Consider the following 55667-nt stretch of genomic DNA (forward strand, 5'->3'; position numbering starts at 1 on the left):
CGGCGGTTGATCCAGAGCGAGACCACCTCGTTCAGGATGTAGCCGATTGCGATGATGATGAAGAACTGAACCAGTTTGCTACCGGTTTCCGAGTCCCCGCCCGCAATATCCTGCAGGTCCAGGTTCCAGGCATCCGCAATCATCAGAATGACCAGAATGCCGGCCAGAACGCGTCCGATGCGGATGTAGCTGCGTTTGGTCGATTTGTAGGCACGTTCCGCGATCGGACCATCGCCCATCATCGGCGGCAGCAGGTGCCGGGTCAGCCCTCGGATTAGCGTGTCGAGTGCCGGTGCGATCAACAGCCAGAACATCGTGACGAAATGCGCGCCTTCGGACAGAAGGGCAAACACGGCCGGATTGCGCTGAGCGGCGAGGAACTCGACCAAAAGCCAGGTACCCGCCGACACGGCGATCGCAAAATACGGATAGTAGCGGGCGACTTCTTCGTCGAAATGCGTACGATCCGGATCGGAACCACGCATCATGTCGGTCAGACCGTTGCGGGCCGTCCAAGCAATGACACCGACATAGATGTGGATGGCGGTGTTCAGCCAGAAACCAAGGCGCGATTCACCCGGCATCACGCCATTCATCGCATTGAAATCCAGGATGAACAGGGTGAACCCGATCAGCAGGAACAGGCCGATCAGGTTCCGATGCAGGTATTTAGCCCATTTGTCATTCACGTTGACCAGTCGCAGGTTGCTCTGCTTCGGGGCCAGAATGAAACGGGAAATCGCGGCTCCAAGGCGAGGGAACCAGATCAGGAAGAACACGAAGGGTGCCGCCTGGGCAATTTGCTGTTCGTCCAGCAATCGACGCCCGACGAAGACCAGCGTGTAATAAAAGACAAGCAGCCCCAGAAACTCGACGCAGAAGCGCTTGAACAGAAAGACAACTGCGCCTTTTAGGTTGGTCGAGGCATCCCCATCGACGACTTTGATCCACCTGCGTGTCCAAAGGCCAACCGCCGTTTCTGCGGCATACCCGATTGCAAGCGCCAGGAAGGTGAACCCGAACAGGGTTGCCAGACCGCTTGCGCCAAACTTGTTTCCGAAATTGCTGAAAGCTTCGACCTGGGCCGAAACCAGTAGCGGAACCTTGCGGATCACATCCAGCCAAGACGCAGCCATGTCGCCCGCCGAGGATGAGATCGTTTGCAGCAGCCCCTTACGGGAAGTCTGCGTTTCAGTCTGTTTCGCCGCGACCGCATCAAGCCGTTCCAGCAAAATGGCCCGGACCTGATCGTCAGACATTCTCGCCACCAGATCGTCGACCTGTTCGGGGGTCAGATCTTCGGGGATGGTCACATGGCTGGCGGTGGGTTCGCTGGTGCTCTGGGCCATGCTTGGCCGGGCCAGGAACGTGACGGATACCAACGCCATCAAAAACAGGCGGAGTAGGATGGTCATAAACTTTGTCCTCGAACACGAAATATTATGGTTTTTCGCGATCATAGGCCCGTTGGCAAAATAATTCCAAACGATTTGGCACCGCGCGCCGGGGTGCAGGCCAAAAAAAAGGCCGAGCACTAAGCTCGGCCGTAGTCCAACAGGGAGGTATGAAGATGATGAGCGTTTCAGCATCATCGCCTTCGAGTGCTCATTTAGGGATCACTCTGTGAACGATCAAGGTTTTTTGGGCACATTGAGGGCATGTCCGCTATGCTGCGAGTGCATAGCTATAGTTTTCCCAGATGTTTCAGCTGCTTGCGATGCGCAATGATTTCATCCTGAACGAAATCTCGGAACGCTGCGACACGTTTTGAGTGCCTCAGTTCTTCAGGATAGGCCAAATATACAGGCACATTCGCCGTCTCGATGTCGGACAGGATCGGGACCAGGTCGGGGAAATCCTCGGTCACGTAGTCGGGCAGGACGCCAATTCCGAGGTCATTCAGAACACCCTGCAGAACACCAAAGTAGTTGTTCACCGTCAGCAGCGAGCTGGGTTCGTAGGTCATCAAGTGACTGACCATCGACGCGCCAACGCCAACCTGGGGTGCGGCGGGGGTCTGACAGATCAGGCGGTGTTTCGAAATGTCCTCCAACGTCTGGGGCGCACCGCCGTGCGAATCCAAGTAGGTCTTGGTCGCATACAACATCATTCGAACGGTCATCAGACGCTTGCGGACAAGATCGGCCTGACTGGGTTCTTTCATCCGGATAGCAACATCCGCTTCGCGCATCGGAAGATCCAGCACGCGTTCTTCGAGCATCAGGTCAATGTTCAGGTCCGGATACTGCTCATACAGCTTGGGCAGGCGCGGCGCCAGCCACAGGGTCCCGAAGCCAAAAGTCGTCGTGACCCGTAGGACTCCAAAGACCTCATCCTCGCTGTCGCGGATTCGCGCCGCGGCAGCGTCCAGACGCTTGGACATGGCCGTTGTTGCATCGAACAGAAGCTCGCCCTGTTCCGTCAGAATCAGGCCGCGGGCGTGGCGGTGGAACAGCGTGGCGCCCAGCGATTCCTCAAGCGCGCGAACCTGCCGGCTGACGGCGGATTGGGACAGATTCAGCTTGTCTCCGGCATGCGTCAGGCTGCCGGCGTCAGCTACCGCGTGAAATATTCTGAGCTTGTCCCAATTCATCGTCGCAACTTTCGTTATCCTTTGGCAGCCCTATATGAAAGAGGTAACAAATTCCATATTCAAACGGGGAAATCGTTACAGAACAGGGGGAATTTTGTATACAGGTCAGAAATTATGACCTAAAATGACGTCAAATGCAGCACACTATTCCGACGTGGGGAGGCGTCTGATGAGTCAGCCAAAGATTTCGCTCAATGACCGTTTCGATCTGACCAAAAGCCCGGTGCTTTTGAATGGCACGCAGGCGCTTGTTCGTCTGATGATGATGCAGAAGGCGCGCGATACCGCCGCGGGTCTCAACACTGCCGGTCTGGTCACCGGATACCGGGGGTCTCCGCTGGGTGCGGTCGATCTTCAAATGTCGCGCGCCGAAAAGCAATTGGCCGAGTGCGATGTGACCTTTCAATACGGTCTGAACGAGGACCTGGCCGCCACAGCCCTATGGGGCAGCCAGCAGGCCGGTCTGCGCGGCGACGGCAAATATGATGGCGTGTTCGGCCTGTGGTACGGCAAGGGGCCGGGTGTGGACCGGTCCGGCGATGTGATGCGTCACGCCAATATGGCCGGAACCGCCAAGCATGGTGGCGTTCTGATGGCGATGGGCGACGACCACACGGGCGAAAGCTCGACCGTGCTGCACCAGTCGGAATGGTCGATGGTTGATATGTACATGCCCGTCGTCAGTCCGGCCGGAGTGCAGGAAATCCTCGACTATGGGATCTACGGCTTTGCGCTCAGCCGGTTTGCTGGGGTCTGGGTCGGCCTCAAGACGATGAAGGACACGATCGAGGTGACCTCGGTCGTGGATGGCCGGCCTGACCGGATGCAACTGGTGACGCCGGAATTCGACATGCCCGAAGGTGGGCTGAACATCCGGCTGGGCGACACGCCGCACCTGCAGGAGGCGCGGATCATCGACTACAAGCGGTTCGCGGCCGAAGTGTTTTCACACGCCAACCGGATGGACCGGCGGGTCTGGGGCAAGCCGGGCGCCAAGATCGGCATTGCCGCGGCGGGCAAGAACTGGCTGGACCTGGTCCACGCCATGTCGCTACTGAACATCGACGAGGCCGAGGCCGAACGGCTCGGGATCACCACCTACAAGATCGGCCAGACCTTCCCGTTGGACATGAAGGGGTTCCATGATTGGGCCGAGGGGCTGGACCTGATCATCATCGTCGAAGAAAAGCGCAAGCTGATCGAAGTGCAGGTCAAAGAGGCGATCTTTGACGACCGTCGCGGACGTCGCGTGTACGGCTGGTACAAGGGCGGGGCAGGCACGCTGCACCGCGAAGAGCTGTTCCCGACCCGTGGTGCGCTTGATCCGATCATGATCGCCGAAAAGCTGGGCGAGATCTTCATCGAGGAAGGTCGCGAAACCGACGGTATTCGCGCAGGGCTGGCCAGCCTGCAAGAGGCGCGCCGCAACGACAACGCGCAGGAGATCGCGACACGGCTGCCGTATTTCTGCTCGGGCTGTCCGCACAATAGCTCGACCAAAGTGCCGGAGGGCAGCCGGGCCTATGCCGGGATCGGCTGTCACTACATGGTGCAATGGATGGATCGCGAGACCACCGGCTTTACCCAGATGGGCGGCGAAGGCGCCAACTGGATCGGTGAGGCGCCGTTTTCGACCACGAAGCATGTGTTCCAGAACCTGGGCGACGGCACCTACAACCACTCGGGCGTTCAAGCGATCCGGGCTGCGCTGGCGGCCGGAACCAACATTACCTTCAAGATCCTGTTCAACGACGCGGTCGCCATGACCGGCGGGCAGGAGAACGAGGGCCATCTGACCGCCGAGCGCATCGTGCGCGAGGTCAAATCAATGGGCGTGCAGCATGTGGCCGTCGTCTATGACGAAAAGGAAGACGTGAACTTCAAGGTGCTGCCCGGCGACGTGGAAACCCACGAACGGGCCGAGCTGATGGCGGTTCAGAACAAGTACCGCGAGATTGAAGGCGTGTCGGTCATCGTCTACGTCCAGACCTGCGCCGCCGAGAAACGCCGCCGCCGCAAGCGCGGGACCTTCCCGGACCCGGACAAGCGGGTGTTCATCAACTCGGACATCTGCGAGGGCTGCGGCGATTGCGGGGTGCAGTCGAACTGTGTCTCGATCGTGCCCAAGGAAACCGAGCTGGGCCGCAAGCGGGCGATCGACCAGTCCAGTTGCAACAAGGATTTCTCGTGCCTCAACGGGTTCTGCCCGTCCTTCGTCACGCTGGAAGGCGCCAAGATCCGCAAGGAAGCCACCACCGAAATCGACATCCCCCATCTGCCGCAGCCGGTACTGCCGCAGATCGAGGGCACGCATAACGTGGTCATCACCGGCGTCGGCGGCACCGGCGTCGTGACCATCGGGGCGGTTCTGGCGCAGGCCGCGCAGATCGACGGCAAGGGCGCGGGCATGATGGAAATGGCCGGGCTGGCGCAGAAGGGGGGCGCGGTGCATATCCACTGTCGCCTGGCCAACAAGCCCGAAGACATCAGCGCCATCCGCGTGGCCACCGGCGAAGCGCATGCGCTGATCGGAGGCGACCTCGTGGTGTCGGCCGGGGCCAAGACGCTGGGCCTGACGCGCACTGGTCAGACCGGCGCGGTGGTCAACAGCCACGAGATCATAACTGGCGATTTCACCCGCAACACCGAGTTCCACATTCCGGTCGACCGGCTGGAACTGGCGCTGGAAGCGCGACTGAAGGACGGTCTTGCCCTGTTCGACGCGACCGAGTTGGCACGCGCGGTGATGGGCGATTCGATCTATTCCAACATGATGGTGTTCGGGGCGGCCTGGCAGCGGGGTCTGCTGCCTGTCAGCCACGAGGCGATCATGACCGCGATCGAGCTGAACGGCGCCGCGGTCGAGCGCAACAAGCGCGCCTTCGAGGTCGGCCGCTGGGCGGTTCTTCATCCCGAGGAAGTGGCGCGCATCGTGACCCCCACGGTGACCGAATTGCCCAAGACACCCGAGCAGGCCATCGCCTTCCGGGCCGATCATCTGGTGGCCTATCAGGGCAAACGGTTGTCCAGGCGCTATCTCAAGCTGGTCGAGTCGATCGAAGACCCGAAGGTCCGGGATGCAGTCGCGCGTGGGTATCACAAGCTGTTGTCCTACAAGGACGAATACGAGGTGGCCCGCCTGCTGCTGGACAGCCGCGACAAGGCCGCCGCCGAATTCGACGGCGACATCAAGATGACCTTCCACCTTGCTCCGCCGATCCTGGGGGGCAAAGGGCCGGACGGGCGTCCGCGCAAACGGCAATTCAGCGAATGGCTGCTGGGGCCGATGAAGGTTCTGGCCAAGCTGAAGGGGCTACGCGGCACGCCGCTGGACATCTTCGGCTATACCGCCGAGCGCCGAATGGAACGGGCCTTGATCCGTCAGTATGAGGCGGACATGAAAGAGGTTCTGCCCAAGCTGGATGACAACACCCGCGATGCGATTGTCGCGCTGGCGCGGTTGCCGCTGGACATCCGCGGTTTCGGTCCGGTATTGGCCGCCAACGAAGCCAAGGCCGCCAAGCGGCGCGAGGAACTTCTGGCCGTGATCCGGCAAGGAGGGACCGAGACGCTGGCCGCGGCCGAGTAACGTCATATCGGTGTCATGGAGGCGCGGTAGGGTTCCCGTCCGCGCCGTCCGATGACGGCCACGCCGGAGACCCGTGATGAAATCACGTCGCCAAGTCGCTCGGGACATTTCCTACGCCCATTCTGCTGAAACGCGGGGTGGGCGCATGGTCATCAAACTGATGGAGAACACGACCGGTCGGCTGCGTCTGATCCGGCGCGCGGATGGTTACGAGCGCGAGGTCGCCAATGGCCGTGATTTCTGGTCGGTCATGGTCGAACGCTACGGGCTGAGCCTGAACGTGGTGGGCGGGGCGCTGTCAAACATCCCCAAGGACGGCCCGCTGATCCTGATCGCCAACCACCCCTACGGGATTCTTGATGGGTTGATGATGGGGCATGTGCTGTCCCAGACCCGCGGAGATTTCCGGATTCTGGCCAATCATGTGTTCCACAAGGCCGAGGATCTGAACCGTATCATCCTGCCGATCTCCTTCGATCAGACCAAAGAGGCGATGCGGCTGAACCTGCAGACCCGAAAAACCGCCCTGGATTATCTGGGTCAGGGTGGGGCAATCGGGATTTTTCCCGGTGGCACGGTCAGCACGGCGGCCCGACCGTTCGCGCACCCGATGGACCCGGGCTGGCGCGGATTCACCGCTCGGATGGTAGCCAAGTCAAAAGCGACCGTGGTGCCTTTGTTTTTCGATGGTCACACCTCGCGCCTGTTCCAGATTGCCAGCCATCTGCATGTGACGCTGCGCATGGGTTTGCTGATCAAAGAGTTCAAAAAGCGCGTCGATACCCCAGTGGATGTGGTCGTGGGGCAGCCCATCGGCCGCGACGTTCTGGACCCATTGGCCGGCGATACGCGCAAGATGATGGATTTCTTGCGCAAAGCCACGTATGAGCTGTCTCCGAAGCCGCTGAAGTCGTATGACTATGGCTATGAATTCGAGGAACGGCATCGCGCCTGAAGGGGCAAATGGCAGTAGGCATCTTTGATTCCGGATTGGGCGGGCTGACCGTCCTGAACGCCGCGCAGACACGTCTGCCGGAGGTGGATTTCCTGTATTACGCGGACAGCGCGCACGCGCCTTATGGCGTGCGCGACGCCGAGGATATCTACAACCTGACCCGAAACGCCGTGCAGGACCTGTGGTCGCGCGGCTGCGATCTGGTGATTCTGGCCTGCAACACGGCCAGCGCCGCGGCGCTGCGGCGGATGCAGGAAGAGGGCGTGCCCCAGGGCAAGCGCGTGCTGGGTGTGTTCGTCCCGCTGATTGAGGCACTGACCGAGCGTCAGTGGGGCGACAACAGCCCCCCGCGCGAAGTGGCGGTCAAGCATGTGGCCCTCTTCGCGACACCGGCGACAGTGGCCAGCCGCGCGTTCCAGCGTGAACTGGCGTTCCGCGCCATCGGCGTGGATGTTGAGGCGCAGGCCTGCGGTGGCGTGGTCGATGCCATCGAGGACGGTGACATGATCCTGGCCGAAGCCCTTGTGCGGAGCCATGTGGACGCGTTGAAGCGCAAGATGCCGCACCCGCAGGCTGCGATCTTGGGCTGCACCCATTACCCCTTGATGGCCGAAGCCTTTCAGGTGGCGTTGGGCCCAGACGTCCAAGTCTTCAGCCAGGGCGACCTGGTGGCCGAAAGCCTTGCGGATTATCTCCAGCGGCATCCGGATATGCTTGGCGGGGGTGAGGCGGGTTACCTGACCACAGGCAATCCGCAGAAGGTCAGTGACCGGGCAACGCAATTTCTCCGACGACAGATCACCTTCAAGGCCGCCTGACTTAGGTCAAGGACCAGCCCCTGTCATGAATTTATTCGGTTCCTGTCATGTCGGCCGGTGCCAGACGTGTCACATAAATCTACGAGGTCTGACATGACCCACAAAATCGCAATCCTCGGCGCTTCGGGCTATACCGGTGCCGAATTGGTGCGGCTGATTGCCGAGCACCCGAACATGGAAATCACCGCCCTGGCGGCCGAGCGCAAGGCCGGGCAGACCATGGCCGAGGTGTTTCCGCATCTGCGCCATCTGGATTTGCCGCGTCTGTGCAAGATCGAGCAGATTGACTTTGGCCAGATCGACCTGTGCTTTTGCGCGCTTCCACACAAGACCAGCCAGGAGGTCATCCGGGATTTGCCCTCCGACCTCAAAATCGTTGATTTGTCGGCGGATTTCCGGCTGGCCGACCCCGATGAATACGAGAAATGGTACGGTAATCCGCATGCCGCACTCACGCATCAGGATGAGGCTGTCTACGGACTGACCGAGTTCTATCGTGAGGACATCCGCGCTGCGCGGCTGGTGGCTGGCACCGGGTGCAATGCTGCCACGGGGCAGTATGTGCTGCGGCCGTTGATCGCGACTGGTGTTATCGACCTGGATGACATCATTCTTGATCTGAAATGCGCTGTCTCCGGGGCGGGGCGCGCGCTGAAAGAGAACCTTCTGCACGCCGAACTAAGCGAGGGCACCAACGCCTATGCCGTCGGCGGTACCCACCGGCATCTGGGCGAGTTCGATCAGGAGTTCTCGAAACTGGCGGGCCGCGCGGTTCACATCCAGTTTACGCCGCACCTGATCCCCGCGAACCGGGGCATTCTGGCGACCTCGTATGTGAAGGGTGATCCGCAGAGCGTTTATGAAACGCTGTGTGCAGCCTATTCAGACGAGCCTTTCATTCAGATGCTGCCCTTTGGCGAAACGCCTTCGACCCACCATGTGCGCGGATCGAACTTCTGCCATATCGGCGTCGTTGCTGACAGGATCGAACGCCGTGCCATCGTGATTGCGGCGCTGGACAACCTGACAAAAGGTAGCAGTGGACAGGCCTTGCAGAACGCAAACCTGATGTTAGGTGAACCCGAAACGACCGGGCTTATGATGGCCCCACTGTTCCCATGAGGGCGAGATGAAGACGCTGAAGAAACGTCGTCGTGTACAGATCATTCTGTTGGCTTTTGTGGCTTTGGCCCTGGCGACGGGCTTGATCGGTTATGCCATGCGAGACGGGATCAACTATTTCCGCTCGCCCAGCCAGGTAATCGCCGAACCGCCGGCGCCGAACGAGGTGTTCCGCATCGGTGGCTTGGTCGAAGAAGGCTCGATCGTACGAGGGCAGGGTGAAACCGTACGGTTCACCGTCACCGACGGGGGTGAGAGTGTGAAGGTGGCCTTCACCGGTGTCTTGCCTGATCTGTTCTCTGAGGGTCAGGGGATGGTCGGCACCGGAAGCTACGTTGATGGCGTGTTCCAAGCCACTGAAATTCTGGCAAAACACGACGAGACCTATATGCCGAAAGAGGTCATCGATGCCTTGAAGGAGCAGGGCGTCTACGAAGAGCCGGCAGACAGCTGAAACAGGACAGCCTTCGGTAGGTTGTCTGAATGAGTGTTCAAGGGCGTTGCGCGATCTGGTCGTGCAGCGCCCTTCTTCGTTTCATGGATTTAAGGATTTCACCGGACCGTGGGCCGCATAGGAACACAGAGGTGCAGCATGCAGTCGGTTCAACAGATTGCCAACGAGATCATAGCCCGCGAGGGCGGTTTCGTCGATGATCCGGACGACCCCGGAGGGGCCACGAAATACGGTGTCACAATCCACACGATGCGACGGTTGGGCCTTGACCTGACGCGTGACGGCACTGTCGATCGCCGCGACGTGATGGCGCTTGGCCGGGATCAGGCCGTCGCGATTTTCATCACGCATTACTTTCAAAAGCCCGGTCTGGCACGGGTGCCCCACGTGTTGCAGCCGACGCTGTTCGATATGTACGTGAATGCGGGCGGACAGGCGGTGCGCATCCTGCAGCGTCTTTTGGTGCAGATGGGATTTTCGCTCGCCGTGGATGGCGTTTTGGGGCCGCGAACGGCTGGGGCGTGCGATCAGGCCGCAAAACCCGATCCGGTGGTGTTGCGCGACGCGTATGGGGTGGCACGAAGGAACTACTATTTCCGGTTGGCTGACCGACGTCCGGCCTTGCGCAAATACGTGCGCAGCCGCAACGGTGGGAAAGGGGGTTGGATCCGCCGGGCCGAGGAGTTTCTATCTCCGCCCTATCACCTGAGCATGGCCGAGTTTCAGCAAAGGATAGCCGCATGGGACTGATCGCAGGTGTTTTTGATCTTCTGTTCGGGGGTGGGCGCAACGTGGTGCGGGAAACTGCCGAGGTTTTCCGCGAGAACTCGGAGGCCGGTGCGGAACGCGCTGTTGCGCTGCGCGGACAGGCGATGAACCAGTTCGGCGCGGAATTCGAAGCTCCCCGCAAAGGCGGGTTTGACCGTTTCATGGACGGTTTGAATCGGTTGCCAAGGCCTGCATTGGCGCTGGGGACATTGGGTCTGTTCGTGGCCGCGATGGTCGATCCATTGTGGTTTGCGGCGCGGATGCAGGGAATTGCGCTGGTGCCCGAGCCGCTGTGGTGGCTACTGGGCGTCATCGTGTCGTTCTATTTCGGAGCGCGGCACCAAGCGAAGGTTCAGGACCTTCAGCGTGATATCTCAGTTACGATGATGCGGGCGCCACAGGTCATGGCCAACTTGCAAGCTCTTCACGAGATGCGAGCGGACAGTCCGGGGGCTGCCGATCCGGGGCCGGATGCCGAACTGACGGCCCAGGTGATCATCCCCGATCACAACCCGGCGCTTGAGGACTGGCGGCGTCTGCAGCGCGCCTGACCCGCGACACTATGTGCGCCTGATTGCGGCGAAAGTGATTGGCGCTTGCCCGGGCGCGGGATTATACCCGAGCCCATGATTACCGAGCTTGGACATTTCGCCCTCATCCTGGCCTTCATGGTGGCCATAGTTCAGACAGTCGTGCCATTGATCGGCGCCGCAAAACGCTGGCCGTCATGGATGCTGTTCTCGGAGCCCGCGGCTATTGCTCAATGTCTTCTGACAGGATTTGCCTTCGCTGCGCTGGTGTGGGCCTTTGCGACCTCGGATTTCTCGCTGCGGATCGTGGTGGAAAACAGCCACTCCCTGAAGCCGATGCTGTATAAGATCAGCGGAACCTGGGGAAACCACGAAGGCTCGATGCTGTTGTGGGTGCTGATCGTGGCGCTTTTTGGCGCAACGGCCGCGCTTTTCGGCCAGGGTTTGCCACCCACGCTCAAGGCCCGTGTCTTGGCGATGCAGGCCGCAATCGGGGTGGCGTTCTACGCCTTCATCCTGTTTACGTCGAACCCGTTTGACAGGCTTCCCGTGGCGCCGTTTGACGGCCGCGATCTAAACCCCTTGCTGCAGGATCCCGGTTTGGCTTTCCATCCGCCGTTTCTGTACCTTGGATATGTGGGCCTGAGCATGGCATTCAGCTTTGCCGTCGCTGCCCTGATCGAGGGGCGGGTGGACGCGGCGTGGGGTCGTTGGGTTCGACCGTGGACCCTGGCAGCGTGGATATTCCTGACCATCGGCATCGCGTTGGGATCCTGGTGGGCCTATTACGAACTGGGTTGGGGCGGGTTCTGGTTCTGGGATCCTGTGGAAAACGCGTCTTTCATGCCGTGGCTCCTGGCCGCCGCCCTGTTGCACTCGGCCATCGTGGTCGAAAAGCGCGAAGCCTTGAAAAGCTGGACCATTCTGTTGGCGATCATTGCGTTTGGCTTTTCTCTGATCGGCACCTTCATCGTGCGCTCGGGCCTTCTGACGTCGGTTCACGCCTTCGCAAACGATCCTGAGCGTGGTGTGTTCATCCTGTTCATTCTGGTGGCGTTCATCGGCGGAGCGCTGATCCTGTTCGCCGCCAGGGCGCAGGCGATGGAGGCCAAGGGGCTGTTCGGAATGGTCAGCCGTGAAAGCGCATTGGTGCTGAACAATATCCTGCTGGCTGTCAGCAGTTTTGTCGTGTTCTTCGGGACCCTGTGGCCGATGGTTGCCGAGATGATGTTCGACCGAAAGCTCTCGGTCGGGGCACCGTTCTTCAATGCGGCCTTTACGCCGTTCATGGTGGTGTTGGGCATCGCATTGCCGCTTGGCTCGATGCTGCCGTGGAAGCGCGGAAGGCTGGGTCGCGTCGCATGGCAGCTGCGCTATGCGTTTGTTCTGGCCGTTTCGCTGGCCGTACTGGTTTGGGTGCTGCAGACGGGCCGCAGCGCGCTCGGGCCGGTTGGTTTGTTCCTTGGCGCATGGATCACCTTCGGCGCCGCGGTCGATCTGTGGAGCCGCACAGGCCGCACCGGCGGCTTCCGGCGTCTGATGCGCCTGCCGGGCGCGGATTGGGGCAAGGCGATCGCCCATACCGGTCTGGGGGTCACGATCTTTGCGATTGCCGGCCTGACCGCCTGGGAGGTCGAGGACATCCGTGTTGCCCGTATCGGGGAAACTTTCGACGTGGGCGGTTTCTCGTTCACTCTGGACGGTGTGCGCGAGGTTGAGGGGCCGAACTATTTCTCCACCATGGCCGACGTGCAGGTTCAAAAAGATGGTCGAGATATAGCTACGCTGAACCCGGAAAAACGTACCTATCCGGTGGCCGCCATGCCCACGACAGAAGCCGCGATTGACTACCGTTTTCTGCGTGATGTCTACGTGGTCATCGGGGATCAGCAGGACGATGGCGGCTGGGTCATGCGTACTTACATCAAACCTCTTGCGAATTGGATTTGGGGAGGCTGCATACTGATGGCTCTGGGCGGATTGTTCAGCTTGTCCGACCGCCGCTTCCGGGTGGCCGCAGGCGCGCGCAAGGCTCCGGCAGGCGGGGTGCCAGCAGAATGAAACGTCTGATCGTTTTGCTGTTGTTGCTGGCATCGCCGCTGATGGCGGTCCAGCCGGATGAGGTGCTGGACGATCCGGTGCTTGAAGCCCGAGCGCGAGACATCAGTACGGGCCTGCGTTGTCTGGTCTGTCGAAACGAAAGCATCGACGAAAGCAACGCGGAACTGGCCCGTGACCTGCGAATTTTGCTGCGCGAGCGGCTGGTCGCGGGCGACACCGATGAAGAAGCGGTTGCCTATATCGTCGACCGCTACGGGGAATACGTGCTGCTCAAACCCACGACCACGGGGGCGAACCTTCTGTTGTGGCTGGCAGGGCCGGCCATGCTGTTGATTGCCGCGGGTTTGGGGTGGAACTTCTTGCGCGGTCGTGCGCGGGTTGAGGAGACCTCCGCCGTGGACGGATTGAGTGACGACGAGAAAGAGCGCCTGCGCCGGATTCTTGAAGACTGACGTGCGGTTTGCCTTTCCCTTGCGCGGCATTTGGGTCAGGGTTCGGGAAATTCTGCGCATGTGAGGACTTCATGGAATACGAAACGGTGCTTTTGGACATCACGGACGGTCTGGCTGTGGTCACGCTGAACCGGCCGGACAAGATGAACGCGCTTACGACGAAAATGCGCGCCGAGATTACCCATGCGATGAAAAAAGCCGCTCATGACGCGCGCGCAATCGTCCTGACGGGCGCGGGTCCGGCGTTTTGCTCCGGCCAGGATCTGGGCGATGCGTCCAGCACCGGCAAGATCGATCTGGAACGCGCGCTGCGCGACGAATATGAACCGATGCTGGAAGCTGTTCATGATTGTCCGGTGCCGACAATCGCGGCCGTGAACGGTCCCGCGGCGGGGGCAGGGGCCAACCTGGCGCTGTGTGCCGATGTGGTCATTGCGACCGAAAGCGCCTATTTCCTGCAGGCCTTTGCCCGGATCGGTCTTTTGCCGGACGCCGGCGGGACGTGGTTCATGCCGCGCCAGATGGGTCTGGCCAAAGCCATGGGTGCGGCCCTGTTCGCCGACAAGATTTCTGCGCGTCAGGCTGATCAATGGGGCATGATCTACGAGGCGGTTGCCGACGATGAATTCGCCGCGCATTGGCGCAAGCGCGCCGAGTACCTGGCCAAAGGGCCGACTGCGGGCTTTGCCGCGATCAAAAAGGCGATGAGAGGCACATACGAAAACACCTTGCCGCAACAACTGGCGACCGAGGCGCACCTGCAGGGAGAATGTGGGCGCACCCGCGACTTCGCCGAAGGCGTGGTGGCATTTTTGGAAAAACGCGCCCCCCGGTTCGAGGGGCGCTGACCATCAGGCCCGGCGGCGCCGGCGCGCGCGCCGTTCGGGCATCGCCTCGTCCCCGGTTCCGTCACTGACCGACGAGAAAGGCCCAAGGACCGCAGTAATTTGCTCGAGCGACGGACGGGCGCCACGGGGTTCAGTGTCCAGTGCCTTGCGCATCTCACGCAGGTGCGCTGGCATCGTTCCGCAGCAACCACCGATGATGGTCGCACCTGAATCCCGCGCCATGGCTGCGTAACGGCCCATCAGTTCGGGTGTGCCGTCATAGTGGATGTGGCCATCAACATATCTCGGAATGCCCGCATTGCCCTTGGAGATCAGGGGGCGTTCGGTTCCCTGAGCCACAAAACCCAGAACCGTGCGCAGGATGTCAGACGCGCCGGTGCCGCAGTTGGCGCCAAAGGCGATCGGCGGGTTGGGCAGGGTTTCGACCAGTTGCGCCAGATCTGCCGAGGTCACGCCCATCATGGTGCGCCCGGCGGTGTCAAAACTCATGGTACCGCACCAAGGCATGTCGGCCAGGGCAAAAGCCTCGGCCGCGGCGCGGAATTCCTCCGGCGCGCTGATCGTTTCTACCCACAGCACGTCGACGCCGCCGGCTTTCAGCGCCTCGGCCTGTTCGTGGAACATCTCGACCGCCTCGGCATGGGTCAGGCTGCCCACTGGTTCCAGGATTTCCCCGGTCGGGCCGACCGATCCTGCAACCACCACCGGGCGTCCGGCGGCATCCGCCACCTCACGCGCCAGTTCGGCGCCGATGCGGTTCAACTCGGCCACGCGGGTGTGGGCGTCGTGCAGCTTCAGACGTGCAGCCGTTCCGCCGAATGTATTGGTCAGGAACAGGTCGCTGCCTGCATCCACCGACCCCCGATACAGGGCGCGGATCTTGTCGGGCTGGTCGGTGTTCCACAGCTCGGGCGCGTCGCCCGATTGCAGCCCCATGTTGAACAGGTTCGTTCCGGTGGCGCCGTCGGCAAGAATGGCGTCCTTCGTTTCCAGCAGTCTGGTCAGCGCGTTGGTCATTGGAGATGTCCGGAGTTGTGGCCCCAAGGGCCAAAAATTTAGACGCCCCGTGTCGCATGACCGGGACGTCAAATCAAATTCATAATACTCATGAAGATCATGAGGTGGGCGGCATGCCTCAGTTGGCTTCGCTCATCACCTGGGCTTTGGCCTCGGGCAGCAGTTCCGCCATCTTGGCGCGGATTTCCTCGGGGCTGGACAGATCGCCCAGATCGGCGGCGACCTTGCGCACCACGTCCTCGTGGCCGGCCTCTTCGAAATCGGCGATCACGACGGATTTTGCATACTCGGCGGCCTCGTCGCCGCTTTTGCCCATTTTTTCCGCAGCCCACAGGCCCAGCAGCTTGTTGCAACGGGCTTGCGCCTTGAACTGCATTTCTTCGTCATGGGCGAATTTTGCTTCAAAGGCGTTTTCGCGTTCGTCGAACGTGGTCATGGGTGTTGGGCCTCTTCAAGTAAAAGTGTGTTTCCTGATGATATGACCATACGCGCTGCCGGGTGCAAGGTATTTGCGCTGCGTCAAAGCCTCTCGGATGCATGAACTTGCGGGAAAGGGGGGCTTGCACTATGAGAGCGCCAACGCGATGGGACTCATTCCCTCGCCCCAGCCTGGAAAGGTCGCACATGGCGCGTCGCAAGAAGATTTACGAAGGCAAGGCCAAGATCCTGTACGAAGGCCCGGAACCGGGCACGATCGTTCAGTATTTCAAAGATGACGCCACCGCGTTCAACGCGGAAAAGAAAGACGTGATCGACGGCAAGGGTGTTCTGAACAACCGCCTGAGCGAATTCTTCATGACCGGTCTGAACCAGATCGGCGTGCCGACCCATTTCATCCGCCGCCTGAACATGCGCGAACAGCTGGTTCGCAGCTGCGAGATCATCCCGCTTGAGGTGATCGTCCGCAACTATGCCGCCGGGTCGCTGTCGAAACGGCTGGGCATTGCCGAGGGCACGCAACTGCCGCGCCCGATCGTGGAATACTGCTACAAGGACGACTCGCTGGGTGATCCACTGGTGACCGAAGAGCACATCGCCGCGTTCGGCTGGGCCAGCCAGCAGGACATGGACGACATCCTGAGCCTGGCGCTGCGGGTGAACGACTTCATGAGCGGCGTGATGCTGGCTGTGGGTATCCGTCTGGTCGACTTCAAGATCGAAATCGGTCGTGTCTACGAGGGTGACTTCCAGCGCCTGATCGTCGCTGATGAGATCAGCCCAGACAGCTGCCGCCTTTGGGATATCGAGACAGGACAAAAGTTGGACAAGGACGTGTTCCGCCGCGATCTGGGCAGCCTGACCGACGCCTATTCCGAGGTCGCCCGTCGTCTGGGCGTTCTGCCGAAAAGCAACGTGAGCAAGCCCACCCTGATCAACTGATCGCGCCGACTGGCAGGGCCTAACAAGGATGCGCTGCTCCTATTCGGGGCGGCGCATTTTTCATTGCGGGTTTGACAGGTCAGGCCCCTGTCACGCATCTTCGGGTTGACCGACCAACCCGGTCCGCTAACCAAGGTGGCACACTGAATGAGCGCGCTGTTCGATCAAGCGGTTTTCCTGAAGTTTCTGGCGGCCGTGCTGGCCATATTCAACCCGCTCTACAACATCCCGATCTTCTTGAGCATGACGCGCGACTGCACACCTGCCGAACGGCGCAGGGTAGCTATGATCGTGATGGCCTCGGTGACGGTGATCGCGCTGATCTCTGTTGCTATTGGTGAAGAGGTGTTGGCTGTCTTCGGGATCGACGTTCCATCGTTTCGCGTGGCCGGCGGGCTGATTATCTTCGGGATCGGCATGTCGATGCTGAACGCGCAAGACCGTGCGCCGGGCGATCAGGCGGCCGTGGTCGATGGCCACGCGCGCAAGTTGAACTTTGCCGTTGTTCCGCTGGCGATCCCATTGACGATTGGCCCGGGCACGATTGCCGTGACGATCGTGTTCTCGCATCAACTGTCGGATGGGGCCGAACTTGTGACCCTTGGCTCGGCGATCCTGATCGCCTGTTTCATCGTTGGACTCGGCCTGTTGTTTGCCGACAGCATCTCGCGTCTTGTGGGTGAGACGATGATCAACGTGCTGACCCGGATCATGGCGATCCTGCTGGTTGCCGTGGCCGTCGAAATGGTTCTGACCGGCATCTTCAACGCGGTTGATGCACATTATCCCGGGTTGACTCGCAGCGCGGGCAATTGATTTCCTCAAGATGAACCGCCTGCGGTCATTCGACCGCATCACAAAGGCTTGTTCTGCGCGGTCAGTCGCGCTATCCCCCGCGCAACGGAACAGGCCCCGGCGCGGCGGGCCACAGGTGGAGTTGCGACGATGAAGGCACGGGTGCACGTAATGCTCAAGAACGGGGTTCTGGACCCTCAAGGCGAGGCTGTGCGCCACGCATTGGGCGCACTGGGGTTCGACAAGGTGCAGGGCGTCCGGCAGGGCAAGGTGATTGACCTGGAACTGGCCGATGGCGCGACCAAGGCCGATGTGGCCGAAATGTGCGAGAAGCTGTTGGCCAACACGGTCATCGAGCGTTACGAGATCGAACTGGTCTGAATTCTCTGACCGTCATCCCCAAGGAGGGTTTCCCATGCGCGCAGCGGTTGTCGTTTTTCCGGGGTCCAATTGTGACCGGGATCTTGCCGTCGCCTTTGAGCAGGCCGGATTTCAGGTCGACATGGTCTGGCACAAGGATGCCCAACTGCCGCAGGGCGTGGACATCGTGGGCGTGCCGGGCGGGTTTTCTTACGGCGATTACCTGCGCTGCGGTGCGATCGCCGCGCAGTCTCCGATCTGCAAGGCGGTGGTCGAGCACACCGAACGGGGCGGCTATGCCATCGGCATCTGCAACGGGTTCCAGATCCTGACCGAGACCGGCATCCTGCCGGGCGCACTGCTGCGCAATGCCGGCCTGAAATACATCTGTCGAACCGTTGGGCTGAAGGTGGAGACCAGCGACAGCGCCTTTACTCAGGGCTACAACGCCGGAGACGTGATTCAGATTCCGATCGCGCATCACGATGGCAACTACTTCGCTGATGACGAAACCATTGCCCGCCTGCGGGACGAGGATCGGATTGCCTTCAGCTATACCGACAACCCCAACGGCTCGCGCGGGGATATTGCCGGGATCCTGTCGCATAACCGGCGCGTGCTGGGCATGATGCCCCACCCCGAGCGGGCGGCGGACGAGGCGCATGGCGGCACCGACGGAGTGGCGCTCTTCCGCGCATTGTCGGGTGTGCTGACACCTGCGTGACTTGAGGTCGTGGGCGCGGAAGCGTAGCTTCGGTGCATGAGTTCCGACGCGCAATCAGGCTGGACAAATCTATTTGGCCGCGGTGCCCCTTTGGGGTGGCGCCTGCGGCTCGCCGTGTTCGTGTTGCTGGTTGCTGCTGCGGCGACGGTCTGGGTCACCAACAGCCTGCTGACCAATCGGTTCACGGAATCGACCCGAAACAGGGCTGAACTGCGTCTGGCGCTCTATTCCGGCAACCTGCTGAGCGAATTGCGTCGAAACGCCATCGTTCCACAATTGCTGGCCCGGGACCCGACTTTGATTTCGGCCTTGCAGTCAGCCGATTTTTCCCTGTCGACGCAGCGGCTTCTGTCCTTTGTTGAAGAAATCGGGGCTGCGTCGCTGATGCTGCTGGATCGGGATGGTCGGGTCGTTGCCGCAACAGACCGCAATCGACTGGGCGAGTCCCATCGAAGTGACCCGTATTTCGTGAATGCCGTCAGGTCGAACGCGACGATCTTTTCCGAGATTGCGCGCGAGACCGGAAGTTATGGCTTTCTCTATTCCCGCAGGATTGAGGCCGGGTCGGAAATTCTGGGCGTGATCGTGGTCGAGGTTGATTTGCGCAAGTTCGAGAACGCTTGGGCCGGGATCTCGGACGCGGTCATGGTGACCGACAGCACCGGAACGATCATTCTGTCGACCGAACCCCAGTGGCGCGGCCTGAACGAGACTGAGGCTTTGTTACGGCAGCATCCGCAGGGTGCCATCCAGCGCGCAATTCGGGCGACTACCGATTGGACGGCCTTGCCGCCGGATGCCTATGTCGCGGGCGAGGCCGTGATGCGCATGGAGACCCGCATCCCGTTCCGCGGTTGGAAGATGACTTCGTTCACGACCTATTCCTCGATCCGCGAAAAGGTGAACAGCGTGCTGGCGCTCGAGATCATGGGGTTTGCGATTCTTCTTGCGCTGACGTTCTATGCACTGAGCCGCAGGGCCACGTTCCGCATGGCGCTGTTCCAACGCGAGTCGGCGGAGCTTCGCGCATTGAACGCAAGGCTGCAGCGCGAAATCGCCGAACGCGAACGGGTTGAAAAGACGCTGGAAGTGGCGGAACAGACGCTGGCCCAAAGCTCGAAGCTGGCAGCCTTGGGCGAGATGTCGGCGGCCGTCAGTCACGAGTTGAACCAGCCGTTGGCGGCGATGAAGACCTATCTGGCGGGCGCGCGGCTACTGCTGCGCCGAAACCGCCCCGAAGAGGCGCTGGCCAGCTTTGGTCGGATCGACGGTCTGATCGAGCGGATGGGCGCGATCACGCGGCAGCTCAAGTCTTATGCCCGAAAGGGCGCGGACGCGTTTTCGCCCGTAAATCTTGGGGAGGCGTTGGCCTCATCCCTGTCGATGATGGAACCGCAGCTGCGCCAGAGGCAGGTCAAGATCACCCAGATCCTGCCCGAAGAGCCGGTGATCGTGATGGGAGATCGGATGAGGATCGAACAGGTTATGGTCAACCTGTTGCGAAACGCGCTCGACGCCACCAAATCTGTTGCAGAGCCGGAGGTCGAGATCATTCTGGCCGCAGGCGAGACCGCCGTGCTGGCGGTGCGCGACAATGGCCACGGGATCGAGGATATCGAGAACCTGTTCGAGCCGTTCTACACCACCAAGCGACCCGGAGATGGGGTCGGCTTGGGTCTTGCCATCTCGTCCGGGATCGTGAACGACCATGGCGGACGGCTGACTGCGCGCAACGGCCAGAACGGCGGCGCGGTATTCGAGATGCAACTGCCCATTTTGGGACATGACGGCCTTGAGGCCGCAGAATAACGAGGACGTACCTATGGCACAGGCCATGAAAATTGCCATCGTGGATGATGAACAGGACATGCGCCAGTCGATCAGCCAATGGTTGGCGCTGTCCGGCTATGACACCGAAACCTTTGCAAGCGCCGAGGATGCGCTCAAGGTTCTGGGGCCGGATTACCCGGGGATCGTGATCTCGGACATCAAGATGCCCGGCATGGATGGTATTCAGCTTTTGAAAAAGCTGATGGGTGCCGACAGCACCTTGCCGGTGATCATGATTACCGGTCACGGCGACGTGCCGATGGCGGTCGAGGCGATGCGGGTGGGGGCGTTCGACTTTCTGGAAAAGCCGTTCAACCCCGACCGGATGTCGGAACTGGCCAAACGCGCCAGCAACGCTCGGCGTCTGACGCTGGACAACCGCGCCCTGCGGCGCGAGCTGTCGGGCGGCACGCAGATCATGAACAAGCTGATCGGCGCCAGCCCGGTGATGGAGCGCCTGCGTGAGGATATTCTGGACCTGGGCCAGGCCGACGGGCATGTGCTGATCGACGGCGAAACCGGCACCGGCAAGACCCTGGTGGCGCACGCCTTGCATGCAGTGGGCAGCCGGGCGGGCAAGAAATTCGTTCTGGTCTCGTGTGCCGCGCTGGAAGAAGAGGCGCTGGCCAAGCGGCTGTTCGGCCCGATGATGCCCGAGGACACGCAACTGCCCGCAATCGAGGAAGCCCGCGGCGGCACTCTGGTGCTGGAGGATATCGAGGCGCTGAGCGACACGCTGCAGGCGCGGTTGCTGAGCGTGATGAACGAGCAGGGAACGCCGGCCGAGACCCGGATCGTTGCGATCTCGAACCTGCAGGAAGCCGGCAAGACCAGCGAGGACGTGCTGCGGCCCGATCTGTTCTATCGTCTGGCGGCGCTGCGCATCACCATGCCGCCGCTGCGGCAGCGCGGCGAGGATATCCTGACCCTGTTCACCCGGCTGAGCGAGCAGTTTGCCGAGGAATATGGCTGTGAGGCACCGCAAGTCAGCGCCCAGGAGGCCGCGCAGCTGCTGCAGGCCCCATGGCCGGGCAATGTGCGCCAGTTGATCAACATCGCCGAACGCGCGGTTCTGCAGTCGCGGCGCGGCTCGGGCACCATCGCGTCGCTGTTGATGTCCGATCACGAAGAGATGCAGCCGGTGATGACCACCGAGGGCAAGCCGCTGAAGGAATACGTTGAAGCGTTCGAACGGATGCTGATCGACAACACCATGCGGCGCCACAAGGGGTCCATCGCCTCGGTGATGGAGGAACTTTGCCTGCCGCGCCGGACTTTGAATGAAAAAATGGCCAAGTACGGGTTGCAACGGGCGGACTATCTGTAGGCGAGAGGCCAGTCCCTTTTTGGCCGTTCGGCCAAAGTACACCCGGGAAATTTGAAGCCGGAGGAAGCCCGACCTGTCCGTAGATCGGGCTCCTTTGCAGTTTGCCCATTGTGTTTTCCACAGGACTGCTTTTATTGTACCGGGACGGGTCGGGCGCATTTTTGTGCCTGAATGCCCCGAATCATTGAGTTTCGCTGCTTTGCTGCAGGTGGTGACCTTTCCCGCCCGGCCAAGCAGACCGATTGTGCCCCGTTCCGGGGCAGTAGAGTACCTGAGCCCGAACTTCGGGCGAAAGGAATAATGGGCAGGCAGCGGCGTGTTCGCGCCTGTCGGAGAAGAACCGCGATGACGCGCGCGCTACGATTGAGAATACGGGCAGGGGGCCACAGCGCCGATCCCTGCCGCGCGCCGTCCGTAATCGCCCAGACAAGACACCACCCCAGATGCGCCTGTCCGCCTGGACAGGTCAGGACAACGCGTTTGGCGCGGTGCACCAAGGACACATGGCAAAGAAAATGCTTATCGATGCCACCCACGCGGAGGAGACCCGCGTCGTGGTGGTGGACGGAAACAAGGTCGAGGAGTTCGATTTTGAATCCGAAAACAAACGCCAGCTTGCTGGCAACATTTACCTGGCAAAAGTAACGCGCGTCGAACCTTCGCTGCAGGCGGCCTTTGTCGACTATGGCGGGAACCGGCATGGCTTCCTTGCGTTCTCGGAAATCCATCCGGACTACTACCAGATTCCGGTCGCGGACCGCGAAGCCCTGATGGAGGAAGAGCGCGCCTATGCCGAGGCAATGAAGGCGCGGGACGAGGCCGAAGAATCCAAGCCCAAGAAGCGCCGCTCGCGGTCGCGTTCGAAGGCGGCAGAGGTCAAGACGGACGATCCGGTCGAAACGCTAGACGTATCCGCCGAGCCGACAGGTATGGAAACCATCGACCTGGTCGAGGAAGACGCCGCTGATCAGGATGTGCCCGAAGGCACGTCTCCGATGGAGACGGTCGCTGAAACTCCGGTCGAAGAGCCGAGTGAAGGCGCGGGTGACGAACCGGCGGACGAAACGACCGAAGTCGACGCCGCACCCGCGGAACCCGTCGAAGCAGACGAGCCCGAAGCGGATCTAGCCGACGAAACCGACGTCGAAGCTGAAGAGGCCAAGCCGGATGCGGCGGCCAAGGATGACACGATCGAGTCGGTTGCGGATGATGATGACAGCGAGGACATCCGTCCTCCGCGCAAACCACGCCCGCGCCGCTACAAGATTCAGGAAGTCATCAAGGTGCGCCAGGTTCTGTTGGTGCAGGTCGTCAAGGAAGAACGTGGCAACAAGGGTGCCGCGCTGACCACTTACCTGTCGCTGGCCGGCCGGTATTGTGTGTTGATGCCGAACACCGCACGCGGGGGCGGCATCAGCCGCAAGATCACCAACGCCGCGGACCGCAAGAAGCTCAAGGAAATCGCATCCGAGATCGACGTGCCTATGGGCGCCGGTCTGATCATCCGTACAGCCGGCGCCAAGCGTACCAAGTCCGAGATCAAGCGCGACTACGAATACCTGCAGCGCCTGTGGGAGCAGATCCGCGAACTGACGCTCAAATCGATCGCTCCTGCGAAGATCTACGAGGAGGGCGATCTGATCAAACGGTCGATCCGTGATCTTTACAATCGGGACATCGATGAGGTTCTGGTCGAAGGCGAAGGTGGCTACCGCATCGCCAAAGACTTTATGAAGATGATCATGCCATCGCACGCCAAGAACGTGAAGCGGTACGAGGATCAGTTGCCGCTGTTCGCGCGCTATCAGGTGGAAAGCTATCTGGCGGGGATGTTCAACCCGACGGTCCAGCTGAAATCGGGCGGGTATATCGTGATCGGCGTGACCGAGGCGTTGGTTGCCATCGACGTGAACTCTGGCCGCGCCACCAAAGAAGGCTCGATCGAGGAAACTGCGCTCAAAACCAACCTTGAGGCCGCCGAGGAAGTTGCACGCCAGCTGCGCCTGCGCGACCTGGCCGGTCTGATCGTCATCGACTTCATCGACATGGACGAGCGCAAGAACAACCTGGCGGTCGAAAAGCGCCTGAAGGACAAGCTGAAGACCGATCGGGCCCGTATTCAGGTTGGACGGATCTCGGGCTTTGGCCTGCTGGAGATGAGCCGCCAGCGCCTGCGCCCAGGAATGCTTGAGGCAACCACACAGCCTTGCCCGTCCTGCCATGGCACCGGTCTGATCCGCTCGGACGACAACATGGCTCTGTCGATCCTGCGTCAGATTGAAGAGGAAGGGACACGCCGCCGCTCGCGCGAGGTGCTGGTGCGGTGTCCGGTCAGCATTGCGAACTTCCTGATGAACCAGAAGCGCGAGCATATCGCGCAGATCGAAGCCCGCTATGGCCTGTCGGTTCGGATCGAAGGCGACACTCATCTGGTCAGCCCTGACTTCTCGATGGAAAAGTTCAAGACGGCCAGCCGGATCGTTCCCGAAGCATCTGCGCCGGTGGTGTCCGCGACGGCATCGCTGATGGATCTGGTGGATTCCGAGGACGAGGTTGAAGACAGCGCCGTCGAGCCGGAACAGGCGGAAGAGGAAGCTAAGCCGAAGCGCAAGCGCCGCCGGCGTCGCCGCAAGAAGAACGGCGGTAACGGCGAGCAGGCCGAGGCAACCAGTTCTGACGAAGCTGCGGAAGACAAGGCGACCACCGAGGCGCAACCCGAGGAGTCCGGGACGGAAAAGACCGCAGAATCTGAATCCGCTACGGCTGAGGCCGCAGAAGCTGGCGCCGAAAACGTGACCGAGGGTGAAGCGGAACAGGCCGAAGAAAAATCGGCCAAGCCCAAAAAACGTCGGGCACCGCGCCGCAAGAAGACGGCCGAAGTCGAAGAGGCGCCCGCGCCGGAACCCGAGGTGGCCGAAGAAGCGGTTCAGGCGGCTGCAGAAACGCCTGCTGATGAGGCTGCGGGTGCTGAGGACAATGCCCCCGAAGCGCAAGCCGAGGAGCCGGTCGAAGAGAGTGAGCCCGAGGTAGCGGCAGAAGTCGAGACGCCTGATCCCAAGCCCGTGGCGGAAGCGCCGGAAGCGGCAACAGAAGAAAAAGCCGAGGACGCCGCAGAGCCGGTGCTTGAGACGGTGGCGGAAGAACCCGAGCCGTCTCCGGCCAAGCCCAAACGGCGCGGTTGGTGGTCACTGGGCCAATAAGACAAAAAAAGGCGGACAGTATTGTCCGCCTTTTTTCTTTCAGGTCCCGCCGTTTTTCCGAATGAGAAAGACGTGGTGATCCGCAGCTTCTTCCATCCCGATCAGCTCGTGCCCGGACTCCGAGCAGAAATGAGGTACATCGACGATTGCGGCCGGATCGTCGGCAAGGACCCGGAGAAGGGAGCCCGCAGGCATGGCCTTGAGCCGTTTGCGGGCTTTCAGGACGGGCAGGGGGCACAGCAGGCCCAATGCATCCAGTGTTTCGGCTTCTTGTGTCATGGCTCTCAGATATTTGCATGGCGCACAGCTGTCCAGCCGGCAACCACGAGGATGTGACCGAATGGCCCCGTGACGCGCCCCACTGGATATCCTATGTGCAGTGGCATGTTCGGAATCGATATCATCGACGCGGGGCTGCTGCCCGCCATGTTCATCGCGCTGGTCGGCGGGTTGATCAGTTTTCTGTCGCCCTGCGTGTTGCCGATCGTGCCGCCTTATCTGGCCTACATGAGCGGCGTGACCATTCACGAGATGCAGGATCAGGCGCAGGCTAGACGCAAGGCGACTCTGTCAGCGCTGTTCTTCGTTCTTGGACTGTCGACGGTGTTCCTGCTGCTGGGCTTCACGGCCTCGGCCTTCGGCGCATTCGTGCTGCAGAACCAGGAACTGTTCGCTAAGGCGTCGGGTCTGGTGGTGATCGTCTTCGGCCTGCATTTCCTGAACGTGTTCCGCATTCCGATCCTGGACCGCGAAGCGCGGGTCGAGACCGGGGACGCCGGCGGATCGGTTTTCGGGGCATACATCTTGGGGCTGGCCTTCGCATTCGGCTGGACCCCGTGCATTGGCCCCCAGCTTGGCGCGATTCTATCGCTGGCCGCGTCCGAGGCCTCGGTGGCGCGGGGCACGCTGTTGCTGGGCGTCTACGCGGCGGGTCTGGGCATACCGTTCCTGCTGGCTGCGATGTTCCTGAACCGGTCGATGGCGGTGATGAACAAGCTGAAACCACACATGGGAACGATCGAGAAAGTCATGGGTGGCTTGTTGCTGGTCGTCGGCATCATGCTCGTGACAGGTCTGTTCACCGAGTTCAGCTGGTGGCTGCTTGAGACGTTCCCGGCATTGGCCACTCTGGGCTGACGCGGCGCCCGGTCGCGAGGATCGGGCCTTACCTTGGCCACATCGCTGCGCTAACCTGCCCGCAACAAGGGCAAAGGCATGAGCAGTCAGGTTCCGCAATCTGGGGTACAACGACGCCGGGTGTTCTATATCCCCGGCTATGATCCGATCCATCCCCGCCGCTATCGCGAGCTCTATCGGAAAGAGGGGCGCGCGCAGGCAGGGATTTCCGGGTATCGGTTGGAGGTCTCGGCCAAGACGGGCGATGGTCCCTATGGCTGGCACGTCCGGTCGGAGCAGGACGGGGCCGAAGTGGAGGCGGATGTCGAGGTTCTGGTCTGGTCCGACATCGTTCGCGACAGCATGGAAAGCTCGATCCCGGCCACCTATTGGCAATTGCTGCGCACGGCGTGGATCTACATCTCGACCGGCACGCTGTGGCGGCTGATGCGGCTACGCAAAGGGCCGGTGATCGCCGCACTCTACCCGGTGGCGATGCTGCTGGGGCAGTTGGTGGCGGCGGTGGTACTGGGTTGGGGTCTCGTGGTGCTGCTGATCCCGTGGGCGGGGGTATTGGCGGTTCTGCCTGCGCTGGCGCTTTCGGTGGCGGTCTTGCGCTGGTTCCGAAAGATCGACAACCGCCTGTTCGCCTATTACCTGATGCACGACTATGCCTATTCTGCGCGGCTGCGGGGAGAAACGCCGCCCGAGTTGCAGGCTCGGCTGGACGAATTCCGTGCCACTATTGCGGCAGCGCTACGGTCGCCCGTCGATGAGGTTCTGGTGGTGGGCCACAGTTCCGGCGCCCATCTGGGGGTTTCGGTTCTGGCCGACCTGCTGCGGCGGGGCGAGGTGCCACCGGATGGCCCGGTCCTGTCGTTCCTGACATTGGGGCAGGTGGTGCCGATGGTGTCATTCCTGCCGCGGGCCGGCCGGTTGCGGTCCGACCTGCAATTGCTGTCGCAGACCGAGCAGTTGACATGGGTCGATGTCTCGGCACCCGGGGATGGCTGCGCCTTTGCCCTATGTGATCCGGTTGCGGTCAGCGGGGTTGCCGGGCCGGGCAAGCGGTGGCCGCTGGTTCTGTCAGCCGCTTTTACGCAAACCCTGTCGCCCGAACGTTGGGCCGCGTTGCGCTGGCGGTTCTTCCGTTTGCATTTCCAGTATCTTTGCGCGTTCGACCGGCCTAGCGACTATGACTATTTCCGCATCACGGCCGGCCCGCTGACACTGGGCGCTCGGTTCGCCGGGCGGGCGCCGTCGAAATCGCGGATCGAGCGGGCGGTGTCCAAGTACCGGACGGTGCGCGCATGACCCCGCCCAAGCCGCCCGCCAGACCGGACAAGGTATCTCTGTGGCAATACCTGCGCCTGTTCCGGCGTGACATCCTGTCGGCCCAGCCGCAACGCCTGTACCGCGCCTGGATGGCCGAGTTCCGCACCCCGTTCTTCCGGTCCTACCTGATCAACCAGCCCGAGCTGATCGACCGGGTTCTGAAACGCCGCCCCGAGGATTTTCCGAAATCCGGCCGGATCAGCGAAGGCCTGCGGCCCCTGCTGGGCCAATCGGTATTCCTGACCAACGGCGCAACCTGGGAGCGCCAGCGCCGCATCATCGACCCGGCCTTCGAGGGCGGGCGGCTAAAACAAACCTTTCCCGCGATGCTGGCCTCGGCCGAGGCTTGCGCCGATCGCCTGAGCGACAGGACGGGCGTGCCGGTCGAGATCGAAGAGGTCACCAGCCATGCCGCCGCCGACGTGATCTTTCGCACCTTGTTCTCGGTGCCGATCGAGCACGAAATCGCCGCGCAGGTGTTCGAGAAGTTCCGCGCCTATCAGCGGCAGCAACCTCTGCTGAACCTTGCGGCTTTCGTGCCGCTGCCCGGCTGGGTGCCTCGGTTCCACCCGCGCAAGACCCGCCGTGCGGCGGCTGAAATCCGCGCCTTGATCGCCCGCCTGACCCGCGAGCGGGCCGCGCAGATCGCCGCCGGCGCCGCGCCCGACGATCTGGCCACCAAGATCATGACCACGTCCGACCCCCTGACCGGGCAGTGTTTCGATACCGATGAGATGATCGATCAGGTGGCCATCTTCTTTCTGGCCGGGCACGAGACCAGCGCCTCGGCCCTGGCGTGGACGCTGTACCTGATGGCCGCCTATCCCGACTGGCAGGATCGCGTGGCCGAGGAGGCCCGCGCGCAGGATGAAATCAGTTTTGCCAGCATGTCCAGACTGCGCATCAGCCGCGATGTGTTCCGCGAGGCGCTGCGCCTCTATCCCCCGGTCCCGATGATGGTGCGCGAGGCCACATGCCCCGAACGCTTCCGCGACCGCGACGTGCCCAAGAGCGCGCAGATCGTGCTCAGCCCATGGCACCTGCATCGACATGAACGGCTGTGGGAGGACCCCGACAGCTTTGACCCGGCCCGCTGGGCGACTGAAAACGGCCAAGCCTGTCAGCGCGCGGCCTTCATCCCGTTTTCGGCCGGGCCGCGCGTCTGCACCGGGGCGGGGTTTGCGATGGTCGAGGGACCGTTGATCCTGTCGACCCTGCTGCGTCGGTACCGGTTCGAACCTGTCGAAGGCCGCGCCCCGGTCCCGGTGGCACATCTGACGGTCCGCTCGCGCGATGGAATCTGGCTGCGCGTGGTTGAGCGCTAACAAACTATCATCGCCCCGCGCCATGCTGTATGCGGTTGGAAAAGCGGAATCATTACTGAACGGGAAAGTGTTATGTCCAAGGCTGAACAGCGCGAACAGATGATCAACGGTGCGGGCTTCATCGCGGCTCTCGATCAGAGCGGTGGCTCGACGCCCAAGGCGCTGGCGCTGTATGGCGTGCAGCCGTCCGACTATGGCTCGGACGAGGAAATGTTTGCCGAGATCCAGAAGATGCGCGCCCGGATCATCCTGGCCGATGACTTCACCCGCGACAAAGTGATCGGCGCGATCCTGTTCGAACGCACGCTGAGCGAGGAAATCGACGGTCGCAAGGTGGCCGATTACCTGTGGTCGGTCAAAGGCATCGTGCCGTTCCTCAAGATCGACAAGGGGCTGGAGGACACCGCCAACGGCGTGCAGCTGATGAAGCCCATCCCGGGCCTGGCCGAGACGCTGGCCAAGGCCGAAGGTGTGTTCGGCACCAAGGAACGCTCGGTCATCCACGAGGCCAATGCCGAGGGCATTGCCGCCGTGGTGAAACAGCAATTCGACGTGGCCCGCGAGGTGATCGCGGCCGGCATGGTTCCGATCATTGAACCCGAGGTGAACATCAAGTCGGACACCAAGGCCGAAGCCGAAGAGATCCTGAAAGCCGAAATCCTCAAGAATCTCGACGAGTTGGGCGAGGGGCAGGACGTCATGCTGAAGCTGACCCTGCCCAGCAAGGCCAACCTGTATGACGAGGCCGCCGATCATCCGCGTGTTCTGCGGGTAGTGGCGCTGTCGGGCGGCTATTCGACCGACGAGGCCTGTGACCTGCTGGCGCAGAACGGCAAGATGATCGCCTCTTTCTCGCGCGCGCTGACCGAGGGGCTATCGAAACAGCAGTCGGATGCCGAGTTCAACGCGGCCCTGGGCAGCAATATCGACAAGATCTATCGCGCCTCGGTCTGAGGTCAGACCGGTTTGATGAACGAGCGGCGCATCTGTGCCGCTTTTTCGCGCATGGCGCAGCCGGTGGCGTGGTCATTCACCAGCCCCATCGCCTGCATGAAGGCAAACACCGTGGTGGGGCCGACAAATTTCCACCCGCGCTTTTTCAGATCCTTGGACATGGCAACCGACTCGGGCGAAGTCGAGGCCGTCTGCGGCGCAGGAGGGGTCTCGGGCTCGAACCGCCAGACATAGGCCGCCAGCGAGCCGGTTTCGGCCACCAGCTCCTGTGCGCGGCGGGCGTTGTTGATCACCGCCTCGATCTTGCCGCGATGGCGGATGATACCGGCATCTTGCAGCAGTCGTTCAACGTCCGCTTCAGAAAAACCGGCCATCACGTTGAAATCAAAATCGGAAAAGGCTTTGCGGAAATTCTCGCGCTTGGCCAGAATGGTGCGCCAGCTGAGGCCGGATTGAAAGCTTTCAAGGCAGAGTTTCTCGAACAGGCGCTGGTCGTCACCTACCGGATAGCCCCATTCATTGTCGTGATAGTCGAAGAATTCCGGCGCGGCCTGACACCAACCGCATCGCGGTTGGCCATCCGGCCCGGTCACGAGATCGCGCATCAAATGTACCCCTTTTGTTCACATCCAGCCTAGACACCGACGGGGATCAGATCAAGCGCTGCGATCGGGTGACCGGTACCAGTTCAGAACAAAGACACGAATGGCCGACGCCAATCCAGTCTCGGGGTCGCGCGCGACATCAATTTCCGAGGCCAAGACATTGATTGGCATACCTTTTGCCTTGGCGATGTCCCGAAACGCCTGCCAGAACTCATCCTCGAGCGAGACCGAGGTTCTATGTCCCTTGAGGGTCAGCGAGCGTTTGACGGGCGGGCCGCTCATTCGTCCAGCTCGTGATTGTCCAGATCGCGGCGGGCTTTTTCCGTACGGGCCTTGTCCAGCTGTTTGTCTGCTTTGCTGCGCCCGAACGCCGCCGCGTTCCGGTCGGCGCAGGCCTTTTTCTCGGCCCGCGCCTTTTCCTTGCGATACCGGTTTAGATTGACCGGCTTGCCCATCAGTCCTTGGGCCCGATCATCTGCTCGGGGCGCACGACGGCATCAAAGGTTGCCTCGTCGACGAAGCCCAGCTTGATGGCCTCTTCCTTCAGCGTGGTGCCGTTCTTGTGCGCAGTCTTGGCGACCGTGGTGGCGTTGTCGTAACCGATGGTGGGGGCCAGGGCAGTAACCAGCATCAGCGATTCCTTCATCAGCTTGTCGATGCGCGCCTCGTTGGCCTTGGTGCCCAGCAGCATGCGCTCGGTAAAGCTGTCGGTCGCGTCGCCCAGCAGCTGGATCGACTGCAGCAGGTTGTAGGCCATCATCGGGTTGTAGACGTTCAGCTCGAAATGGCCTTGGCTGCCGGCGAACTTGATCGCAGCGTCATTGCCCATGACGTGGGCGGCGACCTGGGTCAGCGCCTCGGCCTGGGTCGGGTTGACCTTGCCTGGCATGATCGACGATCCGGGCTCGTTCTCCGGCAGGATCAGTTCACCCAGACCCGAACGCGGCCCCGAGCCGAGGAAGCGGATGTCGTTGGCGATCTTGTAGCAGCTGCCCGCGACGGTGGCCAAGGCGCCCGAGAGGAACACCATGGCGTCATGAGCGGCCAGCGACTCGAATTTGTTGGGCGCGGTTACGAAGGGCAGGCCGGTGATTTCGGCCATGTTGGCGGCGACGGCCTCGGCCCAGCCTTTCTGGGTGTTCAGCCCGGTGCCGACGGCGGTGCCGCCCTGCGCCAGCTCGTAGATGCCGGGCATGGCAGCATTCACACGGGCGATGCCCTGACGGATCTGGTGGGCATAGCCGCTAAATTCCTGGCCCAGGGTCAGCGGGGTCGCGTCCTGCGTGTGAGTGCGGCCGATCTTGATGATGTCCTTGAATTCCGCCGACTTCTGCCCGAGCCCGGCGGCCAGCTTTTCCAGCCCCGGCAGCAGCACGTCACGCACGCTCATAGCGGTGGCGATATGCATGGCGGTGGGGAAGGTGTCGTTCGATGATTGTCCCATGTTGCAGTGATCGTTCGGGTGCACCGGATCCTTCGAGCCGATCACGCCGCCCAGGATCTCGATCGCGCGGTTCGCGATGACCTCGTTGGCGTTCATGTTCGACTGGGTGCCTGATCCGGTCTGCCAGACGACCAGAGGGAAATTGTCGTCGAACTTGCCCTCGATCACCTCGCCGGCGGCCTGGATGATGGCGTCGGCGATGCGTGCGTCCAGCTTGCCCGTGGCCTTGTTCTGCATGGCGCAGGCCTTCTTGACCACGCCCAGCGCGCGCACGATGGCGACGGGCTGCTTCTCCCATCCGATGGGGAAGTTCATGATCGAGCGCTGCGTCTGCGCCCCCCAATACTTGTCGGCAGGAACCTCGAGCGGGCCAAAACTGTCGGATTCGGTGCGGGTCTGAGACATCTGTCACTCCGTCTGGTATGCAGTCGCATGCCGTTTAACCGCAGCTAAGCTATGGTTCAATCGGCCAGTTGCGCGCACCTTAGTCCGAAGGGCAAAAAAGGTATAGCCATGCGGTGTGCGTCACTTTTCTTGGTTGGTCACAGGGACGTACCATTGTGCCCGTTCCCGGCTGAGCTAAGATATAGAAGGCAACCGCGGAGAAAGAACCATGAATCGCTCAGACCGGACCTCATTTTTCGCGCAAATGGCCCGATGGCTGTCGATACTGGCGTTTGGAATTTTGTTGGCGTCTCCGGGATGGGCGCAGGACATTGGTCCCTTTGTCGGCGACTATGTCGGATCTGCCGACGTGGTCGATGCAGACGGATCGTCGACCCCGCGCGACATGAGCGTTTCCATCGCAGAGACCGGCGAAGGGTTCGTGGTCAAGTGGAAGACTACCACCTACAAAGCCGACGGCCGGGTGAAAGAACAAAGCTTTTCGGTCGAGTTCCGACCTTCTGATCGAAACAACATCTATTCTGCAGCCATGAAGCGGAATGTCTTCGGTCATGAGGTTCCGCTGGACCCGATGAAGGGGGAACCCTTTGTCTGGGGGCGGATCGAAGGGGAAACACTGACCGTCTTCTCGCTGTTCATAGACGAGGACGGCGGGTACGAATTGCAGCAGTATGACCGAACACTGGCCGAGGGCGGGCTGAACCTGTCCTTTTCCCGGTTCAGAGATGGACAGAAGTCACGTTCGGTCGAAACATTCCTGGAAAAACAATAGGCTCCGCCAAAAAAGCGAAGCCTCGTCCAATGGCCGCGAATTACTTGCGAAAGCTGTCCAGCGATACGATATCCGCATCGTGATGCGGCTCGTCGTCGGGTTCGACCTCGATCGACTCGGCGTCGATTTCCACCGGGTCCTCATCTTCTTCGTCCGAGCTTTCGAAGCGCAGCCCGAATTCGACCGACGGATCGACAAAGGTCTGGATGGCCGAATAGGGGATATACAACGGCTCCGGAGCGTCACCGAAATTGAGCGTGATGGCAAATCCGTCCTCGCCAACCTCGAGATTTTCGAACCAGTGCTGCACCACGATCGTCATCTCATCAGGGTAGCGTTCGCGCAGCCAGTCAGCGATTTCGACGCCGGGCTCACGGGTATCGAACGTGATGAAGAAATGGTGCGCGCCGGGCAATCCGGTTTCGGAAACGCGCTTCAGAACAGTCTTGATCAGCCCACGCATAGCGGTGTGCATCAAGTTGCCGTAGTCAATGCCTTGCGACATGTGTCATCCTCGAAAGTGGTTATCCCAAGCATAAGGGATTTGATCGGAAACGAAAGAGCGGGTTGCGTCTGATTGTTCAAACCAGATGCAGGATTGCGCCTGCTCCTATCATGATGCCCAGCGTCGTTGCCAGACCGGTTTTTCTTATGAAAATCAAGACTCCGGCAAGGCATGTCAATCCAACGGCTGCGATGTCCAAGGTCGAAAAAACCGGAATGGGCAGTGAGATCGGACCAAACACGACTTCTCCGATGGTTCCAAACAGGACATGCAGTCCGAACCACACCGACAGGTTGAGAATCACACCGACGACCGCCGCGGTAATTGCGCGCAATGCTCCCGACAGTCTCGGTCTTTGCGCTATGACGTCCAGGTAAGGTGCGGCAACGAATATCCACAGGAAGCACGGAACGAAGGTCGCCCACAGCGCAACGGCCCCGGCTGCCAGCGCAAGGGACATCCCGCCGGCCAACTGCCCGGCGAGCATGGCGACGAATTGCGTGACCAGTATCAATGGGCCGGGGGTGGTTTCTGCCAGTCCCAGCGCATCGATCATCTGATCGGTAGAGATCCATTGATAGTTCTCGACGACCGTCTGGGTCATGTAGGCCAGCACCGCATAGGCCCCGCCGAAAGTGACTACTGCCAATCGAGCAAAGAACCAGCCCAGATCGCTTAGCAATGTCTGGCCGGAAAGGGTCAACAACACCAGCGGAGCCAACCAAAGAAACAGCCAGAGCGCTGCGGTCCGCGCGGGCCGAGCCAAGGCGGTATCGACATTCTGCGAAACTGAAGGCTGCTCGGAAGGCTTACGTGAAAAGCCCCAGACAGCCGCGGCCAGAATGATCAGGGGGAAAGGTAGATTCAGAGCGAAGATCGCCAGGAACGCCAGTATCGCAAGAATCCCGGGCTCTGCCCCAGATAGAGTTTTGCGAGAAAGATTGAGCACCGCCTGGAGAACGATCACGATAACCGTGGCCTTGATCCCGAGAAATGCAGCCTGGACCAGGGGAAGGTCTCCGTAGGCAGCATACAGGCCGACCAGCACGGCTATCACCAGCGCTCCGGGCAGAACGAACAGGCCGCCGGCAATCAGCCCGCCCGGCACCCCCCGCAGCCGCCAACCGGCATAGGTGGCCAGTTGCATGGCTTCGGGGCCGGGCAGCAACATGCACAACGACAGCGCGCGCAGAAAGCTCTGCTCATCCAACCATGGCCGCCGTTCGACCAATTCCTGGTGCATCAATGAGATCTGTGCCGCTGGGCCACCAAATGAGAGGAGGCCGATGCGGCCGAACACCCGGACCAGTTCTGACAGTGAGGGGTTCACTACAGGGGATCCGCCCTGCATGCGCCGGTTTCGGCGGTCCTCGGGCGGCTCCATCCGATATTCGGAGCATAGGTGCCGATCCGACCACCAGCGATCATTGGAAATTGCGCAGCCATGGCATGTGCCCCTTTGGATTTGGAGACATGCGAACCCGGGCTGCCGCCGGGCAGGGCGTTCACATGCTGACCCCGTGTGCTCTTGCTACTCGGGGTCAGCACGCGCGGTCAAGAACCGGTTCAGGCCCAGTCCAGCCGTTGCCCTGTCATGCAAACGGGCAAGGTATCCTGCGGGAACTGGCCGAGCTGTTCGAACAGGGAAACGAAGTCGAACTGGTTGTAGGCTTCGACCATCTTGTCACCTTTGAAGCGCGCCATAACTTGGCCTGTGACCTCCAAGGGCGCGCCGTTGTCCGCCCGCGAGGTCCGCACATGCAGAACGGCCGACGCCCAATCGCCGTTTTCGATAATTTTGGGCAAGTCCACCTGGATTTCGCCCAGAACGTGCCGAAAGGCCATGACCAGGTCGCGAAAGTCGTCCGCCCCGACCTGCATTTCGGGTATCAGCCCTTCGGCCATCGTTTCCGGGGCAAAATACTGGTCGATCGCGTCAATATTGCCTTTTTCCCAGACCTCGGAATACCAGGCTCTGAGTATCTCTGAATTAGTCATCCCAACTCTCCTGTCTGTCTTCCGCTACTTTGAATGACAGGAGTGAACAGTTTCTGAATAGCGGCCAAATTCGGCGCAAAAACTCAGACAAAATCCAGGGAAATGCAGGTTTCTGTTGCCAGGTACCTGCGAACCCCGCCTTACGCGGCTAGGCGCAAGGACTTAAGTTTCGGTCTGGTTACTGCTTACGCAGCAACGGCAACCGGAGCACGATTGTCATTTGCAATTGTACTGTTTTCGCCGGTAACGGTGGCAGACAGCCGAGACAAAGCTAACCCCTTTAGACGTTCGTCGATCCTATTTCGGCCCCATGATCCCCAAATGAAGGATGTATGGTGGAGCCGCCGGGTACCGCCCCCGGGTCCGATCCGCTTATTACGAGCGCGTTTATGTCCATAGTCCCGAAGGACAGGATTTATATAGGTGAGGATATTTGCGGATGCAAACCCTCAAAGCGCGGGATCATGGCGATTTTTCCAACCTTTCACGCGGGCTTGAAGAGGTTGGCTGCGATCAGCCAGATCGCCAGCACCAGCTCGATTCCGCCGAAGGTCAACGCTTTGGCCAACGGTGGATTGTCCAGCAGTACGGACACGAACCGACCCAGCGCCGCGCCGCCATAGACCACGCCCAACATCGCGTAGGCCATCGGGTGGTTCAGCCACAATACAGCTATGCCGGTCACGACAAACAGCCCGCCGACCGAGGCCCGCATCTCGCTGAGGCCCATCGTGCTGTTGGTGGGCGCAAGGTCCAGCGAGGCCGCCGTCCAGGCCGGAGCCAGAAAGCCGAACAGTCCAAAGCCGATGGTCAGAAGGGCTGCGATGATGTTGAGTGTTCCGGTCATGGGGGCCTCGCTTTTCAAATGCCTGCCCGTCGAACCTAATCTGTTTCGGTGCAGGGGGAAGACCTCAGATTGCGGCCCAGAGGCCGAGCACCCCCACAAGGATCAGGCTGAGCGCCCAGACCATTTCCAGGTTGAACCAGCTGCGAGACAGAAACTGCAGGCCCAGCCAGCGATAGACCGCGAAGGCCAGCGCACCGCCGCCCAGCATCATAGCGCCCGTATGGACCGCGGCCACAGCCAGAACCAGCAGGCCATTGGTGCCCATGATCTCGGACACGGCTCTGTGGCCGGTATCCAGCTCGTCCAGCCCGCACAGGCCCAGATAGATCGGGACCAGCATCAGCGCCGCACCATGCGCCAACGCCACCAGAAACGACCACAGCGCCAACCGACTGGGCGGTACGCGCGCCAGAAACCGTGGGTGGCGCCGGGTGATCGCGATGTAGAGGCCCATAGCGATCACGATCAGGGCCGCTCCGATCCGGATTTCGCGCTGATAGTCTACAAGGATGGTCATCAGCGCAAAGGGCAGCAACACACCCAGCATCGCCACGAAATGCCCGCCCGCCAGCGCTGCCAACGCGCGCCAGAGGGCGGATTGGCGTTGCTCCATCAATGCGGCCGACACGGCCAACGGCCAGCCCATACCGGGGTTCAACCCGTGATAAGCGCCGCTCAGAACAACGGCCAGCCAGAGGCCGGCCGTCGATGTCATCAAGGCGTCCAATTCAGACCGAAGGGTAGCAGAAACTGTCGGTGGAGCAGTCTCCTCCCTCAAGCCGGATCTGGTGGCTGCGATACCCTTTCGGGAAGTCCACCCAGAAATCCTTGTCCAGTGTCAGGCCGCCTTTTTCGCCTACATCTGCCTTGACCATCGCAGCGCCGCGATCGCCGGGATAGAATTGGTCATCCCATGTGGAATAAAGCGAATTGGTCCAATAGACGCGTTTGCCGTCACGGCTGATCTCGACCATCTGCGGGCCATAACCAAAGTCCTTGCCGTTGGGATGCTTGGTTTTCTTGACGATTCCGCCGATCTCGACCTTGCCGGCCAGCTTGGGCTTCATCGGGTCCGAGACATCGTATTGGTGCATTTCACCGGTGCCCCAGCACGCGACATACAGGTATTTGTCGTCCAAGCTCAGGTCGATGTCGGTCACCAGAGGCGGCACCGCCGAGAACCCTTTGAGCAGATCGGGAAGATCATCCGGATCAGCGGGTTGCGGGTCGATCGTGATGGTCTTCTTAGCCGCGAAACTGCCATCCTTGTTGCGCCACCAGGTAAAGATTGCGCCCTGAAGATTGGTGGTGTCGACCACCACACCGCAGAACCCGTATTGCTTGACCGGGTCATGCGCCGGCCGGATTTCCAGCGCCATCTGGTGGTTCTCGCCCAAATCGATGGTCTGGATGTTGGTGCGGTCGCGCAGGTTCCAGAAATGGATCCGGTGGCCATATTTGTTCGACAGAAGATCTTCGGCCACGATCCCGTTTTCGAATTGCGGGGGCAGACCCCATTCGGAACTGACCATGTAGTCACGCGGCAGGTTCCACCAGAAATCATAGTGCTTGTCCTGCACGCCGCGCTCGATCTCGTAACGCCCGATGATGTCGAAGGTCTCGCAATCCATGATGAAGATGCCCGGAGGCCCATCGGTGCCATCCGGTCCGCCGCCGCCCAAGGTGCTGACATAGATACCTTCGGGTCCGCAATGGATCGTATGGGGGCGGGAATACCCCGTCCTTGCAAAGACTTCTTCGGGCTCGATGATCTTGTGAATTTTGGCCTTCAGCGGCTCTTTCACGTCAATCACGTAGATCCGGCTGGAACGGATACCGGGGATGATCAGGTACCGGCGCTCAAGAAAAGCGTGGCCGGTCAGCGGAGACAGGGCCGAAGAACAGGCGTTCCATCCGAAATGGTGAAACTCGTCGCCCTTGTTGGGCATCATCACCTTGTGAACGATCTTTCCGTAATCGCCCGAAGTTGGGTCGACATTCACAACCGCCAAGCCATCGGGCTGCGAAAAATCGGGGCTGAGCATCAGCGTGAAGGCCAAGGTTTCGGGCGGGGCCTCCATGGCCATCCTGGCGGATGGATAGAATGTTGGATCCGGTCTTTTGTTCATAACGTCCTCCCGTAAGTCATTGAAAATCAATTTTATTGAGAGTGCCGGTCTTCCCGCCGGATGATGGTCTGCCTGCTCGAGTGTCCTTTCCGTTGATGTGATGCGTCAAGAAGAATTCAGAGTGTCTTCAGGCCGGTTTCCGCCGACGTTCGGCCACATCATGGGCCAGGCGGCGGGTGTAGGTTTCCAGTTCGACCAGCGCGGCGTCGACGGTCTCGGCGTCCTGCGCCTCCAGCGCGTCGGCGATCTTGCTGTGCAGGCGGATGATCTCCTCGCGCGAGCGGGCGGTGAAGGTGATCATGTTCATCAGGGGCTGCATCGCCTCGACGGCTCCGGCCAGTTGATAGGACAGGACAGGGTTGCCCGCGCCATCGACCAGTGCCCGGTGAAAAGCCACGTCCGAGGCGCAGAAGGCCTCATCCGTCAGACCGGGCTGCGCCTGACGGAAGATTTCCGCGCGCATGGTGGCCAATTGATCGGCGGTGCGCCGCTGGGCCGACAGGCGCGCGCAGGCACGTTCCAACGCATAGCGGGCCTCGCAGGCCGTATCGAAGCTGACCTCGTTCATCGACAGCAGCAGCGTCGAAGTCGTGATCTGCTGGGAATAGGCGTCCTGGAAACTCAGCCGGTTGACGAAGGCACCTCCCGTCGCGCCGCGCTGGGTGCGGATCAGCGATTGCGCCGCCAGCCGTTTCAGCGCCTCGCGCACGGTGGGGCGCGACACCTGGAACTGGTCCGCAAGCTCGGATTCCGAGGGCAGGCGCTCGTCCACGATCAGCTCTCCTGATACGATGGCATCGCGGATGGCCTGGGCGATCTGCGCGGACAGGTCGGTGCTTTTCTGGGGATCGATTTTCATCTTCTGCAGGCCGCCGTGAAAAATTTATTTGTCTGACATTTAAAAGTCTGACATTTGAAAAGCAAGCACCGAGTCGGGAGGGAACATGAGTCGGGCACTTCTACGCAGCGGTTTGTGGCTGGGCTTTTTCGTCCTGATCCTGTGGGCCTGGTGGGTGATGTACACCATGAGCCGCGACATGGGCGTCGATTGGATTGGCCGACCCGGGCCAATGGCCGAGGCGATGCGTGCGATGGATCCCCGCATGGACATGTACATGCCGATGGCCGAGTTCGGCCCGCTGTTCGTGATGTGGGCGATCATGATGGCCGCGATGATGCTTCCAACGCTGGTTCCGACACTGAGAAGCTATGAGGATTTGATCCAGAGCGCCAATGGAACAAGGCTTGGGTGGGTCGGCGTTCTGTTGGGCTATTTCGTGGTTTGGGCCGGGTTCGCCGCGTTGATCACAGGTGTTCAGCTGGCTTTGTTGTTCGGGGGCGTGATCGACATGCTGGGCATTGCCAAGTCTCCGCTTTTTGCCGCCGGTCTTCTCATTGCCGTCGGTGCCTTTCAATTCACGCGCGCCAAGGAGGTGTGCCACGGGGTGTGTCATGCGCCGATGACCTATTTCCTTGGACACTGGCGCACTGGCTTCTCTGGCGGACTGCGTATGGGCCTTGGGCTGGGCGCCTTTTGTGTCGGCTGCTGCTGGGGGTTCATGGCGCTTGGCTTTGTCGGAGGCGTGATGAGCCTTCTGTGGATGGGTTTGGCGACCCTGTTCATGGTGTTGGAGAAATTGCCCCAGATCGGTCATGTTCTGACACGGCCGCTGGGTTTCGCTTTGATTGCAGGTGGCCTTGGGCTGCTGATCTACCCAATTGCATACGGAGGATAAGCCGATGGCAAAAAACAGAAAACCCGATGCCGACAAGCTGCCGGTCAGTCAGCGAATTGACAGCCGGATGCCCAACCCCAAGCGGCGCGAGATGAGCCCGACGGACTGGGCCATCAAGGGTGAGCTTATCCTGAACTGCTCCTGCGACGTGTTCTGCCCCTGCGTGGTTTCGCTGGGGGCGCACCCTCCGACCGAAGGGCATTGTCATGCGTGGATGGGCGTGATCATCGACGAGGGACACTATGAAGGCGAAGACCTGTCAGGTCTGAACGTCGGTCTGTTGGTCGATATTCCTGGCCGGATGGGCGAAGGCCAGTGGAAGGTTGCCGCTTACGTGGATGAGCGCGCAAGTGGCAAGGCGTACAACGGTCTGCTGCAGATTTTCAGCGGGCAGGCGGGTGGCACCACCGGGCTGTTCACGATGTTGGTGAGTGAAATCATCGGCGCCGAGCGTGCTCCAGTGCAGATCGAACGCGACGGCAACAAACGTCGCATCGTCATCGGCCGCAAGATCCAGGGTGAGATCGAGATGCTGGCAGGCAAAGACCCCGAACATCCGGTCATGGTTTCGAACTCCAAGTATTGGATGGGTCCGGACATCATCGTGGCGCGAGGCACCAAGTCGAAAGTGCGCGACTATGGTCGTGTCTGGGATTTCGGCGGCAAATCTGCCGAAATCTGCCCGATCGACTGGCACGGACCCAAGTGATGATCACCGGCGCCTATGCTCGGCAGATGGCCCGCTATAACCGCTGGCAGAACAGCCAGTTGGCGGGCTTTCTTCAAGAGCTTTCGACCGAGGAATTGACCCGGGAACGCGGTGCATTTTTCGGGTCGATCCTGGGGACTGCCAACCATCTGCTGTGGGGCGACTGGATCTGGATGTCCCGGTTCGACAAAGGGCCGGGGCCTGAAAGCAATCCGCACCGCAAGGGCGGCGGTATTCACGAAAGCGTCCACCTGTGCCCGGATCTGGCGCACTGGCTGCCGCTGCGCGAGACCATCGATGCGCGGATCGATGCTTGGGTTGAAACTCTGGGCGACGAGCCAATCTCGGGTCCGTTCACCTGGTATTCCGCGGCAAAAGAAGAAGACATTACATTACCTTACGCCGTGTGCGTGATGCATTTTTTCAATCATCAAACGCATCACCGGGGACAAATCCACAAAATGCTGACCGAGGCCGGGTCTGAGGCTCCGGTCAGTGATCTCGTTTTCTTGCCCGAGGAGGTCTAAGTGCCACAGATTTCTTTGTCGCGCCGGCTGCGGCGCACGCCGTTCTCCGACGGGGTCGAGGCGGCCGGTGTCAAAGGCTATACCGTGTACAACCGGATGTTGCTGCCGACGGTTTTTGAAAGCGTCGAGGCCGACTATCGGCATCTCAAGACCCATGTTCAGGTCTGGGACGTGTCTTGTGAGCGGCAGGTCGAACTGCGAGGCCCCGATGCCGCGCGGCTGATGCAGATGCTGACCCCGCGCGACCTGCGCGGCATGTTGCCGGGCCAGTGCTACTATGTGCCGATCGTGGACGAAACCGGGGGGATGCTGAACGATCCCGTGGCGGTGAAACTGGCGGATGACCGCTGGTGGATTTCGATCGCAGACAGCGATTTGCTGTTGTGGGTCAAAGGCTTGGCCAACGGATATCGACTGGATGTTCTGGTGGATGAGCCGGACGTTTCGCCTTTGGCGGTGCAGGGACCCAAGTCGGATGACCTGATGGCGCGGGTCTTTGGCGACCGGGTGCGTGATATCCGCTTCTTCAAGTTCGACATGTTCCAGTTCGAGGGGCGTGATCTGGCGATTGCGCGGTCGGGCTATTCCAAACAGGGCGGGTTTGAGATCTATGTCGAAGGCGGCGACGTCGGCATGCCCTTGTGGGATGCGCTTTTCGCCGCCGGAGAGGACCTGCAGGTTCGGGCGGGCTGCCCCAACCTGATCGAGCGGGTCGAGGGCGGGTTGCTGTCTTACGGCAATGACATGACCGATGACAACACGCCCCATGAATGCGGGTTGGGCAAGTTCTGCAACACGCATACGGCCATTGGCTGCATCGGGCGGGATGCACTGTTGCGGGTGGCCAAAGAGGGGCCGGTTCAGCAAATCCGTCCGATCGCGATCGAGGGCGACGCGGTGCCCCCCTGCGATCGGCCGTGGCCGGTCTATGGCGGCGGCAAGCGTGTGGGCCAGGTGACCTCGGCTACCTGGTCGCCGGATTTTCAAACCAACGTGTCGATCGGTATGCTGCGGCTGAGCCATTGGGATCCGGGAACGCAGGTCGAAGTCGAAACGCCGTCTGGAATGCGGACTGCAATCGTGCAGGACAAGTTCTGGATTTGAGCCGGGAAGGGCGCGCGGGACGCGCCCGGGAAGCATTTGGGCCAGATGAGAGATCGATCGGGCCACGGTCAATGAAAGGAATTGGAATATGTTCAACGCTTTGGTGATGGAAAAGGACGAGGAAAGCGGACTGGCCAGCCCGGTGATCAAGCAGATCTCGGAAGATGACTTGCCGCATGGTGAAGTACGTGTGGCCGTCGAGTTCTCGACCGTCAACTACAAGGATGGTTTGTGCATGTCGCCCAAGGGCGGCGGTCTGGTCCGAAATTATCCGCATGTGCCCGGGATCGACTATGCCGGAACTGTCGAAGAATCCTCGGACGACCGGTACAAACCCGGCGACAAAGTGGTGTTGACCGGTTGGCGCGTGGGTGAGGCGCATTGGGGTGGATACGCCCAGAAGGCCAGCGCGCTGGCCGATTGGCTCGTCCCTCTGCCCGAGGGGTTGAGCACGCGCCGGGCCATGGCCGTGGGAACTGCCGGTTTTACCGCGATGCTGGCGGTGATGGCGCTGGAAGATCACGGTCTGACGCCCGACCGTGGACCGGTTCTGGTAACCGGTGCTGCCGGGGGCGTCGGCTCGGTTGCCACGGCGATTTTGGCCAATCTGGGATACGAAGTTGCGGCAGTGACCGGGCGGCCTGAAACCGAAGGCTATCTGAAGGCGCTTGGTGCGACGTCGATCGTGCCGCGTGACGAATTGAACGAAACCACCAAACGCCCGCTGGAAAGCGAAACCTGGGCTGGCTGCGTTGATGCCGTCGGGGGCGCAATGCTGGCGCGCGTTCTGGGTCAGATGAAGTATGGCGCCTCAGTGGCAGCGGTCGGTCTGGCCGGTGGCGCGGGCCTGCCGGCGACCGTCATTCCGTTCCTGCTGCGTGGGGTCAACCTGTTGGGAATCGACAGCGTGATGCAGCCGTTCGACAACCGACTGCGGGCTTGGCAGCGCGTGGCTTCGGATCTGCCGATGGACAAGCTGGAAGCGATGATTCAGCCGGCCACTCTGAATGATCTTCCGAAGCTGGGTGCCGACATCCTCAACGGTCAGGTCAAGGGGCGCGTGGTCGTTGACCTGAACGCCTGAGCGTTGGTTTTTTCTGTGCCAGCCCGGCCCGCCACAGGGCCGGTCTTTTTTGTCCGGGGGTTCGGGTTTTTCGCGGAAACAACTCTGGTCATTGCCACATTTCCCGATCATGATTGCTATACATCCCAGGTGCGATGGCGTAAGAGCCATTCCAACATCACCTGAAGACGGGGAGTGAGCAGCATGTCTGACGATTTTGAACTGGACACCGATGATCTGAAACGCCGCATGGATGGCGCGATGGCCAACCTCAGAACCGAATTCGCGTCGCTGCGCACCGGGCGTGCGTCGGCTTCGATGCTCGAGCCGGTTATGGTGGATGCGTATGGGTCGATGACACCGATCAACCAGGTCGGCACTGTAAACGTTCCCGAGCCGCGCATGGTCACCGTGAATGTTTGGGACAAGTCTTTGGTCGGCAAAGTGGAAAAGGCGATCCGGGAAAGCGGACTGGGCATCAACCCGCAGCTGAACGGAACGATCATCATGCTGCCTATCCCCGAGCTGAACGAAGAGCGCCGCCGCGAGCTGGGCAAAGTGGCCGGGCAATACGCCGAACACGCCCGCGTTGCCATTCGCAACGTGCGCCGCGATGGCATGGATCAGATCAAGAAAGCCAAGGCCGACGGCCTGTCGGAAGACGATCAGAAGTTCTGGGAAACCGAGGTTCAGGAACTGACCGACCAGATGATCAAGGCCGTAGATGCGGCCCTTGAGGCCAAGCAGGCCGAAATCATGCAGGTTTGAGCGCAAGCCATGCCCGCTGATCCCCAAAACGAGCCCCCCTGTGGTCCGCGTCACGTGGCCATCATCATGGATGGCAACGGTAGGTGGGCCCAGGCGCGCGGCCGGCCACGGCTGTACGGGCATCACGCCGGTGCCCGTCGGGTGCGCGAAGTGGTCGAAGCCTGCCCGGGGCTGGGGATCAAGTACCTGACGATTTTTGCCTTCTCGACGGAAAACTGGAAACGGACCCAGGTCGAGGTTGCCGGTTTGATGAGCCTGTTCAAGCGCTACATCATCAAGGAAACCCGAACACTGGCCCAAAACGGTATCCGTGTCCGATTCATCGGCGACAGGGTGCGGCTGGATGCCAAACTGATCGAGTTGATGGACACGCTGGAGCGCGAGACGTCCGACAATGACCTTGTCCACCTGACCGTCGCTCTCAATTATGGTGGTCGGGACGAAGTGGCCCGGGCAACCAAGCGGCTGGCGCGGGACGTTGCCGCAGGCAACCTGCGGCCAGAAGATGTCGACGAGGAAACGCTGCCCAGATATCTGGACACGCGCGTCCTGCCTGACCCCGATCTGGTCATTCGCACCAGCGGCGAGGCGCGGATATCGAATTTCCTTCTCTGGCAATCCGCTTACTCGGAATACGAATTCATCGACACGCTCTGGCCCGACTTCACCGCGGCCGAGCTGGAACGGCTGTGCAAGAGCTTCGGGTCGCGCGAACGCCGGTTCGGAGCAGTTCCGGCATGACGGACGGCCGATGGTCCGACCTCACCACCCGGGTGTTGTCTGCCCTGGTACTGGTCGCTATTGGAGCGGTCGAGGTTTGGCTGGGCGGACTATGGTTCGAGACATTTGTTGCCGCCGCGTGTGGTCTGATGACCTGGGAACTGGTTCGCATGATCGATTCCGATCGGATGGGCGTCGCGGTTCAGTTGGGTATCCTGACCGGCGTTGCCGTCATGCTCAGCTATCATGTTCCGCCGCTCTACAAACTGCCCTTTCTGATCGCGCCCGCACTGGTCGGGGCAGGGCAGGTCTCGCACTCACGCGGGATCTACGTGCTGTTTGCCATGTGGATTGCCTGTGCGGGTTACGGGTTTATCCAGATCCGCGAGACGATGGGGTTTGGCTGGATGGTCTGGTTGATCCTGGTCGTCGTTGCCACGGACGTAGCTGGGTACTTCGTGGGAAAGACGTTCGGTGGCCCGAAGTTCTGGCCGCGGGTCAGCCCCAAGAAAACCTGGTCGGGCACGGCGGGCGGCTGGGTGGCAGCCGCGCTGGTGGGCGCAGCCGTTGCCGCGTATGCCGGGTTTGGCTATCGGTTTGTTTTGGTTTCGGTCCTGGCCTCGATGGCCAGCCAGGCCGGTGATATCGTGGAAAGCGCCGTCAAGCGGCGGTTCGGGGTCAAAGACAGCTCGAACCTGGTGCCGGGACATGGCGGTTTTCTGGATCGATTTGACGGCATGATGGGTGCATCGCTGATGGTTCTGATCGCGTCGCTGGTCTATTCGCCCGGGGAAATCTGATGCGAAAGGTTTCGATATTCGGCGCGACCGGATCGATTGGCCAGAATACGCTCGATCTGATTGCTCGGGCCCCGGAGGATTACAAGGTGGTCGCCGTCACCGGCGGGGCGAATGTCCGGCAGTTGGCGCAGGACGCCCGCCGGCTGGGTGCGGAAGTGGCAGTAACCGCCTTTGACCAGCATCTGGATGATCTTCGCGATGCATTGTCCGGCACCGGGATCGAGGCCGCCGCGGGCGCAGCAGCGCTGATCGAAGCGGCCGCTCGCCCGGCAGACTGGGTCATGTCCGCCATTGTTGGCTCGGCCGGTTTGGCGCCGGGGCTTGAGGCGTTGAAGCAGGGCGCGACCCTGGCCTTGGCAAACAAGGAAACTCTGGTGTGTGCTGGCCCGCTTGTTCTGGAAACCGCGGAACGCCACGGCGCGCGTCTGCTGCCTGTCGACAGCGAGCATTCGGCGGTCTTTCAGGCGCTTGTGGGTGAAGACATGGATGCGGTTGAGCGCATCATCATCACTGCCAGCGGCGGCGCCTTTCGCGACTGGCCGGTCGAGAAGCTGGCCGGCGCTACGGTCGAGCAAGCTTCGAGCCACCCCAATTGGGACATGGGTCAGCGGATAACGATCGACAGCGCCTCGATGTTCAACAAAGCGCTGGAAGTGATCGAGACAAAAGAGTTTTTCGGGATCAACCCTGACCGGATCGAGGTTGTGGTCCACCCGGAATCCATCGTGCATGCTCTAGTCGGGTTTCGCGATGGCGCAGTGATGGCGCATTTGGGCGCGCCTGATATGCGGCATGCGATCGGCTATGCACTGCATTGGCCCGAAAGGCGCGACCTGCCGGTGCCGCGCCTGGACCTGGCCAAGCTGGGTCAGTTGCGTTTTCGTGATCCGGACCCGGCGCGTTACCCGGCCCTGCGGCTGGCCCGCGAGGTCATGCAGCGCGGTGGCCTGTCAGGCGCGATCTTCAACGCCGCCAAGGAGCGTGCGTTGGATCATTTCATCGGTCAACGCATCGGCTTTCTGGACATGACCGACGCCGTGGCCGCCGTTCTGGACCGTTTCGACGATGCAGGCGGCCTTATTGATGCCCCTTTGACCCTTGATAACGTCCTGAAAACGGACCATCTGGCACGTCAATGGGTTGATGACGCCGTACTTCGAAGAGCAGGATAAAATTTTGGACATACTCTCGCTGATCCCGCAATTTGGTGGGCTGGTCTATACGATTGCCGCATTTGTCGTGGCGCTGTCCGTCATCGTGGCGGTGCATGAATACGGGCATTACATCGTTGGCCGCTGGTCGGGGATCCATGCCGAGGTGTTCTCGTTGGGGTTTGGTCCGGTGCTTTGGAGCAGAATGGACAAACGCGGCACCAAATGGCAGATCGCTCTGCTGCCTTTTGGCGGTTACGTGAAATTCCTGGGCGATGCCAATGCGGCCTCGGGCAAGGACACCGAGACGATGGCCGAAATCACCACGCAGAGCCCCGAAGAATTGCGTCGGACGATGCATGGCGCACCGCTTTGGGCGCGGACTGCCACGGTTGCGGCCGGGCCGGTCTTCAATTTCGTTCTGTCTATCCTTGTCTTCGGCTTGATCTTCTGGTCGCAGGGCGTGACCCGCGAGCCACTGACGGTCGGATCGCTGAAACCTCTGCCGGGCACTGTGCAGGAGCTTCAGGAGGGGGACGAAATCGTTGCGATCGCTGGCATTCCCACGCCTGATTTCGATCAGGAGGGGGCTTGGACCGAGTTTACCGAGGCGCTGCCGGTGCTGCCGGTTCTCGAATACACTGTCATCCGCGACGGCCAGACCCTCGACGTGTCGGCCCCGTGGCTATTCCCGCCCTTGATCCAGCAGGTCGCCCCGCGCAGCGCTGCGATGGATATCCAGTTGCAGGCGGGCGACGTCATCACCTCGGTTGATGGCGACCCGATTTTTGCCTTCGAACAGCTCAAGGAAAAGGTCGAAAGCTCGGACGGAAAGGTGCTTTTGCTGGACGTCTGGCGCGACGGCGCCGAGTTGGAATTTGCACTGGCGCCGCGTCGCACGGATGAACCACAGGCGGACGGCGGCTTCAAAACCGAATGGCGGATTGGAATCGTCGGCGGCATGATGCTGGTCCCGGCGACCGAACCTGCGGGTCTAGTCGACTCGCTGCATGGCGGTGTCATCCAGACCGGCCGCATCATCGAGGGGTCGCTGTCCGGCATATGGCACATGGTCACCGGTGCGATCAGCACCTGCAACATGTCCGGACCCATTGGTATCGCGGAAACCTCAGGCGCGATGGCGAGCCAAGGGGCGCAGAGCTTCATCTTCTTCATCGCGGTTCTGTCCACTGCTGTAGGCCTGCTGAACCTGTTCCCAATCCCGGCATTGGACGGGGGCCACCTTGTTTTCTACGCCTACGAAGCAGTCGCGGGGAAACCGCCCAGCGACCGAGCTTTGCAACTGTTGATGGCGGTGGGCATCACGTTAATTCTCAGCCTCATGATCTTCTCGGTAAGCAACGACCTGTTCTGCTGATTGTGGCGGCATTGACGCGTTACGGTCGCAAAATTGCCTCAATTCAAACCTAGTTTGTTTGGTGTAATTTTGCCGAGACGTGCAATCAAGCGGGCTGTAACCAATGACCAAGGCATTGCGAAATTCCTATCGGGGCTTCAGCTTCCTGTTTGTATTGAACTGGGACGCGTTGCTGAGCTTTGGGCTGACCGCTTTGGCACTGGCAGGCGCCGCATATCTGGCCGGTATGTGATTCCCCATACCCAGCTGAACGACCCGAGCGCGACCGATCCGGTCGCGTTTTTCGTTTGTGCTTTTGACAAGGCCCATCAGAGCGGCTACTCAACTTCTAAAGTCCGAAATTCTAGGTAGAGACAAAAATGGCTTACAGGAGAGGCGCGGGCACATCCTGCGGTACTGCGCAACCGCACGACAATATTTTGTGGCGGGCACTAACGATTTTTTTCCTCTTTGCGGCAATGAGTTTTACGGCGGTACCGCAAGCCGCCCAGGCCCAGACCTACACGATTTCGTCGTTCGATGTTCAGGGCAACCGTCGCATTGAGACGTCCACCATCATCGCCCGGACAGGAATCACACCCGGTCAGACAGTCACTGCGGGCCAGTTGAATGACGCCTACCAGCGTTTGCTTGACAGTGGTGTTTTTGAGACAGTCGAATTGACCCCGCGCGGGAACACTCTGGTGATCGAGGTCGCCGAGTATCCGACGATCAACAAGATCAGCATCGAGGGCAATCGCCGCGTCAAGGACGACGTGTTGATCCAGGCAATCTCGTCGCAGCCTCGCCGGGTGTTCACCCCGCAGGTCGCGGAGTCCGACGCTGACAAGATCGCCGAAATCTACTCGGCGCAAGGGCGTGTGTCGGCCACTGTCATTCCACGGATCATCCGCCGCAGCGACAACCGGGTGGATCTGGTTTTTGAAGTCGCCGAAGGCACCACGATTGAGATCGAGCGCGTCAGCTTTGTAGGAAACCGCGCCTATTCCGACCGTCGTCTGCGCCGTGTCCTTGAATCCAAGCAGGCCAACATCCTGCGCACCTTCCTGCGCGGTGACACGTTCATTGCCGACCGCATCGAATTCGACAAACAGGTTCTGCGTGATTTCTACCTGTCGCGCGGCTATGTCGATTTTCGGATCAACAGCGCCAATGTCGAGTTCACGCGGGAGCGCGACGCCTTCTATCTGGTGATGAACATCACCGAAGGTCAGAAATTCTCGTTCGGCAACATCTCAACGGTCAGCGAAATCCCGGGCGTTGATGCGGCCGAGTATCAGAAGGCCCTCAAGATCAAACCTGGTGTCACGTATTCACCAACTCTGATTGAGAATTCGATCGCTCGGCAGGAACGTCTTGGCCTGAAGCAGGGCGTCGACTTCCTGCGAGTTGAGCCGCGCGTGACCCGAAACGACCGTGACCTGACGCTGGATGTTCAGTTCGTGCTGACCAGAGGCCCGCGCATTTTCGTCGAACGGATCGACATCGAGGGCAACACGACCACTCTGGACCGGGTCATCCGGCGCCAGTTCGACACGGTCGAGGGTGACCCTTTCAACCCCCGCGAAATCCGGCAGAGCGCCGAACGCATCCGGGCCTTGGGTTTCTTCTCGGTCGCGGATGTGGAAACCCGCGAAGGGTCCAGCCCCAGCCAGGTGATCGTGGACGTGGATGTCCAGGAGCAGCCGACCGGTTCATTGGCGTTGGGCGGCAGCTACTCGGTTTCCGACGGTTTCGGGATCGCCATCCGGCTTGAGGAACGGAACTTCCTCGGGCGCGGTCAGGAATTTGGCCTGACGCTGTCGACTGCGCAGGACTCTGAGCAGTACGTCATCAACTTTGCCGAACCGTACCTGTTGGGCCGGAAACTGCGTTTCGATCTGGGCTTTGGCCTTTCAAGGACCAATTCCAGCTTTGCCAGCTATGACACCAAGAGCGTGTTCATCAATCCGCAGCTCAGCTATGCGATTGGCGAACTGTCCTCGTTGCGGCTGCGTTACAACTGGAACAAGTCCGAGATGTCGCAGCAGGATGACGAGGTCAACGGGGCAGTCATCGCGTCGGAAATCGCGCAAGGCAAGCGTTCGACAAGCTCGCTGGGGCTGGCCTATGTCTATGACAGCCGACTGGGTGGTCTGAACCCGAATGCAGGTGTTCTGTTCGAGGTCGGCGTGGACGCGGCTGGCCTTGGTGGTGACAACAAGTACTTCAAGACCTCGACCCGGGCGATTGCCCAGACAAAGGTTCTGAACGAGGAGATGACGCTGCGGGCGTCCTTCGAGGCCGGCGCGCTCCATTGGCAGGGTGACGACTTCAGCCGGGCAATTGACCGTTATGTTCTGGGTCCGACAACGTTCCGCGGCTTCGAGCCGGCCGGTATCGGCCCTCGTGACCTGTCAAACGGGCAGGATGATGCGATCGGCGGCAACTACTACTGGGTCGCCCGGTTCGAGTCGGACTTCCCGTTGGGTCTGCCCGAGGAACTGGGGCTGCGCGGCGGTGTCTTCTATGACATCGGCAACCTGTACAACATCAACAATGTTGATACGACAGGTGCCAACATCGTCGGCGCAGATGGCTCGATCCGTCAGGTTATCGGCGTCTCGCTGCTGTGGGATACGCCGTTCGGTCCGCTGCGGTTCAACTTCTCGCAGGCCGTGAAGAAGGAAGACTTCGACAAAGAGCAGAACTTCGACTTTACCATTCAGGCACGGTTCTGACGTCCATGGTCAAAGCGATATCGAAGTTTGTACAGGGCCCGTCACGGGCCCTGTGTGTTTTGATCTTCTTGGTGGTGTCGCTCCCAGTGGCCGCCCAGCAGTTGGGTGTACCGCAATCCGGCGTGCTGACCATCTCCAGCGACCGGATCTTCACCGAGTCCGCATTCGGGCGACGGATTTTTGATGAGATCGAAGCAGAAAGTGCTGCGCTGGCCGCTGAAAATGAACGCATCGTTGCCGAGCTGAGCCGCGAGGAAAAAGAGCTGACGCAAAAGCGCGAAGTCCTGAGCCCCGAGGAGTTCCGCCCGCTTGCAGAAGCCTTCGACCGAAAGGTCCAGTCTCACCGCGAGGGGCAACGCGCGAAACTGGATGCTCTGGCCCGCCGCAGTGACGAGGCGCGCAATCAGTTCTTTGAGCTGGCCCAGCCCGTGCTCATCGACCTGCTGCGTGAAACTGGCGCGTCGCTGATCATCGAACGATCCAACGTATTTCTCAGCTCGGACGCCTCGGATGTTACGGCCATCGCCATCCGCAAGATCGACGCTGCCATCGGCGATGGATCACAGCTGGAAGAGGGCGACAAGCCATAGCGTGGCTTGCCCTTGGGTACGGGTATTGCTAACCACGCGTGAACGAGACCTCGAGAACAGGACATCCTGAAAATGACCACGGAAACCAAGAGCGCCGACATTCAGCTGATCCAGCGGATCCTGCCGCATCGCTATCCGTTCCTGCTGGTTGACAAGGTGGAAGAGATTGACGGCTATCAGTCGGCGGTTGGTATCAAGAACGTCACCATGAACGAGCCACATTTCCAGGGCCATTTCCCCGGAACGCCGATCATGCCCGGCGTGACCATCGTCGAAGCGATGGCACAAACCGCAGGTGTTATGCTGGGCGTCGGCATGGATGTCATCGACAGCGAACTGCTGATCTATTTCATGAATATCGACAAGTGCAAATTCCGACGCAAAGTGGTGCCGGGTGACGTGCTGAAAATGCATGTCGAAACCGTGCGCGGCAAGAAGGGCGGCAAGATCTTCAAGTTCAGCGGCCGTGCGACCGTTGACGGCGAAGTGGCGGCCGAGGCCGAGTTCTCGGCCTATGTCGATTGGGATATGGAAAAAACAGCATGAGCCGAATTCATCCCAGCGCGATCATTGAAGACGGCGCTCAGATCGGCCAGGACTGCGTAATCGGCCCGTTCTGCCATGTGGGGCCACAGGTGCGTTTGGGCGACCGAGTCGAATTGAAGTCGCATGTGGTTGTCACAGGGGAGACCTCGATCGGTGACGACTGCGTCATCTTCAACTTTTCGGTGATTGGTGAAATCCCGCAGGACCTCAAGTTCGGGGGCGAAAACACGCGGCTGGAAATTGGCAAGCGAAACCGCATCCGGGAACACGTAACGGTCAATACCGGCACCGAGGGTGGCGGCGGCGTCACTCGCATCGGCGATGACTGCCTGCTGATGGCCGGGGTCCATGTGGCCCATGACGTACAGATCGGCGACCGGGTGATCATGGTGAACCATTCCGGCGCCGCCGGCCACTGCATCGTCGAGGATGACGTGATCATCGGCGGCATTTCCGGTTTGCATCAATGGGTGCGCGTGGGCCGCGGCGCCATCATCGGTGCGCTGACCATGGTGCCCAACGATGTCATCCCTTACGGCCTGGTTCAGGCCTCGCGTGGCGAATTGGAGGGGCTGAACCTTGTTGGCCTGAAACGCCGTGGCGTTTCCCGGGCGGACATTTCGGCGCTGCGTGCGGCCTTTCGCGAACTGTCCGAAGGCGAGGGCACCTTCATGGACCGCGCCAAGCGTCTGGGCGACAGCACGGACAGCGACTATGTGCGTCAGATCGTGGAATTCGTGACGGGCGAAAGCGATCGTTCGTTCCTGACACCAAGGAAATAGGATCATGCTGGCTCTGATCGCGGGAACAGGGGTTTTGCCGGACGAACTGGTTGCGCACCTGCCGGAACGCCCCTTGGTTTGCGCGATGGAGGGATTTCAGCCCGACACTCTGACGCCAGACGTGACCTTCCCGCTGGAGCAGTTGGGCAGTTTTGTCGCCGAGCTCAAAGCGCGCGGCGTCACAGATGTATGCCTCGCAGGTGCGGTCCGCAGGCCAGACATAAACCCCGCCCGGATTGACGCGCAGACCATGCCCTTGGTTCCGATCATACAGCAGGCGTTGATGTCGGGCGACGACGGTGCTTTGCGGGCGGTGATCGGCATTTTGGAGGACGCAGGTCTACGCGTTCGGGCCGCGCACGAGATCGCGCCGGACCTGTTGCCTCCTCTCGGGTGTCTGACTCAGGCACAGCCGACCGAGGCGGAGCTGGGCGATGCAAACCGGGCCGTGGGTGTCCTGCGGGCCATGGGCGCTGCGGATATCGGACAGGCTTGCGTTGTTCACAAAGGCCAGGTTCTGGTTGTTGAAGGAGCCTTCGGCACGGCCTGGATGCTGCAATCGCTGGCCGCGCGCCCGGATGCGGGCGGTGGCATTCTGTTCAAGGGCCCCAAGCCTGGCCAAGACCGACGTGCCGATCTGCCTGCCATCGGCCCCGACACCGTATCCAGCGCCGTTGCGGCCGGTTTGTCCGGCATCGTCATCGAAAAGGGTGGGGTGATCGTGTTGGACCGGCTCCAAGTGATCGCGGATTGCGACCGCTTGGGCCTGTTCCTGCATGTGCACGAGCGGGCCGTCTGATGCGCGTCTTTCTGGTCGCCGGTGAACCGTCGGGCGACCGTCTGGGCGGTGCGCTGATGGAGGGGTTGAAGACCCTTGTTCCGGAGATCGAATTCGACGGGGTCGGCGGGCCGCTGATGCAGGCTCAGGGACTGGTCAGCCGCTTTCCGATGTCCGAGCTCAGCGTGATGGGCCTGGTGGAGGTTCTGCCCAAGTTCTTTGACCTCAAGCGCCGCATAGCCGAAACCGCTCAGGCCGTTCTGGATACCCAGCCCGACGTTCTGATCACAATCGACAGTCCCGACTTTTCGCTGCGCGTGGCCAAGCAGGTCAAGGCGCGCAGCAATATACGGACGGTGCACTATGTCGCGCCCAGCGTCTGGGCCTGGCGCCCCAAGAGGGCGGACAAAATGGCCAAGGTCATCGACCATGTTCTGGCCCTGCTGCCGTTCGAGCCGCCCTATATGGAAAACGCCGGAATGGAGTGCGATTTCGTGGGCCACCCGGTGGCCAGCGAGCCGGTTGCAACCGAAGCGCAGATTGCACAGTTCCGCGCCGATCACGGGCTGGGCGACGCGCCGATCCTGCTGGCGTTGCCCGGCTCGCGCCGGGGCGAGGTCGATCGGCTGGCGCCGGTATTCGGAGCGGCGCTTGACCTGTACCTGAAAGACCGCCCCGACATGCGGGTGGTGGTTCCGGCGGTCGCGCATGTGGCCGATACCGTAGCTGCCCATGTCCGGTCCTGGCCGGGTCAGCCGGTCGTGGTGGACCCGCGCAACATCGATACGGATCACGCGGTTGCCAGCAAGCGTGCGGCCTTTGCCGCCGCCGAGATCGCCCTGGCCGCGTCCGGCACGGTCTCATTGGAGCTGGCGGCCCAGTCCACGCCGATGGTGATTGCCTACAAGCTGACCTGGCTGACCCAGAAGATCGCCGAACGCATGGTCAAGCTGGATACGGTCACGCTGGTCAACCTGGTGTCCGAAACCCGGACAGTGCCGGAATGCCTGCTGGATGACTGCACGCCTGAAGCCATTTCCGCCGCGCTTGCCTCCGTGTCGGCCGCGCCGGACGCGCAGGAACAGGCTATGGCCATCACGATGGAACGTCTCGGCCGCGGTGGCGAAGCGCCCGGTCTTCGGGCCGCGCGCGCGGTGTTGGAGCGGATGACGCCGTGATGCTGGACTATGTGGTCTTTGCGGCCTCGGCCTTCATGGCGCAGGTGCTGACCAATCTCGACAACCTCATGGCTCTGGTCGCCCTGATGATCGTCACCGGTCCGCAACGCGCGGTTCTGGGGTTCCTGCTGGCACAGGGGCTTGTGATCGGCGCGGCTTTCCTGCTGGCGCTGGGGGTCGAAGATGTTGTGCCGCACTGGGCGGGCTACCTCGGCGCCATCCCTCTGGCCTTGGGGCTTTTTGGGGCCGCTCGACAGCTTCGCGGAACAAATGCGCAGGACGCGCCCGCAGTGCCGGGCAGCGCCTCGGCGCTTGTGACAATGTTGTTGTTCACAAGCCTTTCGATGGACACGTTTGCGGTCCTCGCCCCCTTGCTGGCGGACTCGACCCCCGATTTCCGGCTGGCAGGTGTGCTGGGGGCAGGTCTCGCCGCGCTCTCCCTTGCGATCGTGGGGCTGATCGGTGGGCGCGCCCAGATCATGACGGGGCGCCTGGCGCAACGGCTGGAGTACCTCGTGCCTTATGTCATGGTCTGCGCCGGGCTTTATATCCTCAGCAATTCATGGACCGACGCGGTTCAGTAACCGCGCCAGATCCAGCCGCCGCCAAAGATCCGGCTGCCCCCGGTTTCATAGAACACGCAGGCCTGCCCGGGCGAGACGCCTTCTTCGGGCGTCAACAATTCGACCTCGGCGGTGGTGTCGGTCAGCGGACGTATGATCGCCTCGCGCGGGGGGCGGGTCGAGCGGACCTTGACCGAAACATGCCATTCTTTCTGCGAGGTGAAGGGCGCATCTCCCAGCCAGTTGATCTCGCGTACGGGGATGGTGCGGGTGGCCAGCAGTTCCTTTGGGCCGAC

57 protein-coding genes and 1 other RNA gene (2 of these 58 running past the window's edge) are annotated in these 55667 nt (G+C 61.0%); 40 read left to right on the forward strand and 18 right to left on the reverse strand.

The genetic code is table 11. The annotated features are described in order from the left end of the window. Positions 1–1415, reverse strand: the 5' portion of a protein-coding gene (locus ACR0EF_RS05205) for a mechanosensitive ion channel family protein (RefSeq protein WP_170371130.1). 838 nt of this gene lie to the left of the window's left edge; 1415 of the gene's 2253 nt are visible here — the first part of the coding sequence; its start codon is at positions 1413–1415; its stop codon lies beyond the left edge, outside the window. A 269-nt stretch (positions 1416–1684) separates the two neighbouring features. Beyond that, a complete protein-coding gene (locus tag ACR0EF_RS05210; protein ID WP_093961966.1) occupies positions 1685–2593 on the reverse strand; it encodes a LysR family transcriptional regulator in 909 nt (302 codons plus the stop codon). A gap of 169 nt (positions 2594–2762) precedes the next feature. Here ACR0EF_RS05210 and ACR0EF_RS05215 point away from each other — a divergent pair, with 169 nt between their 5' ends. The 10 genes from ACR0EF_RS05215 (at position 2763) to ACR0EF_RS05260 (ending at position 14190) form a co-directional block, all read left to right on the forward strand. Beyond that, on the forward strand, positions 2763–6182 hold the full coding sequence (locus ACR0EF_RS05215; protein WP_170371129.1) for an indolepyruvate ferredoxin oxidoreductase family protein: 3420 nt from the start codon (positions 2763–2765) through the stop codon (positions 6180–6182). Positions 6183–6258: 76 nt separating this feature from the next. After that, positions 6259–7137 (forward strand): lysophospholipid acyltransferase family protein, encoded by an 879-nt coding sequence (locus ACR0EF_RS05220; RefSeq protein ID WP_170339337.1) that lies wholly within the window; start codon positions 6259–6261, stop codon positions 7135–7137. An 8-nt stretch (positions 7138–7145) separates the two neighbouring features. Then, positions 7146–7955, forward strand: coding sequence for a glutamate racemase (locus tag ACR0EF_RS05225; protein ID WP_170371128.1), 810 nt, complete (start codon positions 7146–7148; stop codon positions 7953–7955). Positions 7956–8048: 93 nt separating this feature from the next. Then, the gene (gene argC / locus ACR0EF_RS05230; protein WP_170371127.1) at positions 8049–9077 is read left to right on the forward strand and encodes an N-acetyl-gamma-glutamyl-phosphate reductase; all 1029 of its coding nucleotides are present in this window, start codon (positions 8049–8051) and stop codon (positions 9075–9077) included. A gap of 7 nt (positions 9078–9084) precedes the next feature. Beyond that, positions 9085–9531, forward strand: coding sequence for a cytochrome c maturation protein CcmE (gene ccmE / locus ACR0EF_RS05235; RefSeq protein ID WP_170338751.1), 447 nt, complete (start codon positions 9085–9087; stop codon positions 9529–9531). 138 nt (positions 9532–9669) lie between these two features. Continuing rightward, entirely contained in the window at positions 9670–10281 is a 612-nt protein-coding gene (locus ACR0EF_RS05240; RefSeq protein WP_170371126.1) for a holin-associated N-acetylmuramidase, read from the forward strand. Then, positions 10272–10850 (forward strand): holin family protein, encoded by a 579-nt coding sequence (locus ACR0EF_RS05245; RefSeq protein ID WP_170371125.1) that lies wholly within the window; start codon positions 10272–10274, stop codon positions 10848–10850. Before ACR0EF_RS05240 ends, ACR0EF_RS05245 begins: the two co-directional genes overlap by 10 nt. A 75-nt stretch (positions 10851–10925) precedes the next feature. Beyond that, positions 10926–12890: a heme lyase CcmF/NrfE family subunit gene (locus ACR0EF_RS05250; RefSeq protein ID WP_170371124.1), complete on the forward strand. Its 1965-nt coding sequence runs from the start codon at positions 10926–10928 to the stop codon at positions 12888–12890. After that, the gene (locus ACR0EF_RS05255) at positions 12887–13342 is read left to right on the forward strand and encodes a cytochrome c-type biogenesis protein (RefSeq protein WP_170371123.1); all 456 of its coding nucleotides are present in this window, start codon (positions 12887–12889) and stop codon (positions 13340–13342) included. The genes ACR0EF_RS05250 and ACR0EF_RS05255 overlap by 4 nt, the downstream gene beginning before the upstream one ends. A 71-nt stretch (positions 13343–13413) precedes the next feature. Next, positions 13414–14190 carry an enoyl-CoA hydratase-related protein gene (locus ACR0EF_RS05260; protein WP_093961976.1) on the forward strand — a complete coding sequence of 259 codons (777 nt, stop codon included), beginning with the start codon at positions 13414–13416 and terminating at the stop codon, positions 14188–14190. Between the two features lie 3 nt (positions 14191–14193). On the opposite strand, the gene bmt is transcribed toward ACR0EF_RS05260, so the two are convergent. Together bmt and ACR0EF_RS05270 are read right to left on the reverse strand one after the other, a co-directional pair. Further along, positions 14194–15207: a betaine--homocysteine S-methyltransferase gene (bmt, locus tag ACR0EF_RS05265; protein ID WP_170371122.1), complete on the reverse strand. Its 1014-nt coding sequence runs from the start codon at positions 15205–15207 to the stop codon at positions 14194–14196. Between the two features lie 118 nt (positions 15208–15325). After that, a complete protein-coding gene (locus ACR0EF_RS05270) occupies positions 15326–15643 on the reverse strand; it encodes a DUF1476 domain-containing protein (protein WP_170357709.1) in 318 nt (105 codons plus the stop codon). Between the two features lie 188 nt (positions 15644–15831). Here ACR0EF_RS05270 and purC point away from each other — a divergent pair, with 188 nt between their 5' ends. The 7 genes from purC to ACR0EF_RS05305 all read left to right on the forward strand — a co-directional run bounded on the left by purC (position 15832) and on the right by ACR0EF_RS05305 (position 24823). After that, a complete protein-coding gene (gene purC, locus ACR0EF_RS05275) occupies positions 15832–16587 on the forward strand; it encodes a phosphoribosylaminoimidazolesuccinocarboxamide synthase (protein WP_170357710.1) in 756 nt (251 codons plus the stop codon). A gap of 147 nt (positions 16588–16734) precedes the next feature. After that, positions 16735–17403 carry a MarC family protein gene (locus ACR0EF_RS05280; protein WP_170371121.1) on the forward strand — a complete coding sequence of 223 codons (669 nt, stop codon included), beginning with the start codon at positions 16735–16737 and terminating at the stop codon, positions 17401–17403. Between the two features lie 129 nt (positions 17404–17532). Next, entirely contained in the window at positions 17533–17763 is a 231-nt protein-coding gene (purS, locus tag ACR0EF_RS05285) for a phosphoribosylformylglycinamidine synthase subunit PurS (RefSeq protein ID WP_170339320.1), read from the forward strand. A gap of 34 nt (positions 17764–17797) precedes the next feature. Then, positions 17798–18466, forward strand: coding sequence for a phosphoribosylformylglycinamidine synthase subunit PurQ (gene purQ, locus ACR0EF_RS05290; RefSeq protein WP_170357712.1), 669 nt, complete (start codon positions 17798–17800; stop codon positions 18464–18466). A 36-nt stretch (positions 18467–18502) separates the two neighbouring features. Continuing rightward, the gene (locus ACR0EF_RS05295; protein ID WP_093961983.1) at positions 18503–20275 is read left to right on the forward strand and encodes a sensor histidine kinase; all 1773 of its coding nucleotides are present in this window, start codon (positions 18503–18505) and stop codon (positions 20273–20275) included. Positions 20276–20288: 13 nt separating this feature from the next. Then, a complete protein-coding gene (locus ACR0EF_RS05300; protein ID WP_093961984.1) occupies positions 20289–21623 on the forward strand; it encodes a sigma-54-dependent transcriptional regulator in 1335 nt (444 codons plus the stop codon). Between the two features lie 503 nt (positions 21624–22126). After that, positions 22127–24823 carry a ribonuclease E/G gene (locus ACR0EF_RS05305; protein ID WP_170371120.1) on the forward strand — a complete coding sequence of 899 codons (2697 nt, stop codon included), beginning with the start codon at positions 22127–22129 and terminating at the stop codon, positions 24821–24823. Positions 24824–24862: 39 nt separating this feature from the next. Here ACR0EF_RS05305 and ACR0EF_RS05310 read toward each other — a convergent pair whose 3' ends face one another. Then, positions 24863–25102, reverse strand: coding sequence for a sulfurtransferase TusA family protein (locus ACR0EF_RS05310; protein WP_170357716.1), 240 nt, complete (start codon positions 25100–25102; stop codon positions 24863–24865). 105 nt (positions 25103–25207) lie between these two features. Between ACR0EF_RS05310 and ACR0EF_RS05315 the strand changes: the two genes are divergently transcribed. The 4 genes from ACR0EF_RS05315 to ACR0EF_RS05330 all read left to right on the forward strand — a co-directional run bounded on the left by ACR0EF_RS05315 (position 25208) and on the right by ACR0EF_RS05330 (position 29553). Then, positions 25208–25960 (forward strand): cytochrome c biogenesis CcdA family protein, encoded by a 753-nt coding sequence (locus tag ACR0EF_RS05315; protein ID WP_170371119.1) that lies wholly within the window; start codon positions 25208–25210, stop codon positions 25958–25960. 78 nt (positions 25961–26038) lie between these two features. Beyond that, positions 26039–27253 (forward strand): hypothetical protein, encoded by a 1215-nt coding sequence (locus tag ACR0EF_RS05320; RefSeq protein ID WP_170371118.1) that lies wholly within the window; start codon positions 26039–26041, stop codon positions 27251–27253. After that, positions 27250–28599 (forward strand): cytochrome P450, encoded by a 1350-nt coding sequence (locus tag ACR0EF_RS05325; protein ID WP_170371117.1) that lies wholly within the window; start codon positions 27250–27252, stop codon positions 28597–28599. The genes ACR0EF_RS05320 and ACR0EF_RS05325 overlap by 4 nt, the downstream gene beginning before the upstream one ends. A 72-nt stretch (positions 28600–28671) precedes the next feature. Beyond that, the gene (locus ACR0EF_RS05330; RefSeq protein WP_170371116.1) at positions 28672–29553 is read left to right on the forward strand and encodes a fructose bisphosphate aldolase; all 882 of its coding nucleotides are present in this window, start codon (positions 28672–28674) and stop codon (positions 29551–29553) included. A gap of 2 nt (positions 29554–29555) precedes the next feature. Here the strand turns inward: ACR0EF_RS05330 and ACR0EF_RS05335 are convergent, their stop codons facing one another. Genes ACR0EF_RS05335 through fumC form a run of 4 tightly spaced genes read right to left on the reverse strand, consistent with a single transcriptional unit; the run spans position 29556 to position 32007 of the window. Then, positions 29556–30158: a DNA-3-methyladenine glycosylase I gene (locus ACR0EF_RS05335; RefSeq protein ID WP_170367064.1), complete on the reverse strand. Its 603-nt coding sequence runs from the start codon at positions 30156–30158 to the stop codon at positions 29556–29558. Between the two features lie 51 nt (positions 30159–30209). After that, positions 30210–30440: a ribbon-helix-helix domain-containing protein gene (locus ACR0EF_RS05340; RefSeq protein WP_170367065.1), complete on the reverse strand. Its 231-nt coding sequence runs from the start codon at positions 30438–30440 to the stop codon at positions 30210–30212. Continuing rightward, entirely contained in the window at positions 30437–30613 is a 177-nt protein-coding gene (locus ACR0EF_RS05345; RefSeq protein WP_170367066.1) for a DUF4169 family protein, read from the reverse strand. The genes ACR0EF_RS05340 and ACR0EF_RS05345 overlap by 4 nt, the downstream gene beginning before the upstream one ends. Then, positions 30613–32007 carry a class II fumarate hydratase gene (fumC, locus tag ACR0EF_RS05350; protein WP_170357728.1) on the reverse strand — a complete coding sequence of 465 codons (1395 nt, stop codon included), beginning with the start codon at positions 32005–32007 and terminating at the stop codon, positions 30613–30615. Before fumC ends, ACR0EF_RS05345 begins: the two co-directional genes overlap by 1 nt. A 244-nt stretch (positions 32008–32251) precedes the next feature. On the opposite strand from fumC, the gene ACR0EF_RS05355 reads away from it, so the two are divergent. Then, positions 32252–32779, forward strand: a complete 528-nt coding sequence (locus ACR0EF_RS05355) for a hypothetical protein (RefSeq protein WP_170371935.1) — start codon at positions 32252–32254, stop codon at positions 32777–32779. A gap of 40 nt (positions 32780–32819) precedes the next feature. Here ACR0EF_RS05355 and ACR0EF_RS05360 read toward each other — a convergent pair whose 3' ends face one another. The 8 genes from ACR0EF_RS05360 to ACR0EF_RS05395 form a co-directional block, all read right to left on the reverse strand. After that, on the reverse strand, positions 32820–33284 hold the full coding sequence (locus ACR0EF_RS05360) for an SspB family protein (protein WP_170371115.1): 465 nt from the start codon (positions 33282–33284) through the stop codon (positions 32820–32822). Between the two features lie 76 nt (positions 33285–33360). Beyond that, on the reverse strand, positions 33361–34635 hold the full coding sequence (chrA, locus tag ACR0EF_RS05365; RefSeq protein WP_170371934.1) for a chromate efflux transporter: 1275 nt from the start codon (positions 34633–34635) through the stop codon (positions 33361–33363). A 215-nt stretch (positions 34636–34850) separates the two neighbouring features. After that, complete coding sequence (locus ACR0EF_RS05370; RefSeq protein ID WP_170367068.1) at positions 34851–35282, reverse strand: ester cyclase; 432 nt, start codon at positions 35280–35282, stop codon at positions 34851–34853. Between the two features lie 101 nt (positions 35283–35383). Then, positions 35384–35731, reverse strand: a transfer-messenger RNA (tmRNA) gene (gene ssrA / locus ACR0EF_RS05375). 35 nt (positions 35732–35766) lie between these two features. Continuing rightward, positions 35767–36129 (reverse strand): DUF4345 family protein, encoded by a 363-nt coding sequence (locus ACR0EF_RS05380; RefSeq protein ID WP_170339292.1) that lies wholly within the window; start codon positions 36127–36129, stop codon positions 35767–35769. A 64-nt stretch (positions 36130–36193) separates the two neighbouring features. Continuing rightward, positions 36194–36844, reverse strand: coding sequence for a hypothetical protein (locus tag ACR0EF_RS05385; protein ID WP_170339290.1), 651 nt, complete (start codon positions 36842–36844; stop codon positions 36194–36196). 13 nt (positions 36845–36857) lie between these two features. Then, the gene (locus tag ACR0EF_RS05390) at positions 36858–38258 is read right to left on the reverse strand and encodes a selenium-binding protein SBP56-related protein (RefSeq protein WP_170371113.1); all 1401 of its coding nucleotides are present in this window, start codon (positions 38256–38258) and stop codon (positions 36858–36860) included. Positions 38259–38385: 127 nt separating this feature from the next. Then, a complete protein-coding gene (locus tag ACR0EF_RS05395) occupies positions 38386–39117 on the reverse strand; it encodes a FadR/GntR family transcriptional regulator (RefSeq protein WP_170339285.1) in 732 nt (243 codons plus the stop codon). Positions 39118–39202: 85 nt separating this feature from the next. Between ACR0EF_RS05395 and ACR0EF_RS05400 the strand changes: the two genes are divergently transcribed. The 18 genes from ACR0EF_RS05400 to ACR0EF_RS05485 all read left to right on the forward strand — a co-directional run bounded on the left by ACR0EF_RS05400 (position 39203) and on the right by ACR0EF_RS05485 (position 55392). Further along, entirely contained in the window at positions 39203–39994 is a 792-nt protein-coding gene (locus ACR0EF_RS05400) for a DUF2182 domain-containing protein (RefSeq protein WP_170371111.1), read from the forward strand. A 4-nt stretch (positions 39995–39998) separates the two neighbouring features. Continuing rightward, positions 39999–40703 carry a DUF1326 domain-containing protein gene (locus ACR0EF_RS05405; RefSeq protein ID WP_093962001.1) on the forward strand — a complete coding sequence of 235 codons (705 nt, stop codon included), beginning with the start codon at positions 39999–40001 and terminating at the stop codon, positions 40701–40703. Further along, positions 40703–41230: a DinB family protein gene (locus ACR0EF_RS05410; protein WP_170371109.1), complete on the forward strand. Its 528-nt coding sequence runs from the start codon at positions 40703–40705 to the stop codon at positions 41228–41230. Before ACR0EF_RS05405 ends, ACR0EF_RS05410 begins: the two co-directional genes overlap by 1 nt. Continuing rightward, entirely contained in the window at positions 41231–42334 is a 1104-nt protein-coding gene (locus tag ACR0EF_RS05415) for a dimethylsulfoniopropionate demethylase (RefSeq protein WP_170371107.1), read from the forward strand. Positions 42335–42422: 88 nt separating this feature from the next. Then, positions 42423–43418 carry an acryloyl-CoA reductase gene (acuI, locus tag ACR0EF_RS05420; protein ID WP_170339277.1) on the forward strand — a complete coding sequence of 332 codons (996 nt, stop codon included), beginning with the start codon at positions 42423–42425 and terminating at the stop codon, positions 43416–43418. 183 nt (positions 43419–43601) lie between these two features. Beyond that, positions 43602–44165: a ribosome recycling factor gene (gene frr / locus ACR0EF_RS05425; RefSeq protein WP_170338696.1), complete on the forward strand. Its 564-nt coding sequence runs from the start codon at positions 43602–43604 to the stop codon at positions 44163–44165. A gap of 9 nt (positions 44166–44174) precedes the next feature. After that, positions 44175–44906, forward strand: coding sequence for a polyprenyl diphosphate synthase (uppS, locus tag ACR0EF_RS05430; protein ID WP_170357748.1), 732 nt, complete (start codon positions 44175–44177; stop codon positions 44904–44906). Then, positions 44903–45685 carry a phosphatidate cytidylyltransferase gene (locus ACR0EF_RS05435; RefSeq protein ID WP_170338692.1) on the forward strand — a complete coding sequence of 261 codons (783 nt, stop codon included), beginning with the start codon at positions 44903–44905 and terminating at the stop codon, positions 45683–45685. The genes uppS and ACR0EF_RS05435 overlap by 4 nt, the downstream gene beginning before the upstream one ends. Next, complete coding sequence (dxr, locus tag ACR0EF_RS05440) at positions 45685–46857, forward strand: 1-deoxy-D-xylulose-5-phosphate reductoisomerase (protein WP_170371102.1); 1173 nt, start codon at positions 45685–45687, stop codon at positions 46855–46857. The genes ACR0EF_RS05435 and dxr overlap by 1 nt, the downstream gene beginning before the upstream one ends. 4 nt (positions 46858–46861) lie before the next feature. Continuing rightward, positions 46862–48214 (forward strand): RIP metalloprotease RseP, encoded by a 1353-nt coding sequence (gene rseP / locus ACR0EF_RS05445; protein WP_170371105.1) that lies wholly within the window; start codon positions 46862–46864, stop codon positions 48212–48214. A gap of 103 nt (positions 48215–48317) precedes the next feature. Beyond that, a complete protein-coding gene (locus ACR0EF_RS05450; protein ID WP_254920122.1) occupies positions 48318–48446 on the forward strand; it encodes a hypothetical protein in 129 nt (42 codons plus the stop codon). Between the two features lie 127 nt (positions 48447–48573). Next, entirely contained in the window at positions 48574–50934 is a 2361-nt protein-coding gene (gene bamA / locus ACR0EF_RS05455) for an outer membrane protein assembly factor BamA (RefSeq protein ID WP_170371099.1), read from the forward strand. A gap of 71 nt (positions 50935–51005) precedes the next feature. Further along, a complete protein-coding gene (locus ACR0EF_RS05460) occupies positions 51006–51524 on the forward strand; it encodes an OmpH/Skp family outer membrane protein (RefSeq protein ID WP_367646387.1) in 519 nt (172 codons plus the stop codon). A gap of 72 nt (positions 51525–51596) precedes the next feature. Continuing rightward, positions 51597–52070: a 3-hydroxyacyl-ACP dehydratase FabZ gene (gene fabZ / locus ACR0EF_RS05465; RefSeq protein WP_170339263.1), complete on the forward strand. Its 474-nt coding sequence runs from the start codon at positions 51597–51599 to the stop codon at positions 52068–52070. Next, positions 52067–52852, forward strand: coding sequence for an acyl-ACP--UDP-N-acetylglucosamine O-acyltransferase (gene lpxA / locus ACR0EF_RS05470; protein ID WP_170371095.1), 786 nt, complete (start codon positions 52067–52069; stop codon positions 52850–52852). Before fabZ ends, lpxA begins: the two co-directional genes overlap by 4 nt. A 4-nt stretch (positions 52853–52856) precedes the next feature. Then, a complete protein-coding gene (locus tag ACR0EF_RS05475; RefSeq protein ID WP_170371101.1) occupies positions 52857–53651 on the forward strand; it encodes an LpxI family protein in 795 nt (264 codons plus the stop codon). Next, positions 53651–54808 (forward strand): lipid-A-disaccharide synthase, encoded by a 1158-nt coding sequence (gene lpxB, locus ACR0EF_RS05480; RefSeq protein ID WP_170371091.1) that lies wholly within the window; start codon positions 53651–53653, stop codon positions 54806–54808. The genes ACR0EF_RS05475 and lpxB overlap by 1 nt, the downstream gene beginning before the upstream one ends. After that, the gene (locus tag ACR0EF_RS05485) at positions 54808–55392 is read left to right on the forward strand and encodes a hypothetical protein (RefSeq protein WP_174820234.1); all 585 of its coding nucleotides are present in this window, start codon (positions 54808–54810) and stop codon (positions 55390–55392) included. The genes lpxB and ACR0EF_RS05485 overlap by 1 nt, the downstream gene beginning before the upstream one ends. Here the strand turns inward: ACR0EF_RS05485 and mnmA are convergent. Next, positions 55386–55667: the 3' end of a tRNA 2-thiouridine(34) synthase MnmA gene (gene mnmA / locus ACR0EF_RS05490; protein ID WP_170371089.1), read on the reverse strand. 864 nt of this gene lie beyond the right edge of the window; only the last 282 of its 1146 coding nucleotides appear in the window; its start codon lies off the right edge, out of view; it ends in the stop codon at positions 55386–55388. The genes ACR0EF_RS05485 and mnmA overlap by 7 nt on opposite strands.

The sequence above is a fragment of the Ruegeria sp. CG8 genome, from assembly GCF_056537165.1.

What these genes read in the sequence shown, in the direction of transcription:
- dxr (WP_170371102.1), top strand. Translation starts at nt 45,685, where the DNA reads ATGCGAAAGGTTTCGATATTCGGCGCGACCGGATCGATTGGCCAGAAT.
- ACR0EF_RS05380 (WP_170339292.1), bottom strand. Translation starts at nt 36,129, where the DNA reads ATGACCGGAACACTCAACATCATCGCAGCCCTTCTGACCATCGGCTTT.
- bamA (WP_170371099.1), top strand. Translation starts at nt 48,574, where the DNA reads ATGGCTTACAGGAGAGGCGCGGGCACATCCTGCGGTACTGCGCAACCG.
- ACR0EF_RS05300 (WP_093961984.1), top strand. Translation starts at nt 20,289, where the DNA reads ATGGCACAGGCCATGAAAATTGCCATCGTGGATGATGAACAGGACATG.
- ACR0EF_RS05250 (WP_170371124.1), top strand. Translation starts at nt 10,926, where the DNA reads ATGATTACCGAGCTTGGACATTTCGCCCTCATCCTGGCCTTCATGGTG.
- ACR0EF_RS05335 (WP_170367064.1), bottom strand. Translation starts at nt 30,158, where the DNA reads ATGCGCGATCTCGTGACCGGGCCGGATGGCCAACCGCGATGCGGTTGG.
- ACR0EF_RS05385 (WP_170339290.1), bottom strand. Translation starts at nt 36,844, where the DNA reads ATGACATCGACGGCCGGCCTCTGGCTGGCCGTTGTTCTGAGCGGCGCT.
- ACR0EF_RS05255 (WP_170371123.1), top strand. Translation starts at nt 12,887, where the DNA reads ATGAAACGTCTGATCGTTTTGCTGTTGTTGCTGGCATCGCCGCTGATG.
- ACR0EF_RS05215 (WP_170371129.1), top strand. Translation starts at nt 2,763, where the DNA reads ATGAGTCAGCCAAAGATTTCGCTCAATGACCGTTTCGATCTGACCAAA.
- ACR0EF_RS05280 (WP_170371121.1), top strand. Translation starts at nt 16,735, where the DNA reads ATGAGCGCGCTGTTCGATCAAGCGGTTTTCCTGAAGTTTCTGGCGGCC.
- lpxA (WP_170371095.1), top strand. Translation starts at nt 52,067, where the DNA reads ATGAGCCGAATTCATCCCAGCGCGATCATTGAAGACGGCGCTCAGATC.
- ACR0EF_RS05450 (WP_254920122.1), top strand. Translation starts at nt 48,318, where the DNA reads ATGACCAAGGCATTGCGAAATTCCTATCGGGGCTTCAGCTTCCTGTTT.
- fabZ (WP_170339263.1), top strand. Translation starts at nt 51,597, where the DNA reads ATGACCACGGAAACCAAGAGCGCCGACATTCAGCTGATCCAGCGGATC.
- ACR0EF_RS05330 (WP_170371116.1), top strand. Translation starts at nt 28,672, where the DNA reads ATGTCCAAGGCTGAACAGCGCGAACAGATGATCAACGGTGCGGGCTTC.
- uppS (WP_170357748.1), top strand. Translation starts at nt 44,175, where the DNA reads ATGCCCGCTGATCCCCAAAACGAGCCCCCCTGTGGTCCGCGTCACGTG.
- ACR0EF_RS05355 (WP_170371935.1), top strand. Translation starts at nt 32,252, where the DNA reads ATGGCCCGATGGCTGTCGATACTGGCGTTTGGAATTTTGTTGGCGTCT.
- ACR0EF_RS05400 (WP_170371111.1), top strand. Translation starts at nt 39,203, where the DNA reads ATGAGTCGGGCACTTCTACGCAGCGGTTTGTGGCTGGGCTTTTTCGTC.
- ACR0EF_RS05340 (WP_170367065.1), bottom strand. Translation starts at nt 30,440, where the DNA reads ATGAGCGGCCCGCCCGTCAAACGCTCGCTGACCCTCAAGGGACATAGA.
- ACR0EF_RS05240 (WP_170371126.1), top strand. Translation starts at nt 9,670, where the DNA reads ATGCAGTCGGTTCAACAGATTGCCAACGAGATCATAGCCCGCGAGGGC.
- ACR0EF_RS05405 (WP_093962001.1), top strand. Translation starts at nt 39,999, where the DNA reads ATGGCAAAAAACAGAAAACCCGATGCCGACAAGCTGCCGGTCAGTCAG.
- ACR0EF_RS05320 (WP_170371118.1), top strand. Translation starts at nt 26,039, where the DNA reads ATGAGCAGTCAGGTTCCGCAATCTGGGGTACAACGACGCCGGGTGTTC.
- acuI (WP_170339277.1), top strand. Translation starts at nt 42,423, where the DNA reads ATGTTCAACGCTTTGGTGATGGAAAAGGACGAGGAAAGCGGACTGGCC.
- ccmE (WP_170338751.1), top strand. Translation starts at nt 9,085, where the DNA reads ATGAAGACGCTGAAGAAACGTCGTCGTGTACAGATCATTCTGTTGGCT.
- ACR0EF_RS05360 (WP_170371115.1), bottom strand. Translation starts at nt 33,284, where the DNA reads ATGTCGCAAGGCATTGACTACGGCAACTTGATGCACACCGCTATGCGT.
- ACR0EF_RS05295 (WP_093961983.1), top strand. Translation starts at nt 18,503, where the DNA reads ATGAGTTCCGACGCGCAATCAGGCTGGACAAATCTATTTGGCCGCGGT.
- ACR0EF_RS05210 (WP_093961966.1), bottom strand. Translation starts at nt 2,593, where the DNA reads ATGAATTGGGACAAGCTCAGAATATTTCACGCGGTAGCTGACGCCGGC.
- lpxB (WP_170371091.1), top strand. Translation starts at nt 53,651, where the DNA reads ATGCGCGTCTTTCTGGTCGCCGGTGAACCGTCGGGCGACCGTCTGGGC.
- argC (WP_170371127.1), top strand. Translation starts at nt 8,049, where the DNA reads ATGACCCACAAAATCGCAATCCTCGGCGCTTCGGGCTATACCGGTGCC.
- ACR0EF_RS05410 (WP_170371109.1), top strand. Translation starts at nt 40,703, where the DNA reads ATGATCACCGGCGCCTATGCTCGGCAGATGGCCCGCTATAACCGCTGG.
- ACR0EF_RS05315 (WP_170371119.1), top strand. Translation starts at nt 25,208, where the DNA reads ATGTTCGGAATCGATATCATCGACGCGGGGCTGCTGCCCGCCATGTTC.
- ACR0EF_RS05220 (WP_170339337.1), top strand. Translation starts at nt 6,259, where the DNA reads ATGAAATCACGTCGCCAAGTCGCTCGGGACATTTCCTACGCCCATTCT.
- ACR0EF_RS05370 (WP_170367068.1), bottom strand. Translation starts at nt 35,282, where the DNA reads ATGACTAATTCAGAGATACTCAGAGCCTGGTATTCCGAGGTCTGGGAA.
- ACR0EF_RS05225 (WP_170371128.1), top strand. Translation starts at nt 7,146, where the DNA reads ATGGCAGTAGGCATCTTTGATTCCGGATTGGGCGGGCTGACCGTCCTG.
- purS (WP_170339320.1), top strand. Translation starts at nt 17,533, where the DNA reads ATGAAGGCACGGGTGCACGTAATGCTCAAGAACGGGGTTCTGGACCCT.
- ACR0EF_RS05310 (WP_170357716.1), bottom strand. Translation starts at nt 25,102, where the DNA reads ATGACACAAGAAGCCGAAACACTGGATGCATTGGGCCTGCTGTGCCCC.
- purQ (WP_170357712.1), top strand. Translation starts at nt 17,798, where the DNA reads ATGCGCGCAGCGGTTGTCGTTTTTCCGGGGTCCAATTGTGACCGGGAT.
- fumC (WP_170357728.1), bottom strand. Translation starts at nt 32,007, where the DNA reads ATGTCTCAGACCCGCACCGAATCCGACAGTTTTGGCCCGCTCGAGGTT.
- ACR0EF_RS05390 (WP_170371113.1), bottom strand. Translation starts at nt 38,258, where the DNA reads ATGAACAAAAGACCGGATCCAACATTCTATCCATCCGCCAGGATGGCC.
- ACR0EF_RS05395 (WP_170339285.1), bottom strand. Translation starts at nt 39,117, where the DNA reads ATGAAAATCGATCCCCAGAAAAGCACCGACCTGTCCGCGCAGATCGCC.
- ACR0EF_RS05270 (WP_170357709.1), bottom strand. Translation starts at nt 15,643, where the DNA reads ATGACCACGTTCGACGAACGCGAAAACGCCTTTGAAGCAAAATTCGCC.
- ACR0EF_RS05245 (WP_170371125.1), top strand. Translation starts at nt 10,272, where the DNA reads ATGGGACTGATCGCAGGTGTTTTTGATCTTCTGTTCGGGGGTGGGCGC.
- ACR0EF_RS05325 (WP_170371117.1), top strand. Translation starts at nt 27,250, where the DNA reads ATGACCCCGCCCAAGCCGCCCGCCAGACCGGACAAGGTATCTCTGTGG.
- ACR0EF_RS05345 (WP_170367066.1), bottom strand. Translation starts at nt 30,613, where the DNA reads ATGGGCAAGCCGGTCAATCTAAACCGGTATCGCAAGGAAAAGGCGCGG.
- ACR0EF_RS05305 (WP_170371120.1), top strand. Translation starts at nt 22,127, where the DNA reads ATGGCAAAGAAAATGCTTATCGATGCCACCCACGCGGAGGAGACCCGC.
- frr (WP_170338696.1), top strand. Translation starts at nt 43,602, where the DNA reads ATGTCTGACGATTTTGAACTGGACACCGATGATCTGAAACGCCGCATG.
- bmt (WP_170371122.1), bottom strand. Translation starts at nt 15,207, where the DNA reads ATGACCAACGCGCTGACCAGACTGCTGGAAACGAAGGACGCCATTCTT.
- chrA (WP_170371934.1), bottom strand. Translation starts at nt 34,635, where the DNA reads ATGCAGGGCGGATCCCCTGTAGTGAACCCCTCACTGTCAGAACTGGTC.
- purC (WP_170357710.1), top strand. Translation starts at nt 15,832, where the DNA reads ATGGCGCGTCGCAAGAAGATTTACGAAGGCAAGGCCAAGATCCTGTAC.
- ACR0EF_RS05485 (WP_174820234.1), top strand. Translation starts at nt 54,808, where the DNA reads ATGCTGGACTATGTGGTCTTTGCGGCCTCGGCCTTCATGGCGCAGGTG.
- ACR0EF_RS05475 (WP_170371101.1), top strand. Translation starts at nt 52,857, where the DNA reads ATGCTGGCTCTGATCGCGGGAACAGGGGTTTTGCCGGACGAACTGGTT.
- ACR0EF_RS05435 (WP_170338692.1), top strand. Translation starts at nt 44,903, where the DNA reads ATGACGGACGGCCGATGGTCCGACCTCACCACCCGGGTGTTGTCTGCC.
- ACR0EF_RS05260 (WP_093961976.1), top strand. Translation starts at nt 13,414, where the DNA reads ATGGAATACGAAACGGTGCTTTTGGACATCACGGACGGTCTGGCTGTG.